This is a genomic window from Micromonospora sp. NPDC047521 (genome assembly GCF_055587305.1).
In genome coordinates this window covers 285,636-340,593 of the sequence record NZ_JBVJGN010000003.1, presented here as the reverse complement: position 1 = coordinate 340,593, position 54,958 = coordinate 285,636, and the positions used below count along the sequence as shown (strand labels likewise).

Sequence of the window (54,958 nt, the reverse complement as noted above, 5' to 3'; positions counted from 1 at the left end):
CGCCACCGCCTCGGCCGGGGTGAGGTTGACCGGTGGCAGGGTGCGGGCGCGGTCCAGCGTGTAGCCGCCGGTGCGCCCCGGCTCGGCCCAGATCGGCACCCCCGCCTCCTGGAGGGCGCCGATGTCCCGTTCGATGGTCCGGCTGCTCACCTCGAAGCGGGTCGCCAGCCAGCGGGCGCTGCGCGGACGCGGCGACACCGCCCGCAACTCCTCGACCAGGGCGTAGAGCCGGTCCGTACGGTTCATGCCCGGCACGCTACGGCCGGGGTACGACGAACGCGCTCAGGCGATGCAGGCGCAGACGATGAGCGCTGCGCCGAAGTGGGTGGCGGCGCTGACCCGGGCCGCCGGATGCGGCTCGGGTGAGCAGATGACCTCACCGAGCTTGCCGGGGGTGAGCAGGTCGAGCACGAAGAAGGCCAGCGCCATGATGCCCAGCCCGAGCAGCCCGAACACCACGGTGGAGGCGAGGCCCTTACCAAAGTCGCTGTAGCTGGTCAGGATCGCCGTGAAGACGATCCCGGCGATGCCGAGCTGGTTGGCGGCGAGCAGCAGCCCCGCGTTGGTGTTGCGGTCCACCCAGATCAGGTCCCGCAACCGCCCCGGCGTGAGCAGGTCGACCAGGCCGAACCCGGCCGCCATCAGCCCCACGCCGACGATCCCGAACACGACGCTCTGCCAGGCACCGCTGAGCAGATCCTCCAGCACCGACTGCCTCCCGACTCTCCGCCCGGAAGGGGTACCGGCGCGGTGATCGAGACGATAGCGGCAGCGCGCAACCGCGTCAGCCCCGGCGTTACAGCGCCAGGTAGCGCTGCCGCTCGTACGGGGTGACCTCGCGGCGGTACTGCTCCCACTCGGCCCGCTTGTTGCGCAGGAAGAAGTCGAAGACGTGCTCGCCGAGCACCTCGGCGACCAGCTCGGACTCGGCCATCACGTCGATCGCCTCGGCCAGGTTCTCCGGCAGCGCCTCGTACCCCATGGCGCGGCGTTCGGCGCTGGTCAGCGACCACACGTCGTCCTCCGCGCCCGGCGGCAGCTCGTACCCCTCCTCGATGCCCTTGAGGCCGGCGCCGAGCAGCACCGCGAACGCCAGGTACGGGTTGGCCGCCGAGTCCGGCGAGCGGACCTCGACCCTTGCCGAGTTCGGCTTTCCGTACGCGGGCACGCGGACCAGCGCGGAGCGGTTCAGGTGACCCCAGCAGACGTACGCCGGGCTCTCCGTGATGCGGTCCGGCAGGTGCTGCGGGAACAGCCGCTTGTACGAGTTGACCCACTGGTTGGTGACGGCCGTGTACTCGCGGGCGTGCATCAGCAGGCCGGCGATGAACGACTTCGCCACCTTGGACAGCTTCATCGGGTCGCCCGAGTCGTGGAACGCGTTGCGCTCGCCCTCGAACAGCGACAGGTGGGTGTGCATCCCGCTGCCCGGCTGGTCGGTGAACGGCTTGGGCATGAAGCTGGCCTGCACGCCCGTGGAGAGCGCCACCTCCTTGACCACGTGCCGGAAGGTCATGATGTTGTCGGCGGTGGTGAGCGCGTCGGCGTACCGCAGGTCGATCTCCTGCTGGCCGGGCGCGACCTCGTGGTGGCTGAACTCCACCGAGATGCCGATGCGCTCGAGCGCCAGCACGCCCTGGCGGCGGAAGTCCCGGGCCACTGCGTGGGTGGTGTGCTCGAAGTAGCCGCCGGTGTCGACGGGCGTCGGCACGGACCCGTCCTGCGGGCCGTTCTCCAGCAGGAAGAACTCGATCTCGGGGTGGGTGTAGAAGGTGAAGCCCTTCTCGGCGGCCTTGGAGAGCGCGCGGCGCAGCACGTGCCGCGGGTCGGCCCAGGACGGGCTGCCGTCGGGCAGCAGGATGTCGCAGAACATCCTGGCGCTCTCGCCGCTGACCCCACCCTCGAACGGGAAGACCTGGAAGGTGGTCGGGTCGGGCATGGCCACCATGTCCGATTCGAAGACCCGGGCGAAGCCCTCGATCGCCGAGCCGTCGAAGCCGATGCCCTCCTCGAAGGCCGACTCCAGCTCGGCGGGGGCCACCGAGACGCTCTTGAGCGTGCCCAGCACGTCGGTGAACCACAGCCGGACGAACCGGATGTCCCGCTCTTCCAGCGTACGGAGGACGAACTCCTGCTGACGGTCCACTTCCCCAACCCCTCGCGACACTCTTTTGTCCGCCTTGGCCGGGCTCTACCCGACCTGACCGCCCAGTGTTCCCGGGCCCGGTTACGCAGACGTTACGCGAACCGCCGCCCGCCGTCCCCTCGTGTCCCGCCCGACGGTCGGAGACGCCGCCGTCGAACGCGCCGCTACCGCCGAATGACTCCGACACGACTGGGGCAAGATGAGGACATGCCCACCCTGCGTCTCGCCCTGTCCCAGGTCAACCCGAGCGTCGGCGACCTCGCCGGCAACGCCGACCTGGTCCGCAGCTGGACTCGCCAGGCCGCCGATGCCGGTGCCCAGCTGGTGCTCTTCCCGGAGATGATGCTCACCGGCTACCCGGTCGAGGACCTGGTGTTCCGGCGGTCCTTCGTCGCCGCGTCCCGGGCGGCCCTGGAGCGGCTCGCCGCAGACCTCGCCGCGGACGGCCTCGGCGAGGTGCCGGTGGTGGTCGGCTACCTCGACGCCGACGGGCCGCCGCAGATCAGCGGGGACGCGGAGCCCGGCCACGGTGCCCGCAACGCCGCCGCGCTCCTGCACGGCGGCACGGTGGCCGCCCGCTACTTCAAGCACCACCTGCCCAACTACGGCGTGTTCGACGAGGACCGCTACTTCATCCCCGGCGACACGCTCACCGTGGTGCGCATCGCCGGGGTGGACGTGGCGTTGACGATCTGCGAGGACCTGTGGCAGGCCGGCGGTCCGTTCGCCGCCGCCCGGGAGGCGGGCGTCGGCCTGGTGGTCAACATCAACGGCTCGCCGTACGAGCTGAACAAGGACGACATCCGGTTGCCGCTGGTCCGCCGCCGGGCCGCCGAGGCGAACGCCACAATCGCGTACGTCAACATGATCGGCGGGCAGGACGAGCTGGTCTTCGAGGGCGACTCGATGATCGTGAGCGCCGACGGGGAGCTGCTCACCCGCGCCCCGCAGTTCGTCGAGCACCTCCTCGTCCACGACGTCGACCTGCCGGCCGCGACCGAGCCGCCGGCCGCCCAGACCGCCGCCGGCCTGCGGGTCGTCCGCGGCGCGGTGGACGGTGTCCCGCCCACCCCCTCGGGTCCGGCCGCCGTCGGCGGGCTGATCGAGCCGGTGGCCGACGAGGCCGAGGTGTGGCAGGCGCTGGTGCTGGGCCTGCGCGACTACGTCAACAAGAACCGCTTCCCGTCGGTGGTGCTCGGCCTCTCCGGCGGCATCGACTCGGCGGTGGTGGCCGCCCTGGCCGTCGACGCCCTCGGCGGAGACCGGGTCGTCGGGGTGTCGCTGCCCAGCCAGCACTCCTCCGAACACTCCCGCGAGGACGCCGCCGACCTGGCCAAGCGCACCGGACTGGACTACCGCGTCGAGCCGATCCAGCCGATGGTGGACGGCTTCCTGGCCAACCTGTCGCTGTCCGGGGTGGCGGTGGAGAACCTCCAGGCCCGGGTCCGCGGCGTCATCCTGATGGCGTTGTCGAACCAGGAGGGGCACCTGGTGCTGACCACCGGCAACAAGAGCGAGCTGGCGGTGGGCTACTCCACCCTGTACGGCGACTCGGTGGGCGGCTTCAACCCGATCAAGGACGTGTGGAAGACGCTTGTGTGGCGGCTCGCGAAGTGGCGCAATACGGACGCCGCCCGCCGGGGCGAGACCCCGCCGATCCCGGAGAACTCGATCGGCAAGCCGCCCAGCGCCGAGCTGAGCCCCGGCCAGTTGGACAGCGACAGCCTGCCCGACTACGACGTACTCGACCCGATCCTGATCGGCTACGTCGACGGTGACCTGGGCCGCGACGGGCTCGTCGAGTCGGGCCACGACCCGGCGGTGGTCGACAAGGTGCTCCGCCTGGTGGATACCGCCGAGTACAAGCGTCGGCAGTCGGCTCCCGGCGCGAAGATCTCGATGAAGGCGTTCGGCCGGGACCGCCGCCTGCCCATCACCAACCGCTGGCGCGAGAAGGGCTGACCGTCCGGAGTGACATCCTGCACTGCGCCCTGCCGCGACCCGCTCCTGCGGTGCGACGATCGCGGTGGAACCCGGGGACCGCGCAGGCGGCCTCGAGGAAGGAGACAGTCATGGTGGAGTCCACTGCGAACGAGGTGACCGCCCTGTACGGCGGCCCGGCCACCAGGCGGGTCCGTACCCGCGACCTGATCGCCGCCAAGGAGCGCGGCGAACGGTGGCCGATGCTCACCTCGTACGACCAGTACACGGCGGGGATCTTCGACCAGGCCGGCGTGCCGGTGCTGCTGGTGGGCGACTCGGCAGCGAACAACGTGTTCGGCTACGAGACGACCTTGCCGATCACCGCCGACGAGCTGCTGCCGCTGGTGCGGGCGGTGGTGCGGGCCACCCGGCAGTCGCTTATCGTCGGCGACCTGCCCTTCGGCTCGTACGAGGAGGGTCCGGCCCAGGCACTGCGTACCGCCGTGCGGTTCATGAAGGAGGGTGGCTGCCACGCGGTGAAGCTGGAGGGTGGCCGTCGCTGCGCCGCGCAGATCGCCGCGATCGTCGGCGCCGGCATCCCGGTGATGGCGCACATCGGCTTCACCCCGCAGAGCGAGCACACCCTGGGCGGCTACCGGGTGCAGGGCCGGGGCGACACGGCCGAGGAGGTGCTCGCCGACGCGCGGGCGGTCGCCGAGGCGGGCGCCTTCGCGGTGGTGCTGGAGATGGTGCCCGGCGAGGTGGCCAAGCGGATCACCGCGGAGCTGCCGATCCCGACGGTGGGCATCGGGGCCGGCCCGGAGACCGACGCGCAGGTGCTGGTCTGGCAGGACATGGCCGGTCTGCGCACCGGCAAGACCCCACGTTTCGTCAAGCGGTACGCGGACCTTGCCGGCACCCTCACCGACGCCACCCGCCGCTTCGCCGACGAGGTGCGCGGCGGCGGGTTCCCGGCCGCCGAACACACCTTCTAGACCGGGGGCGGCTCCTAAGTGGGGGTGTTCCCCGCCCGGTCGGCGACGCCGCCGGGACGGCGGATGTTCGGCCGCTGCCGGTCAGGCCGCTGCCGGCCGGGTCGCTGCCGGTCGGGCCGCTGCCGGTCAGGTCGCTCGGGAGCGGTGGCCGGGTCCGCACGGCCTGAAGCTCGGCAGCCGCGGCATCCGCCGCTGGTCGGTCGCCAACGGATCCTCCAGCCAGGCGCATATCGATCTTGGTAACTGAAAGTGTCGTACGTTTGTTCTAGTGTCAGGACATGTTGGAGTCGTTGGCGCAGGCGGAGGAGGCAATCGCCGCCTGCGCCGACGTACCGATCTGGGCTGCGGCGGAGCCCGACCTGCTCGCCACGCTCGACGCCGCACACCGCATCGAGCAGCGCCTCGCCGCCGTGAAACTGGCGGCGATCCGCGAACTCGACGGCCGCGGCACGCCGATTGCCCAGGGTGCGTCCTCCACCGCGGTCTGGCTCCGCGAGCGACTGCGCCTCACCGTGCCCGCCGCCCGCCGGCTGGTCGACCTCGCCGCCACTCTCGACACCGGCAATCCCGGGGTACGACGCGCCCTCGCCGGCGCGGACATCACCGTCGACCAGGCCCGAGTCATCGCCGACACCGTCGCGACCGTGCAGGATGTCGCCGGCACGCAGGCCGCCGACAAGGCCGTAGGCGTCCTCGTCGACTGGTCCGGCCAGTTCGACCCCGTCCGGCTGCGCATACTCGGCACCCGCATCCTCGACCACGTCGCTCCCGACCTGGCCGACCACGCCGCCAGGGCCGCACTCGACGCTGACGACCGCCGCGCCACCCGCGACCGGCACCTCACCCTCTCCGAGCAGCCCGACGGCCGGCTGCGCCTCACCGGCACCCTCGACACCGAGGCCGCCGCCGTGCTGCGTGCCGCCCTCGACCCACTCACCGCGCCCTCGGACCCCGACGACAAGCGCACCGCCGGGCAACGCCGCCACGACGCCCTCACCGAGGTCTGCCGACTCGCCCTACGCACCGGCCAACTGCCCGAGAACGGCGGCGACCCCGCCCAGATCGTCGTCACCACCGGCTACCACGCGTTGACCCGCCAGCTGGGCGCGGGCAGCCTGGACACCGGCCTCGCACTCACCCCCGACACCGTGCGCCGGCTCGCCTGCGACGCCGCCATCCTGCCCGCCGTCCTCGGCGGCGGTGGTCACGTCCTCGACGTCGGCCGGCAACGACGCCTGTTCACCGGCCCGCTCCGGCGCGCTCTCGCCCTACGCGACCGAGGCTGCGCCTTCCCCGGCTGTGACCGTCCACCCCGCTGGTGCGACGCCCACCACATCCGGCACTGGGCCGACGGCGGGCCCACCAGCCTCGCCAACGCGGTCCTGCTCTGCGGCCACCACCACCGCCATCTCCACCGCGGCGACTGGACCGTCCACCTCGGCCATGACGGCCAACCCGAGTTCGTCCCACCCGCCTGGCTCGACCCCACGCAGGTTCCCCGCCGCAATCACTACCACCGACGAGCGTAGGCCGCCGACCAGCCACAACACCCGGCCACCCCCGAGGCCTGGCCGCTGACGAGCCGACGATTGGAGCTGGACCCGCCCGACACCCGTCGCCCGACGCACGACCGCCCGACGGGGCGTCCAACGCCGCGCGCCAACAGCCGCAGCAGTAGCGGCCTTGGCGTGCCCGTGGCCACCGGCAACGCCGGGCCGCGCGACGGTGGGCCACCCAAACGCTAGGCCGCGCGACGGTGGGCCGCGCAAACGCTAGGCCGCGCGACGCCGGACAGACGAAACCCGGTACAACGAAACCCGGTACGACGAATCGCCGGCCAGCGAGTCTGGGTGGCGGCGGTCCGGTCAGAGGTCGGTGACGCGGATGCCGGCGTGGGCCTTGTAGCGCTTGTTGATGGCGATCAGGTTGGCGGTGAACGCCTCGATCTGGTGGGCGTTGCGGAGCCGACCGGCGTAGATGCCGCGCATCCCGGGGATCCGGGCGGCGAGCGCGCCGACCACGTCGACCAGTTCGCGGTCCTCGGTGCAGATCAGCACGTCCAGGTCGATGCGGTCGACGTCGGGGTCGGCGAGCAGCGGGGCGCTGACGTGGTTGAACGCCGCGCAGACCCGGGAGTCGGGCAGGAGGGCGGCGGCCTGCTGAACGGCGCTGCCCTCGGCGACTGTGAGCGCGTAGGGGCCCTGCTTGTCGAAGCCGAGCGGGTTGACGCAGTCGACGACGATCCGGCCGGCGAGCGGCTCGGCGAGGGAGGCGACGGTTGCGGCGTGCCCGTCCCACGGCACCGCGATGATCACGATGTCGCTGCGCCGGGCCACCTCGTCGTTCGCCGCGCCGGTGATGCTGGCGTCGGCCGGCATTCCGGGCAGGGCGGCGATCTCGGCGGCGGACTCGGCGGCCCGCTCCGCGGAACGGGAGCCGATCAGCACCGTCTGCCCGGCCCGCGCGAACCGGTAGGCGAGGCCCCGTCCCTGGTCGCCTGTGCCACCGATGATGCCGACCGTCAGCCCGGACACGTCGGGCAGCGTGCTCGCGTCGTATGCCATGGGATCATCCTTCCAAACCACCAGGCACGGCAGCAGCGCCGTGTGCTGTGACAATCCCCGCTGCCCCGGAGGGCCGCAACCGCGAGCCGGGTCAGGCCAGCTCGAACAGGACGGTGCGGGCCGCCGGGTCGGCGGTGACCAGGCGGACCCGGACCCGCTCGCCGAGCGGCAGGTCACCGAGGCAGCGGGCGCGTACCGGTGGGGTGTCCAGGGCGACAGTGCCGCCGGGCGGACGGGGGCGGGACTTACCGTTGGGCGGGGCGTCGACGTCCAGGACCGCCGCGTCGAAGACCTCGGCGACCCGGTCCGCCAGCAGCACCGCCTCGGCCAGCTCGACAGCTCCCCGGCTGGCCGCCGAGGCCGTCCGGTCGGTGCTGGCCATCACCTCGGGCAGCCGGGTCAGGGCCTCACGCGCCCAGTCGGGCACCGAACGGCCCGCGTGCAGGGCCAGGCACACCTCGGTGGCGTACCTGTCGGCGAGGCGCCGCAGCGGCGCCGTGACGTGGGCGTACGCGGCGGCCACCCCGCCGTGCTGCGACTGCTCGGGAAGCGCGCCGTCGAAGGCGGTGTACGCGGCGCCGCGCATCAACTCGGCCGCCTGGTCGATGAACGCGGCGGCCCGCGGCTGGGCGGGGTCCAGCCCGGCGATCACCTCGCCCGGGCCGACGCCGTCGGGCCAGTGCACGCCGAGCGGCGCGGCGGCGGCGCGCAGCCGCTGCACCGCCTCCGATTTCGGGGCCGGCATGGTGCGCAGCAGGCCGACCCGGCCGGCCAGCATGATGTCGGCGGCGGCCATCCCGGTCAGCAGGGAGATCTGCGCGTTGTACTCCTCCATGGGGGCCGGGCCGCGCAGCACCAGCCGCCAGCCGTCGCCGTCGGGTTCCACGTCCTGCTCGGGAAGCGGCAGGTTGATGGCGCCGCGGCGCAGCCCGCGTACGGTCAGCAGATCGCCGATCTCCGGCAGCAGGGCGATCGGCTCGGGCAGCCGTCCGGCGTCCGCGGCTGCCTGCACGCCTGTGTAGTCGAGTTTGGCCCGGCTGCGCACCAGGGCCCGTTCCAGTTCGACGGCCACGGTGCCGCCGTCGGCGTCCAGGTCGATGGTCCACACCACGGCGGCCCGGTCGTCGTCGGGCAGCAGGCTGGCCGCGCCCTCGCTGAGCGTCAGCGGGTGCAGCGGCACGTGGCCGTCGGGCAGGTAGACGGTCTGCCCACGCCGCCAGGTCTCCGCCTCCAACGCGCCACCCGGGGAGACGTGCGCGGCGACGTCCGCGATCGCGTACCGCACCCGGTAGCCGCCTCCCGCGCGGCGCGCGAGCTGCATCGCCTGGTCCAGGTCGCGCGAGCTGGCCGGGTCGACAGTGACGAACGGTACGTCGGTGCGGTCGACGGGCGGCCGCGGTGGTGCCGCGGCCGCCTCGTCGGCCTCCTGCTGCGCGTCGGCCGGGAAGCCCTCGGGCAGGCCGAGTTCGCGGCGCAGCGCGCCGAAGTCGATGCGGGGTGCGAGCACGCGTCGGATGACCACGTGTCAATCCTGACAGCGCCGTCGGTGATCCGCTTCCGGTGACCGGCCGAGATCTTCCGACAGCCCCACGGTCGACGGGCGGCGTACGCTCAGCCGGTCGCCTTCCGGGCGGTGCTGCGCGTACCCCGGCCGGTGGTGGCCCGGGCGGCGGCCGGGCGGGCCGGCGACTTGCGGGCGGTCACCTTGCGGGCCGGCGCCTTGGCCGCGGCTGTCTTCTTCGCGGGCGCCTTCTTCGCCGCCGCCTTGCGGGCGGCCGTCGACGAGGTGCCTGTCGACTTCGCGGCCGGAGCCTTCTTCGCCGGCGCCTTGCGGGCGCCGCCGCTCGGGCGGGTGGAGGCTGTCTTCTTCGCCGTCGTCTTCTTCGCCGTCGTCTTCTTCGCTGGCGCCTTCTTGGCTGGCGCCTTCTTCGCGGCGGTCTTCTTCACGGCGGTCGCCTTGGTCGCGGCCTTACGCGCCGGCGCCTTCGCCGCGGCGGTGGTCTTCTTCGCCGCCGACGAGGTGGTCTTCTTCGCGGCGCTTGCCGTCTTCTTCGCCGCTGCGGTGGTCCTCTTCGCCGTACCCGTGGTCTTCGCCGCGGCGGTGGTGGTCTTGCGCGTCGCGGACGCCGGGGTCCGCTTCGCGGCGGTGGTCGTCTTGCGGGTGGTGGTCTTCTTCGCGGGGGCCTTCTTGGCCGCCGTCGTGGTCTTGGTGGTGGTCTTCTTCGCCGGCGCCTTCTTGGCCGCCGTGGTGGTCTTCTTCGCCGGGGCACGCCCCGCGCCGCCGGCCGCCTTGCGGGCCGGCGCCTTCGCGGCGCCCGTGGTGGACTTGCGCACGGGGGTGGTCCGGCTCGCCGCCGTGTTCCGCTCCGCCGCGGCGGTCTTCTTCGCGGTGGTGCGTCGGGCGGCCGGGCGGGTGGTGGCCTGCTGTGCTTCGGCCATCGTGGTTCCCTCCTTGGGGGCGTGCTCTCGCGTGCGTCCTCGCGGAGCACGAAATGCCTCGGCGCGGGCCGTCCCGCGCCGCCTACCTGTCCTCCCCGGCCCAACGGGCGTCCTCGGCATCCCACGCTTCGTTGCGCTCCTGCACCCGTTGCAGGGCGTTCTCCGCGTCGGCCGCCGAGTCGTACGGACCGAGGACGTGCTTCGCCGGGCACACGTCGGCGTCCGTCTCGACCCGGTGGTGCCGGGTGCACCAGTAGTACTTCCCACCACGCTCACTGTCCGTCATGGGAATCACTGTGCACCGACTACCGGCCGGCCGCCACCGGATCACGCAAGTCACCGACCTTCTCCACAGTAGATATGCTTTCCGTCTGGGGGAGCAAAACACCAGAAAACGGCCAAGGCTGGCAGCCGGTACCCGTGTTCACCCGGGCTGGAGCACGGCGGCGGCGTGGTCCTGGCGGCCGGGTCGCGGCCTATGATCGCCCGGTGGCGATACCTGACTACATCGTGGGGATGCGCAGACACGTCGGGCACGACCTGCTCTGGCTGCCCAGTGTCAGCGCGGTGATCCGCAACGACGCCGGTGAGCTGCTGCTGGGTCAGCGCGCCGACGACGGGCGCTGGTCGGTGATCAGCGGATTCGTCGAGCCCGGTGAGCAGCCGGCCACCGCGCTGGTGCGTGAGGTACGCGAGGAGACAGGCCTCGACGTGGCGCCGGTGCGGATGTCGAGCGCCGTCTCGCACCCGCACACGTACCCCAACGGCGACCGTTGCGAATACCTCAACCTGGGCTTCCTGTGCCGGGTGGTGGCCGGCACGGCACGGGTCAACGACGACGAGTCGCTGGATGTCCGGTGGTTCGCGATGGACCGCCTGCCCGAGTTGGACAAGCACGCCCTGCTGGTCCTCGCCTACGCCCTGCGGGACAACCCGGTGGCCGGCTACCTGCCGCCGGGCACCGGCTGGGACGACGTTCCGGACTGAGTCCGCGTACGCTGGCGGACTTTGCTTCTCCCGGAAGGGTCTGCCGTGGCCGAATATCCGCAGGACGTCGTACGCCGATTCCACGCCACCCCTGATCAGGTGGACGCGGGCCTGGTGGGCGAACCGCCCCGGACGTGGCGCTCGGTCGTCGTCGAGGACCACGACCCGGCCTGGGCGCCGCGGTACGCGAGCGTCCGTGCGCTGCTCACCGAGGCGCTCGGCGCCGTGGCGATCGGTGTGGAGCACGTGGGGTCGACTGCCGTGCCGGGCCTCGCGGCCAAGCCCGTCATCGACATCGACCTGCTCGTCGAGGACACCGCGGACGAGCCCGGCTACCTTCCCGCCCTGGAACGGCTCGGCTACCGACTGGTGCTGCGCGAGCCGTGGTGGCACGGGCACCGGATGCTCCTCAGCGCGGCGGAGGACGTCAACCTGCACGTCTGGCCGAGGGGCGCGCCCGAGCCCGTCCGGCACCGACTGTTCCGCGACTGGTTGCGGGCGCATCCGGACGACCGGGAGCGGTACGCCGTGGCGAAGCGACGCCTGGCACGCGACACCGCCGGTCGACCACGCGACTACAGCCTCGCGAAGAACGACGTCATCGACGAGATCTACGCACGGATCTTCGCGGACAGCCAAGCGCCCTGAGCGATCGGACCCGGCGCCGCCGGTCGACCGCCCGCGCCCACCGACCGTCAGAGGGGCTGCTGCCGCATGATCCAGGTGGGCACCGGCTCCGGCAGGTGACCCGCCACCTCCCAGCCGGCGCGGCGGTACAGCTCGACGTTCGCCGGGTTGCTCGTCTCCAGGACGGTCGGTAGGCCGTCGGCGGCGGCGCGGGCCAGACCGGCGCGCATGACGGCCCGACCCCAGCCGCGTCCGGCGTGGTCGGGGTGGGTGCCGAGGACGCCGAGGTACCAGAACGGGGCGGTTGGCAGGGCGGCGTGCACGGCGTCGTCGTAGGCCTGCACGCGGGCCAGCACGTCGGCGGGGAAATGACCGGCGAAGCCGCCGCCCCGGTCATCGTGGCCGCCCGTGGCCGGGTCGGCCGGCGGCTCCCAAATGGCGACGGAGGCGCCGGCGCCGATCGTCCAGATCGACGAGTGGTGCACCCGCTTGTCGAAGAGGTGCCCGAAGAAGGCTGCGGCGTACGGGGGGTAGGTGTCCTCGTCGGGGAACAGCCACCGCAGGACGGGGTCCTTCACGAACGCGGCAACCAGGGAACCGACCACCACGTCGCGGTCCGCCGGGGTGGCGATGGTGATCGCGGGGATTGTCATGGCAGTCGACACTATTGCAGGACGCCTGGCCCCACCGGCCCGGCGGGAGACGGCAGACTCGTCGCATGACCGTCGACGACTATCGGCAGCACTCCCCGTACAGCGACCCCGGTCGTCATGCCGCGCTGCTCGACGCCGTCCCGGCCGACATCGCCTCGGTGGCGGCGACCGTCCGCAACGTGATCGTCCACTACCGCGCCGGCGGCGTCGAGTTGCCGCCCGACCGGCTGGAGGAGGTGAACTGCCGCTGGGTGGACCGCATCCTCGACACCGACCAGTCCCGATTCCCGCTGCCCCTCGCCGCCGAGCGTCCGGCCGTCGACCGGGTGGCCGGCTGCTGTCGGGACCACACGCTGCTCTCGGTCGCGGTGCTCCGCCAGCACGGCGTTCCCAGCCGCAGCCGGGTCGGTTTCGCCTCGTACTTCGTGCCCGGCTGGCACCACGACCACGTGCTGGTGGAGTACTGGGACGGCCACCGGTGGGTCTGGGCGGACCCGGAGGTCGACCCGGCCGGCGACTGGGGTTTCGACGGCTACGACATCGACCCGAAGGCGGGCCTCTTCGACTCGGCGGCGCGGGTGTGGTCGGCGTACCGGGCCGGGACGATCGACCCCGAGGTGTACGGCGTCAGCCCGGAGCTACCGATCCGTGGCGACTGGTTCATCCACGACTACGTCCTGCTCGAGCTGGCCCACCGGCAGAAGGACGAGCTGCTGCTCTGGGACAGCCTGGACGCGATGACCGACGACGTCTCCACCGCCGACCTCACCGTCGTGGACGAGATCGCCGCGTTGCTGCTGGCCGCCGACGACGGCGACGAGGCCGCGGAGAAGGCACTCGCCGACAGGTACGCCGACGACGCCCGGCTCCGCCCCGGCTCGCGGGTGCGCAGCATCTCGCCGGTCTCCGGCACCGTCAGCACTGTCGACCTGGGCACCCGCGCTACCCGAAGGTGAAGGCGTACGCCTCGGCGCCGGGCTCGCCGAACGTGATCTCCAGGGTCCGCTCCCGGACCGCGCCGTCCTGGCGGACGAGCTGGTAGAGCCGGCCGTCCTGGAGTACGCCGTTGCCGTCCTCGTCGACGTCGACGCCGTGTGACGGGCCGGGAGCGTCACCGTCGAGCAGCACGCGGAACGGGATCGGCGCTCCCGCCCCGGGGGCCAGCACGAGATGCGCGTCGCGGGCGTGGAACCGGAAGGCGATGCCGCCGCCGGCGTGCTCCAGCACGACGTTCTCCGACCCGATCGTCCACTCCCCCGCCAGCGCCCACTGGTTGAGGTCCAGGCGCTCGGGGATGTCGTAGGCGCGACGTTCGTCGAGCGCGGCGCCGTTCGGCGACGCGAAGTGTTCGCCGCGACTGAAACCGAGGTACGTCTCGGGCGTGCGCAGGTTGGTCCAGTCGGCCTCCGCCTCCGGGCCGAGCCCGTTGACGGGTACGGGGTCCCGCTCGATGCCGAGCAGTTGCTGGAGCACCCGCTCGGACTGCTCGTAACGTCCCTCACCGAAGTGTTCGTCACGGATGGCACCGTCGGTGTCGGCGAAGTAGAGGGCCGGCCAGTACTGGTTGGCGAATGCTCTCCAGATCGCGAAGTCGTTGTCGACCGCCACCGGGTAGTCGATGGAGCGCGCCGCGACCGCCCGCCGTACCTGGTCGGTGTCGTGCTCGAACGAGAATTCCGGCGTGTGCACGCCGACCACGACCAGCCCGTCGTCGCGGTAGGCCCGCGACCAGGCCCGCACGTACGGCTCCTGGCGTAGCCAGTTGATGCACGTCAGCGTCCAGAAGTTCACCAGGACGACGCGCCCGCGCAGGTCAGCGGGGCCGAGTGGCTCGGAGTTGAGCCACCCGGCCGCCCCGTCGAACGGGGGCAGGTGCACGGCCATCTAGCGCAGCGACCGGAAGGCGGTCCGAAGCTCCTCGGAGAAGATCTTCGGCTGTTCCCAGGCCGCGAAGTGCCCGCCCACGTCGAGCTTGTTGTAGTAGATGAGGTTGGGGTACGCCTGCTCGGCCCAACTCTGCGGTGCCTCGTACAGCTCGTCGGGGAACACGCTCACGGCGACCGGGACGTTCACGCCCTTGGCCGCGAAGAACGACAGCTTGTTCTCCGCGTACAGGCGGGCCGCCGAGATCGCCGTGTTCGTCAACCAGTAGAGCGAGATGTTGTCCAGGATGTCGTCGCGGGTCAGACCCGCCTGGGCGCCGTCGAAGACCTGTGCGATCAGGGCCAGACTCTTCGCGTCGTGGTCGAGCAGGAACGACGCCAGACCGACAGGGGAATCCGCCAGCCCGGTAAGCGTCTGCGGACGCGTCGCCATCATGAGGGCGTACGCGACGTGCTTCCAGACGTAGTTGGCTTCCTCGGCGGCACGCATCTCGTCGTCGGAGAGACCGGACGGCAGCGAGCCCATGGCGTTGTTCGCGCCGGTGGTGTCGCCCTGGAACAACAGGTCTATCTCGGTGGGGATCGCACCTGGCATGTTGGTGTGGATGCCGATCAGTTCCGGGGGCGCCTGGATGCCCATCTGGTCCACGATTACCGCACCCCAGTCGCCGCCCTGCGCGACGAACCGGTCGTAGCCGAGCCGCTTCATCAACTCGGTCCAGGCGGTCGCGATCTTCTGCGGGTTCCACCCCGACTCGGTCGGCTTGCCGGAGAAACCGTGGCCGGGCAGCGACGGGATCACCAGGTGGAAGGCGTCCGACGCGCTCCCGCCGTGCGCCGTCGGGTCGGTGAGCGGCTCGATGATCTTCATCTGCTCGATCACCGAGCCCGGCCACCCGTGGGTGACGATGAGCGGCAGCGCGTCCTCGTGCTTCGAGCGCACGTGGATGAAGTGGATGTCCACCCCGTCGATGGTGGTCATGAACTGCGGTACGGCGTTCAGTCGCGCCTCGACCTTGCGCCAGTCGTACTCCTTCTCCCAATGGCGGGCGACGGCCTGAATGGTCGCGAGTGGCACGCCCTGCGACTGGTCGTCCACCGTTTCCTTGTCCGGCCAGCGGGTGGCCTTGATACGCCTTTTCAGGTCATCGAGGTCGGCCTGGGGAATGTCGACCGAGAACGGCCGAATCTCCGTGGTGCCCGGACGGGTCTTGGTTTTGACAGCCATGCGTGTTTCCTCTCCGTCTAGGTTTGCGCCTCGCGAGGAGAAATCATGCGGTGAAGGCACTGCCCGACTTATGTGCCAACGGATTTGGGCACGCCGCCGCCATATCTCGGAGCCTAGTGTTGGCTGACTGCGATGGTTGGTGAAGTTCCCACTTACTCAGCCGCCTTCCGGACATCGGGGCGACACACGGGTCGCGCGGGTGTTCTCCGGAAGCCGTCCACATGAGAAGGTCGGTCGATGTTGCGGGGACGACTATTGACCGAGAGTCTGCGGATCGGTATCGATGTGCGCATACCGTCGCTACACGTCGTTCGAGTCGGCCGACACGACGTGTCTGGTTCGACGTCGGGTGAGCAGCCGGATGTCTGGACTTTCCTGGATTTCGAGGCGCCCGACGAAGCAGCCGACGAGGTGGCGGCGGCGCTGGCCGGGGCACTGGTGAGCGATCAAGGCTGGTACGCGGACTTCGAAGTCGGCGATGATCATGTCGTCGTCTTCCCCGGACGCGTCTTTCGCTACACCAAGGGTGACCGCGCGGGAAGGGAAGCCGCCGTCGAGCACGGCCGGACCGTCGGCGTACCCGACCATCGGCTCGACTGGGGCGAATGAGCGCGGGTGCGCCCCTCGTGACCCGCCCCGGACGGGCCGGTCACGAGCGTCCCGGGGCTGAGACGGCATGCTCGGCGGCGCGGCTGACCTGCTCCCAGCCCGCCCAGGTGTCCATCCGTCGGCGCGCGATGTCGAACGCCAGGTCGTACACCATGCTCCCGAGCAGGAGCCGCAGCGGCGGGTCGTCGCTGTCGACCAGTCGCAGCAGCGCCTCGGCGGCCAGCCGGGGTTCGCTGTCGATGGAACCCTCCGCCCACTGCCGCTCCAGTTCGGCGCGCAGTGGCGCGTACGCGTCCATCGGTGCCGTGGCGCGCATGCTGGTGTAGAGGTCGGTCCAGTATCCGCCCGGCTGCACCATGCTGACAGTGATGTCGAAGGCCGCCGCCTCCATCGCCAGCGCCTCGCTCATGCCTTCCAGGGCGAACTTGCTCGCGCTGTACAGGCCGGTGCTCGGGAAGCCGCCGAGCGCGGCGATGCTGGAGACCTGCACGATGTGGCCGGAGCGTTGGGCGCGCAGGTGCGGCAGCACGGCTTGACTGACCCAGAGCGCGCCGAAGAGGTTGACCTCGAACTGGGCGCGTGCCTCGGCCTCGGTGAACTCTTCGATCATGCCCATGGAGAGGGTGCCGGCGTTGTTGACGACGATGTCGAGCCGGCCGAAGTGCTCGACGGCGGTGTCAACTGCGGCGATGACGGCCGCCCGGTCGGTCACGTCGAGGGTCAGGGTCAGCAACTGGTCGGCGTACTTCTCATCGAAGTCGGCCTGGGCGATGGTCCGGGCTGCGGCGACCACCCGGTCACCCCGGTCGAGTGCGGCGTCGGCGAAGGCGCGGCCCAGGCCGCGGCTGGCACCGGTGATGAACCAGGTACGCATGTGTTCTCCAACCGTTTCAAGACGAGACGGTCCGTCTCGCGATCCACCGAGGCTAGGTCCGCGACACCGTCGCGGTCAAGACGATACGGTTCGTCTCGCACGCTGGTAGCGTTCTGCCCATGAGCCCCAGCACGGCCCGCCGGAGCGAGACCTCCCGACGCGCCATCCTCACCGCGGCCTTCGACCTGCTTCAGGACGTCGGGTACGCGAAGCTCAGCATCGAGGGCATCGCCGCGCGGGCCGGCGTCGGCAAACAGACCATCTACCGCTGGTGGCCGTCGAAGGGCGCTGTCATCTTCGACGCCTTCCTCGTGCTCAGCGAGGCCACCGAGGGCGGGCCGCCGACGCTGCCGGACACCGGCGACCTGGCGGCGGACCTGACAGTGGTGCTGCGCGCCACAGTCGAGGAGATGAACGACCCCCGGTACGAGCAACCGATGCGCGCGCTGGCCACCGAGATCGCGCTCGACCCCGAGCTGGCAGCGGCGTACGCCGAACGGCTGGACGGACCGTTGAAGGAGGCCAAACGGCAGCGCCTGCGCAGCGCCCAGCGGGCGGGTCAGATCGCCGACGACGTCGACCTCGACGTGGCGGTGGACCTGATCTGGGGTCCGTTGTTCAGCCGCTGGCTGCAGCGCAGCGGGCCGCTCACCGCCGAGTACGCCGACCTCGTCGTCGGCACCGCCCTCAACGGACTGCGCCCCGGCCGATCTGCCGGGTGACCAGCCCGGCCGACCCGGCAGGCCGCAGCCGCCGGGCCGGCACTCGCCGAACTGTCAGAGCATTTCGGTGCGGTACACGGGAGCCAGCTCGGCTGCGCGCTGCCGGCGCTCCGCTTTCTCCCCGTCGGTGAGCTGCGGCGGCGGCGCGTCCCTGCTCGCGACCTCGTCGCCGACGCGCATGAAGTATTCGTCCTGAGCCGCTGGGGTGCACATGCACAGCATGTGCGCGGGAGCGCCGGAGACGTTGCGGAAATTGTGCGGGGCGTTGGCCGGGATGTTCACTGTTGACCCGGCCCGCACGGTGCGCTTCTCGTCGCGGAAAGTGAACTCGATCTCTCCCTCGAGGATTGTGAACATCTCCTCGAAGTCGTGCCGGTGTGGCGGCGGGCCGCCGCCGTCGGGCACCAGCATGTCGATGAGGCAGTACTGCCCGTTTGTCTGCTCGCCGCTGATCAGGATGGTGTAGGTGCCCCCGGCGAGGGAGATGTGGGTGGTCGCGGGGTCGTCAGGGTTGACCACCGTCAGACTTCGCGTCGGGTCGTCGTCCGGGATGCCAGCGGCGGCGCTGTTGAAGTCGGTCATGCTGCTTGTCCCCCTGGCGCTGCAGTCATGACTCGCATCCTAGGGACTCCGTTACGGCGAGGTACCGCAACCGGACTGACCGGAGCGGTCCGCGTGGGCGTTGTTGCGTTGCTGCGAGGTGCTGCGGCAACATCAGCCGTCGTGACGGCACCAGGCCCGGCCCCCGACACCGACACCCCGGCCAGCACGCCTCGGTCGAGCAGGCGGGTCCGGCACTGGTCGGCCGGCGCCGGAGTCACCGCCCTGGCCGCCGTCCTCGGCATCACCCTCGCCGTACGCGGCGGCGCCACCCCGGCCTGCGCCGCGCCGCCGACCGGCAACGCCGTCCACAAGGTGGAGGCCAGCTTCTACGAAGCCGGCCGTTCGGGCGGCAACTGCTCCTTCCCGGGCCCGCCGGCGGACCGGCTCTACGTGGCCCTCGGTTCCGCCCCGTACTCCGGATCGGCGGCCTGCGGCAGCTACCTGGAGGTGAGCGGCCCGAAGGGCACGGTCCGGGTCATGGTGATGGACCGGTGCGGCGGCTGCGGAACCAGCAAGATCGACCTCTCCACCGAGGCGTTCAGCAGGATCGCCGACCGGTCCGAGGGCATCGCGTCAGTGACGTACCGGGCGGTGGTGAACCCGCCACTCGACGGCGGCCTCACCTTCCGGATGAAGGGCGGCGCCTCGAAGTACTGGTTCGCGGTGCAGGTCGGCAACCACGGCAATCCACTCCGCTCGGTCGAGGCGAAGGGGCCGGGCGGTGGCTTCCGCAAGGCCGCCCGGCAGAGCGACAACCACTGGACCATCGAGGGCGGGCTCGGCGCCGGGCCGTACAACATCAGGGTCACCGACGTGTACGGACGTCAGGCGACCGCCACCGGCATCCGCATGGTCACCAATCAGGTGCAACGCAGCACGGCCACCCTCGCCAGCGCATCCCCCACGCCCAGCAGCTCGCCCTCCGCCCCGCCGAGCCCGACCATCGCGCCCACACCGACGCCTACGGAGTCGGTCGCGCCAACGGCGACAGTCGAAGCGCTCGCCGGCGCGGCTGCTCCACTCGACCACCCCCACTGCTGACCGCCTGACCGAAACCGACTGGCCAGCGGCACCGCAATAAGGGGCGGCTGCCCACGGTCCGCGCTGGCTACACTCCCCCGGTGGTCGACGTCCTGAGGCTGGAGCCGCTGCTGTTCCCCGCCGAGTTCACGGCACACCGCATGCGGATCCTCGTCAACGGAATCGATGTCGTTGCGACGGCGTACCCGGCCGACGGCTTCTCCGGACAGCCGGTAGCGGGATTCACGCCCTCATCGGTACTGGGACCGGGCGGGTTTGCCGCCGCACCGGAAGCCCGAGAGGCCGCGGTAGGCGGATCCGACATGGGCGAGGACCGGCTGACGGTCCACGTCCGTCAGGCCGGCTCAGACGTGATCTGGGAATGGTGGCGTCTGACAGTCATCGAAAGGGTGCACAAGGAAGGGCCGGAGCTCGGGCTGGGCACGTTCCGGTTCGACTCGCGCGCGTACGCGGAGGAGTTGGCCCGGGCGGCGGAGCGCACTGTTCGGAGGTGGCCAGCGCGGTTGGTTGCCGAGAACCTTCAGGCCACGCTGTGGCGTGAGGGGTGGGACCAGGACGGCGGAGCCTGGATCCGCAGCTACCTGGCGATCCGCGCTCCCGAGGATCGTCCGGACGTGGTCGAGATCAGCTACCACGCCCGCGACCTGAGCGGTCAGCGCTATGCCCTACCTGGCAGCTACGTCGTGACATTCCCGGTCGACGACACCGACCCGGACGTTCAGGCCCAGGCCATCGCGGACCGACTCGGCCACGAAGACCTGAAGCCGATATCGGTCCACCAGCCTCGGCGACGACGCTACTGAAGGAGCGTGGCGTGGATTCCTTGGACGTGGAACTCTTCGCGGACTACCACCAGATCCACCTGAGCGACGAGGGATCAACGGGCGGCCTGAGCGGGGCATGGACCGATCAGGCGGTTGTCGACCGGCTGGCCGTGGTCGACGACGCGATGGCCGTCGGCACGTCGGTCAACGTCACGGTGGCGGTGAGAGTCGACGTGTTGGACGGTCCGCCCGTCGACGACCTCGCCGACTACGACCACGTCGTCGAGGGGAGCATGCAGGTCCGGTCGGGCCGCATCGTGATCATGGGTTGCACCGACTACGAGCCGGATGCCGCGAGGCTCCAGGTGCCGGTGGGGCCCGTTCGTGTCCGGGCAGCGAGCAGCAATCTCGCCGAGGCGGAGGGCCTGGGGGTCGACTCCGACGAAGCCCCGGAAACGATGGAGCGGCTGCGGGTGCAGATCTGGCCCGCCCCGAGTGAGAAGCCCGTCGTGTGGAAACGCTGGGACGCCGAATCCCTGTTGCGTCAGGACAGGTAGCCGCCGACTATCGCCGAGTGGATGCTGTGGTCCAGTGGGTGCGTACGTCGTGGACCAAGCGGTCGCGCGGCGGAGCCCAGGCAGCCCGTCGTAACGCCGTACCGGTATCGTTCGCCCTGCCGGCACGGACAGCGCCGTTCGCCCAGGAGATCGAGATGGCGGAGGCCGACTGCTTCGAGCCTCGCGATGGCCTGCAACGCGTGTCGCAGCGGAGCGAGGTGCGTCTCCGGCCAGTGGACGGTCAGCTTCAGGTGGAACTGATCGCGACGGCCTGGGGGATGCCGCGCCGTCACCGTCGGCCACCCACGGTACGACTGGCGCGTGGCGAATGGCTGCGCTGGCAGATCAACTACCGCCTCGCCGGGATCAACGGCGGAGAGACCTTCTACCGTCTGGACACGCTCAACCTGGCGCATGGCGCGGTTCCGGCCGACACCTTCCTCGGCGAGCCACCACGGTTCATCGACGAACGCGCGCACCTCTGGTAGCAGCACCGCCGCGCCTCCGCCCTCTGCGGGAAAGAGAGAAGGGACACCGTCGGAGGCCCGTTGACAGTCGTTTCCCACGAGTGACAGCGTTGTCATCGACTCAATACCTCCATATGAGACGAGGAGCGCATCTTGCTCTATCGGAACTCACAGCGCCGCCGCGCGACAGCAGCCGCCGCGGTCGGCATTCTCGTCACCGGGCTGGCGCTCGCCCCGGCCGGGCCGGCACAGGCCAGCCGCCACCGGGCGCAGGACAACGCCGTACGGTCGGGTGACGCCCGTTTCGAGGTGCTGTCCCCGACCCTGATCCGCACCGAGTACCAGCAGGACGGCAGGTTCACCGACGCCGCCACGTTCAACGCCGTCGGGCGCGACGACTTTCCCCGTACCCGCTTCACCAAGCGCATCGACCACGGCTGGCTCACCATCGACACCGGCGCGATGACGGTGCGGTACCGGGTCGGCTCGGGCGCGTTCACCTCCGACAACCTCACAGTTCAGCTCAAGGCCGGCAAGCAGGTCGTGCAGGGCCGACCCTGGGCCGGCCACACCGCCCCGGCCTGCGCGTTCGGCGCGCTCTGCGAGGCCGAGTCGCTGCGGTTGAACGGCCCCGGCGTGGCCACCGACCACCGGGGATTCACCGGGCGCGGCTTCGCGGCCGGTTTCGCCTCGCCAGGTGACTCGGTCACGTTCGCGCTCGACGCCCCGACGGGCGGCACGAAGCAGCTCAGCGTCCGCTACGCCAACAGCACAGGCGGCGACGGACAGAACGTGGCCCGCACCCTGACGGTCCGGATCGACGGCGACGCCGGCCGCACGCTGACGCTGCCACCCACCGCGAACTGGGACACCTGGGGCCTGGCCACCGCGCCTGTCGACCTCACCCCGGGCCGGCACGAGATCAGCGTCGTGCGAGGTCCCGACGACTCCGGCAACGTGAACATCGACAGCCTCGCCGTGGTCAACCCGGGTGACGCGTTCCCCGCGCCGGCCACGCCCCAGCCGCAGCCCCTCCGGTTCGGCACCCTGGGTGAGGCCGAGACCGGCGCGCTTACCGGCGGCGCGAAACCCGCCAACGACCACAATGGCGCTTCCGGTACGGGATTCCTTGCCGGCCTGGAGAGCACCACCTCCGCCGTGGCGCTCACCGTGACAGATGTTCCGGCCGCGGGTGACTACCAGGTGCAGATCCGGTACGCCAACGGTCGGGCCGGTTCCCAACCGATCCAGACGCGCACCATGTCGGTCACCGCGGGAACCGCGGCGCCGGTCACGGCGACCCTTCCGCCGACCAGCGGGTGGGACTACTGGAACACCGTCTCCGTGCCGGTCCACCTCGACAGTGGCACCAACACCGTGACGCTGGGGTGCCCCACTGACGCCAGCTGCAACGTCAACGTCGACACGGTCGCCGTCACGAGCAAGGCCTCCCCGCTGCTCGCCCCGCACGCGCCCCTCGGCGGCTACCGCCGAGGTCTGGACGGCGTGACCGGTTCCGCACTCACCGCACCGGGCCTGCTCTACCAGGACGGCTGGTACCTGCTCGACGACTCGGCCTCGGCCCTGAGCACCACCAAGCCCCGGCCCGCCCCTGAGCAGGACGGCTACGTCTTCGCGTACGGGCAGGACTTCACCCGGGGTCTGAAGGACCTGTCGACCCTGACCGGGCCCACGAAGCTGCTACCCAAGTGGGCGTACGGCGTGTGGTACTCCGAGTACTACGACCGCACCGCCGCCGAGTTCCAGGCCCTGGTGGCCCGGGCCAAGGCCGAAGGCGTACCCATGGACGTTCTTGTTCTTGACACGGACATCAAGGCGCCGGACAAGTGGAACGGCTGGAGCATCGACCCCACCCGCATCCCCGACCCGAAGGCGTTCTTCGACTGGGCCAGGAAGCAGGGTCTGCACACCGGCATCAACATCCACCCGAGCATCCTCGGCTCGGACCCGAAGTTCGCGCAGACGCAGGCCACCGCCAAGGGCAAGCTCCAGCGCGTCGGCTGCAACGGCGGCCCCGACTGCTACACGTTCGACTTCGGCGACCCGGACCAGCTCAAGGCGTACCTGCAACTACACGACGGGATGCTGCCGAAGGGCACCAAGGGCCCGGACCTCTGGTGGCTGGATTGGTGCTGCGACAACACGAAGTCCTCCCTCGCCGGGGTCACCGGGGACGCCTGGATCAACAAGCAGTACGCCGACAAGACAGGCTTCGCCTTCTCCCGGGCGTACGGGTCGTTGCAGGCCGGCGGCTACGGCAGCCCGACCCCTGTGGCGACCGGTCCGTGGGCCGACAAGCGCACCACGCTGCACTTCACCGGCGACACCACCTCCGACTGGTCGACCCTGCAGATGGAGGTCGGCTACACGCCTGGTGAGTCGGCCGCTACCGGGCTGGCAGCGGTCAGCCACGACATCGGCGGACACACCGGCGGCCTCCAGGAGCCGGGCACCGAACCGGGCAGCACCAAGCTGCCCGACGACCTCTACGCTCGGTGGGTCCAGTTCGGCACGTTCCAGCCGATCGACAGGCTGCACTCCAACCACAGCGACCGGCTGCCCTGGCAGTACGGCCCGGCAGCCAACGCGTCGGCCAAGAAGTTCCTGAACCTGCGCAAGGAACTGCAGCCGTACACCTACGCCGCCGCCAAGGAGGCAACCCGCACGGGTACGCCCATCGTCCGGTCGATGTACCTGGCGTACCCGAATGAACAGGCCGCGTACGCCACCGCCGGCTCGCAGTACCTCTACGGGCCGGACTACCTGGTGGCACCGGTGACGACGCCGGGCACCACCGCCACGACGTCGGTGTGGTTCCCGCCGGGCAACAGCTGGACCGACATCTTCACCGGGGAGACGTACCGGGGCGGCACCACGCAGAACATCACCACCACGCTGGACACCATGCCGGTGTTCAAGAAGCACTAGACGAGTAGGTCCTCACCTGGCTGGGGCTGTGCGCGCAGCCGGCGGTGACCGTCGGTAGCCCCCGTCGGGTCGGATGCGACATCGAGCGGTATACCTCAGAGGTATAAATATGACTCTGAGGTATACCGCTCAGACCGGCGATGCCGGCGGGCCAGGTCCACAGTGTGGTCACGGGCTCGTCGTTGCTCATCCAGGAGCCGCGCAGGGTGAACCTGCGGCGCATCAGGTCACCGTCCGCCTCCCATCGGGCGGAGCGCTCGTAAACTGGCCGAGGACCGCTTGCGACTCGTCGACGAGTCCGGTCAGGCGCGCGACCTCGGTGTCGGTCAATTGTTCGGCAACTTCGGAAGCTGCGATGTTGGACCGCAGGTGGTCGGTACTGCTCGTGCCGGGGATGACGAGCATGGAGGGCGAACGGCGCAGCAGCCAGGCCAGTGCGATCTGGGCCGGTGTGGCACCCAGGCGCTCTGCCGGGCCGGTCAGCTCTTGGTGGCCGCTGAGCCGTCCGGCGGCCAGCGGGAAGTAGGGGACGAAGAGGATGCCCTGGGTCTCGCAGTCGGCGAGGACCTGGACGCCGCTGCGGTCAAGCAGGTTGAAGCGGTTCTGCACCGCCGCGATGGGGGTCATCTGCTGGGCGCGGGCCAGCACCTGCGGGGACGCGCCGGACAGGCCGATGCGGCGGATCAGCCCCTGGTCTCGCAGCTGGACGAGTGCGCCGAGCGACTCCTCCAGCGGTACGTCCTGGTGCGCGCCGGGGGTGTCGCCGACGAGTCGGAGGTAGGTCAGCTCGCTCGCGTCCGTTCCCATGTCGGTGAGGGCCTCGTGAACCTGCCGCCGGACCGTCTCGGGGCGACCGTCGACGACCCAGGACTTGTCCGGGCCGCGCTCTGCGCCGACCTTGTTGCCCACGATCACGCCCTCGGGGATCGGTCCCAGCGCCTGCCCGATCAGCTGGTTTACCGTTCGTGGCCCGTAGGCGTTCGCGGTGTCGAAGAAGGTCACCCCCAGCTCGACAGCCAGGCGCAACACCCGCCGCGCCGCCTCCGGATCGTCTGGGAATCCCCAGACCTTAGGGCCCGCAAGCTGCATGGCGCCGTATCCCACACGATTCATCGATCTCTCCTGCCGTATCACTGCCACGGTATTTCCCGTATCACTGGCCGAACCAGTGATACGCCTTATGCCGTAGCATTGCAACCGTGGATGATGCGAAGACCCGCAGTCGCCGGCAGATCCTGGAAGTCGCAGCCGAGCTCTTGGAACGGAAGGGCGCCCAGGCGCTCTCCACCCGCGCCGTCGCGGCGGCGGCAGGCATCCGTGCCGCCTCCTTGTACCAGCTCTTCGGCGACAAGGACGGGCTCCTTTCGGCGCTGGCCATCCACGCCTTCGACCTCTACTTGGCGCAGAAGCACACCTTGTCGTCGAGCGGCAACCCGGTCGACGACATGCGCCGCGGATGGGACATGCATGTCGACTTCGGCCTGAAACACCCCGCCTTATACCTGCTGATGTACGGCACCGACCGCCCCGGCCGGCGCCCACCTGCCGCGCGGGAGGCTCAGGAACTCGTCATGACGTTCCTCGGCCGCGCCGCCTCCGACGGCCGCCTACGGGTGCCGCCCGTCCTTGCCGCCCACCTCACGCTGGCAGCGGTAACCGGCACCACGCTCTCCCTGATCGGCATCCCCGAGAGCGAACGCGACCCGGAGGTCTCACCGCGCATGCGAGAAGCACTCATCGACGCCCTGACCACCGACACGAGCCCAGCCCCGGACTCCACCCTCGCCGCTCGCGCCCTCGCGCTCGATGCCGCCCTCGGCGGGACGGATCCAGCTATCGTCCCGCTCCGCCCCGTCGAGACCGCACTCCTGCAGGACTGGCTCCAGCGTCTCGCCCACTAGGACGAGCCGGGCCTTCGAAGGCCATTTGTCAGACACGGCCTAGTTGCCGACGCCGAGGCTCGACATGAATGCCGCCGGGTAACGGTCACCGCGCGCGGCACCCTTCGGCACGGCCGCCTCGATCTGGTCGAGATCATCGGCCGACAGCTCCACGTCCAGCGCCGGCAACGCCTCGGTCAGCCGCTGCCGGGTGCGCGCACCGACCAGCGGAACGATGGACGGGTCCTGCGCCGCCACCCACGCGATCGCCAACTGCGCCACCGTGCACCCCTTCGCGTCGGCGACCCGGCGCAACGCCTCCACCAAGGCGAGGTTGTGCGACGCGTTCTCGGCGGAGAAGCGGGGACTGTGGTTACGCGGATCGTCCGCCCGCCCCGGCACCCAGTTTCCCGAGAGCAGGCCACGGCCCAGCACCCCGTACGCGGTCAGCCCGATGCCCAACTCCCGCAGCGTGGGCAGCACGTCGGCCTCAACCGCCCGCGACAGCAGCGAATATTCAATCTGAAGATCAGCGATCGGATGTACGGCGTGCGCCCGCCGGACGGTCCCCGCGTCAACCTCGGAGAGCCCCACGTACCGCACGTAACCGGCGTCGATCATCTCCTTGATCGCGCCGATCGTGTCCTCGATCGGCACCGACCGGTCCAACCGCGCAGGCCGGTAGATGTCCACGTAGTCGACGCCCAGCCGGGTCAGCGAGTAGCTCAGGAAGTTCCGCACCGAAGCCGGGCGGGAGTCCTGACCGGCGAACCGCATGCCCGGCCCCACCTGCTGCCCGAACTTCACACTCAGCAGGTAGCTGTCCCGGTCGCGTCCCCGCAACGCCTCCGACAGCAGCAGCTCGTTGTGCCCCATGCCATAGAAGTCACCGGTGTCGACCAGCGTGACCCCCGCGTCCAGCGCGGCCCGTACGGTGGCGATGCTCTCCTCGCGATCGGCCGGGCCGTACGTGCCCGACATGCTCATCGCCCCCAGCCCCACCGCGGAAACCGTGGGACCCGTGTTGCCCAGAGTGCGTGTCTGCATCGAAACTCTCCCTCATCGGTCGATGTCAGCACCACGCTGCGCCGCTTTCCGGCCCGCCGGCAGCGGAGCACTTATCGTGGGAGCGCCGCTCCCTGGCTCGGTGCCCAGTCCCCGGGGCAGCATGGAGGCATGCAGCGTGAGCAGCTCGCCGACTTCCTGCGGCGCCGGCGCGAGGCCATCCGCCCCGCCGAGGTCGGCATCGCCGACGGTCCCCGCCGCCGCACCGCCGGCTTGCGCCGCGAGGAGGTCGCCCTGCTCGCGGGCATGTCCGTCGACTACGTCGTCCGTCTTGAGCAGGGCCGCAGCAGCCAGCCGTCGACCCAGCTGCTCGGTGCCCTGGCCCGGGCCCTGCGCCTGACCGACGACGAGCGAAGCCACCTGTTCCACCTGGCCGGCCACCAGCCGCCGCCCGCCGACGGCACCGCCCGCCTGGCCCGGGCCGGCCTGGTCCGCCTGCTCGACCTGGTGGGCGACACCCCCGCCATGGTCCTGTCCGACCTCGGCGAGGTCCTGGCGCAGAACCGCATGTCGATCCTGCTCACCGGCGACCACACCGGGCTGACCGGTGACCGCCGCTACGTCGCCTATCGCTACTTCACCGACCCGGTCATCCGCGACCTCCACGGCCCCGAGGAGTGGCAACGCCACGCCCGCCAGCAGGTCGCCGACCTGCGCGCCGTGGCTGGCCGGCGGGCCGGCGACCCGGCCGTGACCGGCCTGATCGAACGGTTGCGGGCGGCGAGCGACGACTTCCGGCGGCTGTGGGCCGAGCACGAGGTGGCGGTGCGCCGGGCCGACCGCAAGACGTTCATGCACCCGCGCGTGGGCCGCGTCACGATGGACTGCGAGACCCTGGTCACCCCCGACCTCGGCCAGCAACTGCTGGTACTGACCCCGGCCGACGCCGAGGCCCGGGAGAAGCTTGAGCTGCTGCGCGTGCTGGGGGTCGAGGAGTTCCCGGCCGCCGTGCCGCACTGACCCCTGTCGCAAACTGCCGCCGAGCTACACAAACACGGCCATGCGGTGCCCTCGCCATGCAGCCTTGAGCAGGTGAGCCGGGTGCACGGCGTCCCAGGCGGCTTGGTGGGCGACGGACGAGTCGACCTGTACGCCGGATTATGAACGTGAAACGTGCCCTAAACAGGCGTTTCGTTCGCCAGGTGCCCGCTCAGGGCGTCGCCAGGGCGTCCGACGTGCTCCTGCCGTCAGTCGAAGTCTGCAAAAAGATCGTCCCCATCAAAAATCCCCAGCACCTGCCTGTAGCCAGTTCCCAAGTTGGACCGCAACTTCTCGCTGCCGCCGAAACGAGCGATGTTGGAATCGGGAACCGTCACGACGATAACCACACCAGCAGCCGGCCCGATCTCCGAGAGACGCTCAAACTTAGCGACCAGTTGGGGTAACTGATCTAAAACCAAGTGCAGGTCTTCCACCACCAGCAGGATTGCTGGCGTCTCTCGGGAGACGCCTCTAAAAGCGCCGCTGACTCGCCTGTCCTCTGCGATCGCAAGTGCCGCGCCAACCATCAGGGCGAGCTCGTCGGGATCAACTGCGATCCAGTCAGCCAATATCCCCCATACTCGAAGGATATTATGCCTGTCCGTGACATCAGATATCCATGGCACGAATAGGCCGGAGGCCGTGATGCCCAGTATGGCCACTCCAAGAATGTTCGTCTTTCCAGATCCCGGAGGGCCCATAATCACAGCATGGCGAGGGTTGCCGCTCCCATCCCAAACGTCCCAGTACGTTTTGGTTCCATCGATGCCAACGCCAACGGAGAATCGCCCCTTCTCATGATCATAGTTGGGGCCCTCGTAGCGAGCGTCGATCTTAGCAAGGAAACGGAAATCGGCTTCCCGCTCCTCGACGGTTCTGACTTCCACAGCCTCCCCGTCTAACACAATCTCGGAAGGCTTTCGAATAGACGGGGCATGGCGGCCGAACGAACGTAAGGCAAGATCCGCCACTTCACCTTCAGCGACGATCGCCTCAGCATCTGTCAGCCGAAGGAGGCTCGCGCGCCACTCGTTGATCCGTTCGGCTCCAATCCCTCGAACAACTGACTTTTTCGGAGAGGGCGGAATGTCGTGAAATACAAGGTGGCTTCTCGTTGCCGTGTTAACCCGCCGAGAGAAAAGGCGGACGAGACTCCCTCGACCATGCAGGTGCACTCTAATCAAGCGGAAGCCTGCATCGCGCATCATCTTCATCTCGGCTGTTGGATCGCCCGCCCGCCATTCGTTCAGCACACTGTTATAGGGCGGATCGAAGTAAGCTATGAGACTATGCTCGACAAGCCTCACTGCAACCTCAGACGGGCGACGGTTAGGACGATCCCAGAATAAGTTCTTCTTGTCAATTATGCCTTTCGGGTTACCCTCGCCCGTATCATCGATATGGTCCACGTTTGCTCGATCGCAACGCATAATTTCGAAAGCGGAAACAAAAATGTCCCAGTCGCCATCAACGTGATCCTCGTAGATCTTCTGCAACTTTTCATGACGTCTCGTGCGCGTCCATGCGTTTGACGAAGCAGCCTTCCCATAAGCCATCCCGACGTACATCACCTCTTGATGGGAAAGCTCATTCTGAGCCCTACTGCACAGAGCCCCAAGCGCCCACGAATCTCCATGCAGCAACACTCCTCCCATGCGGTACGAGAAGTAGGCTCCGTCTTGATAGACCCGAAAGTCGCAGGCTTGCCGCAGTTCCTTTCCAGCGATTTCGAGCGGGTAAGCCGTCCAATCACTCCTGCTGCTAACCTTACTAATTACGCTGAACTCGATTCGCTCTGGATGGAACCAGACCGACCGCTCTTCAATTCGCACTTTCGGGCGGCGGGAGATTACATAAATATGCGATTCGGAGAGAGCCTCTGCTAAAGCATCGGAATCGAAGCGACGCTGAAAGGTGTGAGCTAGGCCCACCTCGTACATCAAAGTCCCAGCCATGCAGTCATGCTAATCAGCACGCAACCTGGGACGAAGATCAAAATCTACTCAGCGGGGCTACAGCTTTGTCCGTTTGCCGACAAACTATCAACCGCTCTCCCGCAGCCGAAAAGTTCATCAATCGCACGTCGGGTGCGTTCCTCGCTGGCCGGCATCAGGTGCGTGTAGACCCGTAGGGTGAACCCGGGGTCGGCGTGGCCGAGGTACGACGCGAGCGCCTTGATGCTCTCCCCCGCGTCGAGCAGCGACGAGGCGTAGAAGTGGCGTAGCGCGTGCATCCCGGTGGCCCGGGTCGGCGTGAGGCCGGCCGCCTCGACAGCCAGTCGCCAACTTTTGTTGTCGAGGTGCGCCGGTTGATCGCACCCCGCCGGGTGGTGGTGAACAGCAGAGGCACCGTGACCCGCTCATCGTCGGCCGGGTTCTCCCACGGCAGGGTGAGCATGACCGGGTCGCAGTCCTTGATGTGCTGGCGCAGCACCTGGGCGACGGAGTCCGGCAGCGGCACCCGGCGGTCCCGGTCGTTTTTGGGCAGCCCGAAGACGAGCCGAGAGCGGACGAGTTTGACCTGACGTGAGACGTGCACCCATCCCGCGTCGAGGTCGATGTCGTCGACACCGAGCCCCAGGATCTCGCCCTGGCGCAGCCCGCATCCGGCACCCAGGTCGACCATCGCGCGGTACCGCTGAGCGAGGCCACCGCGGATTGCCGAAACCTGGTCGTAGGTCCATGGCACCACCCGGCGCTGTACCGGTCGCGGTGGCTTGACCGACTTTGCCGAACACGGGTTCTTGGCGATCCGTTCGTCGTCGACGGCCGCGCCAAGGATGGTCCGGAGGTGGGCGAAGACCACCGCCCGGGTCGCCGGAGCCAGCTTGCCCACCATGTTCGCGTCCCACTCCCGGATGTGGCCCGGCTTGATCTCGGCGAGCTTCTGCGCGCCGAAGAACGGCAGCAGGTGCTTGCGTACCCGGAACTCGGTGCTCTCCCGCGTCGACTCGTCGAACGAGCGCGTCCGGAGCCAGTTTTCGGCGTACTCGGCGAAGGTCATCCGGCCGGCAAGCGGGTCGACGTACGTGCCGCGCAGCTTGTCTGACTCGGTGGAGACGAGGAAGGCGTCAGCCTCCCGCTTGGCCCGGTCCGGGAACGACTTCTTGCGTTCCTTGCCGTCCGGCCCGATGTAGCGCACCCGGTAGCGCAGGCCCTTGCCGAACAGTTCCGTCTTGACTCTCTCTGTTCGCCCTCCCGGGTGGCGCACCGTCTTGTGCCAGCGGTCCTCTACGTGTCCCATCAGGCCGCCGCCTGCTCACGTACCCAGGACCGGACCGTCTCCGGCTCGTACCTCAGGTGTCGACCCACCCGGGCCGCCGGCGGACCGTACTTCACCTTCCGCCAGCGGTACAGCGTCTCGGTCGGCACTCGCAGGTACGCCGACACGTCGCGGATCGTCCAGAGCCCATCGTTCGTCGCCATCAAAGCCTCTCCCCCGTTGTGCCGTCCGTTCCTGTTCTCGGTGCGGCCTCGGGGAGCTGCGCGGCGCGGTCCTTCGCGGCGAGGAGTTCGGAGCGCCAGCGGGCGCGTTCGCTGATCGACCGCAGTAGCCGGTGGGCCATGGCCGGCACGTCGGGGTCGTCGGGTCGGGCGAGTTCCCAGGCGTGCCGGACCGGTTCGACGGTCGCGCCCTGGTCGTCAACATCCTCCAGGCCGACGCTCACGCCGAGCAGAGCCCGCACCCACGCCCGCACGTCGTGCTTGTGGTCCGAGAGTGTCTTGCCGGACCAGTCGCGGGAGATGAGGATGCGCCGGCCGCCGATGCCGAGGGTGTCCCGCTGGTGGACCTTGCCCCTGCACCGGCCCGGCTTGAGCTTCGCGTTCGACCCCTTCGGCTGGACGCCGTAGAGCAGCCAGTTCGCGCACCGGTCGGTGCACGGGGTCAGCTGGAGTTCTCGCCACAGCCGGTCCAGGTGCGCCCGCTGCCGACCGCTGGTGATCTGGTGGACGTCGCCGGTGTGCTTGGTGATGTACTTCGTGACGTACCGAATGGTCCGCTCGGCGTCCTCAGTGCCGGGCATGACGCCCCGTGCGTCGACCTGGGAGCCGAAGCGCACCACGTGCACCGGCTCGGCGTCCGGGTCCTCGTCGATCACGTCGAGGGCTCCCGTCCAGGTGGTCAGCGGCGCTCGGGTGTCAGCGCAGATCCGCCACAAGGACGGCGCAGAAAAAACCGCCGAGTCAGACGCCGAACAACGTGAGATCGCAGCCGACCCAGAGCTCGCAGCGCTCTTCGGCGTAGAGGTCGGTGCAACCCTGATCGGACACCAGCGCGTCAACCGACGTAACGGAGTCGTCGAATCAGTCGTCAGAAGCTACCGACGACGCCGCTCGGGACAGTAACGCGCACACCTTCTACACCCCTTCAAGGCGGCCCTTGACGGACCGCACGCGCCGCCGCGTGGGCGCGCGCCCGGCGGTTGGCGCGGAGAGCGGGATGCCGCGGGATGCCGCAGCCGGGATGGGGTCTGGGATTGATGGGTTCGTCCCGGCAGCCCGCCGCGCCGGTCCCGGGCAGCGCGGCGTAGGAAGGGACACGCCGGGCGGCAAGCCCAAAGCATGGGGGCAGCGGCCCGCGTGAAGGCATGCCGGTCGTCCAGGAGCTGGGGGTCAGGTCAACCGGCCATCCGGGAGGGAAGGGTGGCCAGCGCCGATCCCGGGAGCCGGGTCGGTGCCAGGCAAGGTTGGCCAACCGCCCCTGTGGCGGTGTCCGCCGGGGGCCCTGTCCGTAACACGAGAGCCGAGGCAGTCTGTTCCGCCAGCGTCCCTAAGAGCACAAGGGCCACGTGACGTGGTGGGCGGGTCAATGGCACACGGGGGGCACATTCATTACGCTTCAAAGTCGGCCTTCAGCTTGAGCTTTTTAAAACTCATATCAGTCAGCATTTCCAAAGTCACCGCATTTTCCTCGAAATCACTAAGCCATTTCTTGACGATGACACGGTTGTGGTCGGCCTGGAGAGCGGCGAGAGCAAGAACACGTCGCTGCAAAGGATTGTCAGATTTTTTGACAGCCTCGGAAATGACTACACGAGCCTTAGCCGGCTCCCAACTGGCCAAGCGCTGGGCTGCGATCGCCGTCATCGGGAGCGAAATTCCGCCTGCGGCGAGGATGTCGGCAAAGTGCCCTATAACGTCGCTGCTTGGACGGCTACTCGAAGGAAACATGGTTCCGAACTGCGCACTAGCCCATTCAACCCGCGCCCAAGGAGTCGACCGGTACTCAAGGTACCAATCCGACAAATCAACGGCTCGACCTGCATCCCTGAATAGCCGCGCAAGCGCATCAGCGGCATGCGGCATGCGGGGAGCCACCTCAACAAATTCATCAACCTTGGCGAAATGGCTGTGCTGCCGCATCCGTTTAGTGGCAAAGCGCAGGCTGGTGCGGCTTGCCTCTTCCTTCTCGCCGAGCAGCTTGTCGACCAGTTCATCGAGCCGACCAGTATCCGCCGGCTTTCCTGGAAGGATTTCCAGCAGGTCATTGTCGACAGCGCTGTGCGCAACGTCCAAGGCGTGAGCGGCAATTTCTGGTCCTTCAAGCAGCTTTGTCTTTCCCGTGTTCAAATGCAAGCCGAGGGCCTGCAAGCCATCCTGAACATCGATTTGGGCCCGGCGGAGACTGCCCGCATCCAAACCGAAGAGCCACATGTCGTCCATCCAGCGAGCGAAGCTGCGGCCCAAAACTGCGGGAAACATTGGCTGCGCGTGGTAATCGAGAATATCATCTATACGCGACATGATCAGATTCCCGATCACGGCAGAGGGCAGAGAACGCTGCGGAATTCCCGAGCGGCTAGGAATCCGTCCCCAACCTTCGATCATATTGAGTAGCCGCTCGACCAGTAGGCTACTTCCCGCCTTTGCGTAAATCTCATCCGCAACAACGTCCAAGCGCATACTCGCAAAGCAGGAAACCACGTCGGTCTTGAGGGCGAAATCGAAACTTGCTACGAGGGCGCTCAAATGACCGCGATAGAGCTCCCACTGGGCGTCATTCGTCGAGTAAATGCCGGGCTTGGAATCCTTGAGATGAAGTCGCCACCCGTAAGCGTGGCGACTCATGTCTCCGATGAGACTCTTGCTGAGACGATCGACCAGACATTGATATGCGAGCCTGTCGACCGGATCAAGGATAACGGCAGGCCGGATCATGTAGTTCTCTTTGGGTACGTCAATCGAACAGACCGCTCGCGCGCCCGTGCCTTTAAGGCGCGCGATCACCAGCTCCTTACGCTTCTTAGTAACCCAATCGAGTTCGGGCCATCCCCACGGATCCCGGTACCAGTCCCCAATAAGCTCGACATGGCTATTAATCAGCGCTTGGTCCAGATCAATCGCTTTGTCCCAGTCCAACTCACACCTCGCCGTCCCCACCTCAGGCCAGATTATGACACTAAGCGGTGCTTCGATAAACGTCACGTCGATATCTGTTCGATTTGGTCGTCGAAGGGTGAAGTTTTTCAAAGGAGAAGAATGCCCGTTTCAGCGCGACGTCGATTGAGAGTGCCAGGAGACGAGGAGGTCGCGCCTAAACCGGGTCGTCGGTGGCACGTCTTGGCGATCCCTGGGCCAGCACCGGCCGATCAGTGACGACCAGCAGACCTGGGTGAAGCCGCAGATTCGTCAGCATGCGACGGCGGTGTACAGGGTGGGCGACGGACGAGCTGGCCGGCGGGCCCGATAGGCTGGCACAGCTAGCGCAGTCTGGTGGCGCGACTAGGCCACGGGACTGAGTCTCGGGCTTTGGGGCAGGAACTTGGCAGCGCCCCTGCAAGTGGTGCCCGACGCCAGATGGATGCTCGTGGAGGTGACGGAATGCATCTGGGCTATGGCGCTGACGACGACCCGTTGATGAGCACCCCGCCGCCGGACGCTCCCTGCCTCGTATGCCAGGCATACACTCCCCGGCTTGCCGTGAACACGCCCCACGGCAGAGTCTGGCAGTGCAAGCGGTGTCTCACTCGCGCAGAAGATGAAGTCTACGAATTCGACCCCCGACGGGTGCCGTCCGGCCGCCAGCAGGGTACGGCCGCGGTTCGGGTGCTGCAGACGCTGATAATCGGTCTACGCAGCGCTCAGGAAGGTCCGCTAGATCCGGATGACCTCTACGAGGTGGTTCGCCCGTACTTCGAGGCCGGCTGGTGTGTCCGGGACGTCATGTACGCCTTGAACCAACTACCCAACGGCAGCCCGCATCCAGATGCCGGTTGGAACGACCGCCTGCCCCGCAAGCAGCTGCTTTACCGAGTACGGAGGCGGTTGCGGGAGTGGCGGTGGGTGGACCGCGACGACAGTGACGACATCATGGCGGGGGGGTGGAGCGAGATGCGCAGGGCGATGAACGTGGCCTACCGGCAGCAGCAAGAACACGCCCAGGCTCGCGACACCATTTGGCACGAGCAGCGGGTGGCCGCGCGTCAGGCTGCTACGGCGACGGCTCGGCAGGCTGCGAGACGGATCGCCCTGGAAGCTGCCGCTCAGGCCCGACAGATGCGTGCCGAGGGTGAGCGACGCGCCCAGGAGGCCGCCTATCAGGCTGCCGTTCGGGCGCAGCATGCATCGCAAGAGATGCGACGCCAGCTAGAGCAGTTGCAGGACGACCCTCACCTTGAGTCCGACAGCATGTAACCGGCCCGTCACGGAACCGTTGAACTGCGGCAGGATCGTCTATGTTCACCTGCATGACGACGGAGGCTTCTTTCCCGGATCTCATCGCGAGCCGCGCCGCTGCCGCGATACAAGGCATGGTCACCGAGGATGCCGACGAGGCGCCGGACCGGGCCGCGCTTGGCGATCTCGTGCAGCGCAGCGTGTTGCTTGCATTCGGCTGTACGTGTCCGTCCCCAGTCAACGACCCCGCAGGCTTCGCTGACCGGAGAAGTTGTCCTTTGCATGGCACCGTCAGGCGTGCCCGGAACTTTGACGAGCCGGTCATGGAGTCCCGCGCCGTTTCATGGGAGGACGACCCTTATGACGGATACACCACGGCTGAGCGCCGGGAAGGGGTGCAGGAGACGCTGCGCACCGCGACCGAGTTTCTCCGGGTATTCCGATCCCAGCTGGCCGCTACGTTCCCTCGCGGCCGGGGAGCACAGGACCAGTTGGAGGATGCGGTAGAGCACGCCACCCTCAACGGGGGTCTTACTCACCACGAGATGGAGACAGCTGAGACAGCGCTGTCAGCAGTGCAGTACGCGTTGCGGCTGCTATACCTCGCGGGCAACCACGTCGGCGACCAGCCAGGGTCAGACCGGTACCGATGAGAGGAAAGTCGCCGACACGAGGAACGGTCGCTCTGCCGATCGCCTGCTAAGCAATGCATCCCCACGTGGAGGGGGCGGGTACAGCCGGAGATGACACGCCTTCGGGAATGAGCCGGCCCTCCCCAAGTTCGACAACGGGGAAGGCCGGCAGTGAGGGCTATTCGGGTCCCGCGAAGTCGAGACTCCACCTCGCAGGTGGTAACGCGAGAGGTGGGGGCGGGTTACGGCGAACAACCATCTGTCGTGTCAGCGACAGAAACCCGACGGCTTGCGCCTCGTTGTGTGGGCCGGATGCGAAGGTCCGTCGACAACCGGGCACCGCATCTGGGCTATTCGGGGCTCGAAGTCGAGAGGAGGTATCGCCGTGGCTGATCAGCCGCCGCCTGATGAGATCAATATCAAGATCAAGGTCGGGCAAGGAATCGTGTCGTTGACGCTGGCTATTGCCATCATCGTCATGCTCGTCGCCTGATCCAATCGAGATGAATGGGGCGGTCAAGACTAGGCCGCCCCATCCCTCAACCGGTCTGACTTTTCGCCGCTTCGCCTGAGGTCCGGGCGCAAATGAACCTCGCCGGACGGACCACCCAGGTGATCGATTCGCCGGTCACGGTCCTTTCGCCTCACGGATCGGTCTTGTGATCGGTCGCTGCTGCCGAATTTCTCTGTTCTGGATCAAGGCACCGCGCTCCGCGCGGTGCGGGGCGGCAAGCCCGGCCGGCGGCAAGCCGCCCCGGCCGCCTACGGCGCCGGGGCGGTGAGCCACCGACGGCCGCCGGGACACCGCCCACAGTCGAAGCTCAGCTCAGCGCGAATTCGTCTGGGAAGCGCTCGTGAAGCGCGGCGACCACATGCCGCAGGCAGTAATCGAGGCTGTGGCCGTCGACCCTTATCGCCGCACCATCGAGCCGCTGACCCGAAATCACCACGGTCCAGGGCTTGCGCTCCCGCTCGCCGTCAATCTTGACCAGCCCGACCAGACCCATCTCCCCCAGGTGCTCCAGCAGATCCGGCACGCACTCATCCCACCTCATCCACGAATGGGACCACCAAGACCGCTACGGAAGCCAGCGGGGCGGCCTGGTCGTGCGTCGGGGCTTCCGTCTGCCGCGCCAGTCCAACCCCGGGACTGGCTTGCCACCGGATCACTGGGTCGCGGCACCAGCTCCACCACCAGGACGCGCCCGACCCTCCCCACAGCCGCTGGCCGCAAAGGGAACGGTCGGGCGCGGGCAGGGAGACGGCCCACGGCGGCACAGCCAGCCCGACCCGAGAAGAGGCCAACTGAGCCAAGAATCAGGGCGTCTCCAGGGCGTCAGGGCGTCGTCAGGGCGTCAAACGCCGGCCAAAGTTGACCAACGACGACCATCGACACCCGGACATAGAACCAGCTCAGAGCCATGATCGAGGTTCTGAGCTGGTGGGCGACGGACGAGTCGACCTGTACGCCGGATTCTGGTAGGTACGCATGCTCTGAGCTGGGCGAATGCGACCGCTCTGCCGCCTCAGGCCGTGTCGGGGCCGTCAGCAGGATTGGGCTGAAAGAGTCGATCGATGGCGTTGCGGGTGCGTTCCTCGCTGGCCGGCATCAGGTGCGTGTACACCCGGAGGGTGAATCCGGGGTCGGAGTGGCCGAGGTAGGAGGCGAGAGCCTTGACGCTCTCCCCCGCATCTAGCAGGGCCGAGGCGTAGAAATGCCGGAGCGCGTGCATGCCGGTCGACCTGGACGGCACGATGCCGGCCGCCGTGACGGCCGGTCGCCACGCTTTGGCGTCGAACCAGCAACGGTTGATCGGCTTGCGCCGGGTGGTGGTCAGGATCAGGCTGGCGGTGACCTGCTCCGCGCTGGTGGGGTCTTCCCACGGGAGGGTCATGGTCAGCGGCGGGTGATCTTTCATGTGCTGCCGGAGGGCATCAGCGACTGATCCGGGTAGAGGTACACGCCGGTCCCGGTTGTTCTTGGGCAGACCGAACACGAGCCGGTGACGGACCAGCTTGACCTGACGTTGGACATGCAGCCAGCCGGCATCGAGGTCGATGTCGTCGACGGCCAGGCCGAAGACCTCACCCTGTCTCATCCCACAGCCGGCTCCGAGGTCGACGACGGCACGGTAGCGCTCAGGCAGGCCGGCCCGGATGAGGGCGATGTCATCGAGCTTCCACGGCACCGCGCGGCGCTCAACCGGGCGTGGTTGGCTGACCGACCGAGCGACGCACGGATTCTTTGGTATGCGCTCGTCGTCGACGGCCGCGCCGAGGATGGTGCGCAGGTGGGCGAAGATCACAGACCGGGTCGACGGGGCCAGCTTGCCGACGAGGCTGGCGTCCCATTCGCGGATGTGACCCGGCTTGATGGCGGCGAGCTGGCGGTTGCCGAAGTACGGCAGCAGGTGCCGGCGTACCCGGATCTCGGTTGTCTCTCTGGTCGACTCGTCGAAGCTGCGAGTACGGAGCCAGCTCTCGGCGTACTCGCCAAAGGTGATCCGGCCGGCCGCCGGGTCGACATAAGCGCCGCGCAGCTTGTCAGACTCGACCGACACGAGGAAGGCTTCCGCGTCCCGCTTGCCGCGATCAGGAAACGATTGGCTCCGCTCCCGCCCATCCGGGCCGATGTAGCGCACCCGGTAACGCTTGCCGGTGCCGTGCCGATCGGTCTTCTCGCGCCTGTTTCGGCCGTTCGCGCCGGTGATCGTGCGGTACCAGCGATCCTCGATGTGGCCCATGATCAGGCCACCCGGCTTCTGACCCAGGCGCGGACTTCTGCCGGGTCGTAGCGCAGGTGCCGGCCGATGCGGGCGGCTGGCGGCCCGTACTTCACCTTCCGCCAGCGGTAGACGGTTTCCACCGGCACCCGCAGGAAGGCGGCAACGTCTTCAACGGACCAGAGTTCTTCGACAAGCTCTCGCGCAGTCACGGTCATCCTTTGCGGTCGTCAGGCAGCGGCCGGCGCGGTGCCGGCGGGGGTGGTAGCGAGTTCGTGGGCGAGTTCTTCGCGGCCGGTGGTCCGTCGCTCGCGTGCCATGGCGGCGGCGGTGTTGGCGAGGAGTGCGTCTCCGGTGGTGTGCCAGCCGACGCCGGCGAAGGTGAGGGTGCCGACGATGAGGGTGATGTCGTCGTCGAGGTGGTCGACGGCGCGGAGGGTGCCGGGTTGCTCGTCGGCCTGGTGCTCGTGTTCGTGGCGTCGAAAGCTGACGCGGGTGTCGCGCAGGAGTTGGAAGGTGACGGAGTAGCGGCGGGCTTTGGTGAGGAAGTGGCCGCCGAAGCCGAGCATGTGCGCCCACCGGCGCAGCCGGGCGTAAGGGTTGGCCGTCGCTGGTTTCGCCGGTTCGGTGTCAAGGGCTGCTTGACGGTGGGCGACGCAGACGGGGCAGGCGGCGTAGCGGGTGTGGGTGCCGCAGTCGGGGCACTCCCAGCGCTTCACGAAGCCAGGCCGGGGCCGGTGGTCCCGGGGCCGTTCCGAGAGCGGGACGGGTGTGGTGGTGGGTCGGCCGGTGTGCCAGCAGGCGTCGATGAGGCGGGCGGTGTGGTCGCCGTCGGGGTCGGCGTAATCGCCGATGGAGTCGGCGTCGAGCCTGACGGAGCGGTGCCCTGTTACCTCGGTGCTTTTGGTGGCGTACTTGGCAAGGTAGCCCGCGACCATGCTGTCAGTGACCTCACCGTCGCCGGTCAGGCTGATGGGTCGGATGTCGAGGCCCTTGCCCGGGTCACCCCAAGCGATCGACCAACCGGCGGGTCGGTCGAGATGGGCCGGGGTGGTGAAGGCGACCTGTTCCACGGCGGCGCGGATCGCGTTGTCCAGGTCCGCGACGGTGAACCCGGCCGGCGGCGGGATGACGGCGGTGGGGTCGTCGGGGTGGACACCGTCGAGGCGCACCAGGGCGTGGAAGTGCACCGCGCCGCGTGCCTGGAACTCGGCAACCTTCCCGTGTGACAGCCGGACCGGTGGGACTGTGCGGATGTTGCCGGAGGCGGTGACGACGGGGACACGGGGGATGCCCCGGCGGCGGGCGAGTTTCGCGAGCCAGCGTTCCGCGGCTTGCTTGGTGCGGTGCCACAGCTCGCCGGAGAAGAGGTTCCACACGACTTGGTGGGTGTGGTCGTAGCAGTCCAGGCACAACGGCTGCCCGAGCACCTGGTCCCCGGACTCGTGGCGTGCCCAGCAGACGGCCGGTCGGCCGTGTTCGCAGAGTCCGGTGTCGCGGCGGGCGTGGCACGGGTCGGGCCGGCAGTCGCAGCGTTTGCGGTTGCCGCAGGTGTGCCGCTTGACCGCCCGGGTGTGCACGGTGCCGAACGACGGTGCGGTGAAGGTGGCGAACACGGCCGGGTGTTGGGTGACGCTGTCGGGGACGCCTTTGCCGCCGATGAGGCCGGCGCGCAGGACCTGAAAGGCGTCGCGTTGGTAGGTGTGGGCGCAGGCAGGGCAGACGGTGGCGCGTCGGTTGCCGCAGGCGGTGTAGATCGCCGCATCCGGCATGGCGTCGGTGTGCCGCTGGTCCAGGACCCTGCCCGTTGACGAGTCGACGGTGAGAAGGCTGCCGGCGAGGCGGATGGGGCGGGTGCAGCCGGCGGCGGCCCGGACGTGTTCCAGCCATCCGAAGTAGTCGGGTTGGGTGGCGCGGGTGAAGGCGGAACCAGTGGCGGTGTAGTCGTGGACGGGGATGGTGTCGGCGTTCGAGCCCACACCCCGGGCCGAGGCACGGGGTGTGAGGTCCAGCGTCGAGGCCATCAGCCGCGTACCTCGGTGAGGTGGCGGGTGGTGATGGTGCGTTCGGTGACGATGACCCGGCAGGCGCCGCACTGGCGCTTGACCGGTTCGTGCCTGCGGCACGGGATCAGAGCGGTGGTGTCACCGCAGCGGATGGTGACCGGTGCCCGGCAAGGGCCGCCGGGGATGACGTCGATGAGGGTTCGGCGGATGTCGAACGGGTGGGCGTCGGGGTAGGCGGGGCAGGTGTGGGTGACCTGCTCGATGTCGACCAAGACGATGGTCATCGGACACCCCGGGGAATGGTGGCGAGGAGCTTCCCGGCGATGACCGTGCTGACGTCGAGGCGGTCGGCCAGCTCGTCGGCTGTGATGGGTTGACCAGTGGCCTGTTCGTGCTGCACGGCCGCGAAACGAGCGGTAGGCAGCAGATGAACGGGGACCTCGACCGGCTCCGAGGCCGGCACGGTGACGGCCGGGGTTGGCTCGGGTGCCGGGGTGATCGCGGCCGGCGGTGCCGGCTCAGTAGTGACCTGCTCGGCCACCTGAACGCGGATCGGCTCCATCGGCTCAGAAGCCGGTGCCGTGGATTGCGTGGTGGGTGCGGGAGCGAGGACGAGTTTGACCAGGGCCATGAACGCCAGCGCGGGAACCGCCGACAGCAGCCACCCGGACGGGCCCGGCTTGGCGACGGCGAGTTGGGCGGCGAGGGAGAGGCCGGCGGCGGCGATGAGCAGGACCATCGGGTAGCCGATGGGTGCGCCGGTGCGGCGGCGTCGGCGGATGGTCAGGAGGGCGGCGATGGGGACGAGTTCGGAGATGACGGCGTTGGCCCAGCCGAACCAGCCGGGCGTCTGAGCCGGGCTGTTGGCCATGGTCCAGTCGTGGACGTGAGTGAACGACGCGGCCCCGGCGGAGCCGCCGACGACGATGAGGATGAGGACCAGGACCAGGCCCTCCAGGCGGGTGCCGGCCGGTTCGCGGTTCATCGGATGCCGCCCATGTAGGCCATGGCGATGCCGATGAGCAGGATGACGGCGAAGGTGATCAGGGCAGCCATTAGTGGCCTCCGTGGCAGTCGAGGCAGCAGCCGTAGCGGCGGGGGATGTAGTAGGGCTTCACCTGGCCGCAGTGCCGGCAGGTCCGGCGGGCGAGCAGGGCTTTGGCGATGGCCTCCCGCTGGGCGCGGGTGGCGGTGCGCTTCGCCTTGGCGAGGTCGGTGCGGTAGAGGTAGGCGACCCGCCGGTTGTCGCGGTGTCGCCAGTAAATCTGGGCAACGGGGTCGTGTCCTCCGGGGCGCAGGCCGACGGCGCGGAGTTGCCGCAGGGTGGCCAGGCCGGTGGGGGCGCAGTGGTAGGGGAAGGTGGGGAACCCGTAGCGGGTGCCGAGCGGGTCGTAGAACTCGACCCGGATGCCGGTGCGCTCGGCCAGATCATCGAGGTCGACGCTGCGCAGGTCGGTCATGGCTTGTCACCGCCCCAGCGCTGTTGGGCGGCTTGGCGGGAGATGCCGAGGCGGGAGCCGATTTCGGCCCAGGAGTAGCCGAAGGCCCGTAGGCCGATCACGGCTTCGCCGATGGCGTCGTCGATGACGGTGGAGAGGGCGATGAGGTCGCGGAGGGCTTCGACGTCTCCAGTGGCGACGCGGCGGCCGTGGGCGCGGATAATGCGCTTGGCGAAGCCGGCGAACTGGTCGTTCTCGACGACGTCCCGACGCCGCTGGTGCGGAACGGACGTCAAGGACTTCTTGACGGTGTTCATCGCGTCTCCCCTTCCGCCTTGCGGAGGGAGTCCCACTCGGTGGCAGCCGCCGTAAGGGCGGTGATGACCTGCTCGGCAGTGCGGGCCGGATCGTCGTTCCACGAGTAGGGAGAGGTGTGCTCGTCGAGCAGGAAACCGTCCTCGTCGACGAAGAAGATCGGCGCGGTGGTGTCGAGGTAGTCGACGAACACGCCCAGGGCGCTCAGGTAGTCGGCGAGGGCGTCGGAGTCGAGCTGCGAGAAGTGCTCGACGCGGTGTCCGGCGCAGGCGATGCCGATGGCCCCGGCGGCGCAGGCCGGCGGGGTGGGGTAGTTGGCGGGTTCGTAGATGTCGTAGTAGCTGCCCTGGGTCCAGCCGTGCCGGCGCAGGTAGAGGGCAGCCATCCGCAGCAGGTCAGCAGGTGTGACCTCTGCTGCGGTAGGTGGGTTTTGGGTAGCCTTCATGGCAACCACGTCCTTTCGAGGTTGTTGGTGGAGGTCGGCAGGACCAGCGGTTGCTGGCAGGCGTTGACTGGTCCTGTCGACCGGCTATCGGGCGCGCAGCCGCAGGTAACGGCGGTGCCGGTTGTCGTCACCCGGAGCGCGGGTGGGTGCGGAGAGGTAGACCAGTCGCCCACTGCGGGCGACGGCCTGGACCAGGGCGGCGATGTCCTCGGGACTGCCGGTAATCCACAGCTCGGTGAACTGGGCGGCCCGCTGGTTGTTGGCGCGGGCGTAGGCGCGTTCGCGGGTGGTCATGCCGCCATCTCCCACTCGGTGGGGTTGACCGCCGGGGTGCTGGTGCCGTTGGGGCGGCGGGTCCACGCGGCGTAGTCGGCGATGTTGTAGATGTCGGTGTCGGTGAGGTAGGCGGCTTTGATGCGGCGGGGAACGCCGCCTTCGGCGAGGAGGTAGGCCGCGCCCTGGTTGGTGGGTGAGATGTCGGAGGCGGTGTAGCCCTGCTCGGCCCAGCCCTGACCGAGGATGATGTTCGAGCTGTTCAGCGAGGTGCACCGGAACGCGGCCCGGTAACCGAACAGGTCCCGCAACGAAGCGGGGATGATGTCCCACGACGGGCGCTGAGTCGCGGCGACAACGGGCATACCGCAGGCCCGGCCGAGAGAGACGAGGCCACGTAGCAGGGTGGAGAACTCCTCCTGTTGCTGCTTGGTGCCGAGCACCGTGGAGAACATGGCGAGTTCGTCGATGATGGTGACGATGACGGACATGCCGTCGCCGTCGGCGAGCTTGCGGCGCCGGTTGGCCAGCAGCCAGGCGTAACGGTTGGTCGCGACGACCAGGAGGCGACGCAGCACCTCAATCCCCTGGTCGATCTCAGGGCCGATGAACGCGTCGGCGAGGTCGCGCCAGGGGCCGAGTTCGACGAGTTTGGCGTCGAACAGCACGAGACGGGTGTTGTCGCACAGGGCGGCGTGGCCGCAGATGTTGTTGATGAGGCCGGACTTACCGCCGCCGGGTTCTCCTGCGGTGAGCAGGTTGCGGTAGATGACGTCCAGGTAGACGGGTTGGCCGAACTCGTCGATCCCGATGAAGATCGGGTCGAACATCGACAGGCCAGGACCCACCGGCACCGCCTCAGCGGTGGTGGGAATCGTGGTGGTCATGAGATGCCCCTCCTGGGCGTTGTGGGCGCGAGGAGCCACACGAACGAGCCGCCATGGCTCCTCGCGTTCCGGGTTGGGTTGAGGTCAGATCCAGTCGGAGGTGTCGTCGTCCGGCACGGACGACGAGGAAGCCGCGGGCTTACTGCCGTTGGCTGTGGTGGCCGGCGTCTTCGCCGGCTTGCCCTGGGTTGGGAGAGTGATCGTCGGAGCGGCGACGTCCGGCAGGTCCAGGGCGGTGGGGACCGTCAGCGGCGATGCCGAGACCGGGGCCGCAGGGTCGATCACGTCGACCAGCGGGGAACCGACGTGGGCGGTCAGCACCTCACGGCGTTTGATGTCGAACCGCAGGTAGGCGGCGTTGTTATCCGAAGCGCGCTCGATAAGCACGGTGGAGGCGTGACAGGTGACCGCGATCTTGTCGAGGCGGCCCTCCAGGTCCTTGGCGGACAGGCCGGGGCGCAGGTAGACCCAGACCCGCTCACCAACCGGGGTGGGCTTGGCCCAGAGGATCAGCGGCAGGCTGCCGGACTGGTTGGCGATGATGAACTGCGCGAAACACACGCGCAGCCGATGCCTCACCACGAGACACCACGTCCAGGCGATGACCTGGCGGCGGACCGGACGGATAGCGGCGGGGACGCCGACGACCAGGGCGACCACGATCAGGGTCACCAGAGTCGGGGTGTGGTTGGCCAGCTGCACCCACGCGGTGAGCAGCAGGACGCCGAGGATGGTTTCCGGGGTCCACCACCACAGCAGCCGGATCACCGGCCAGATCCGGACGAGCACCCAGACGAGGCCGCCGGTCGGTACGCCGATCAACGCGCCGACGAACACGGCGAGGATCGGGTGGATGGAGGAAGCGGCCACCACGGCCGACAAGAGGCCGACGATGACCGCCGTGAGGATGAACGCCATCCGGGCGTTACGGGCCGAGGAACGGTGGACCTTGGCCTCGATGACCGTCACCGTTCCGGTTGACCTGCCACCGAAGCGGCGGGGGCTAGACTTGGACATGACACGTCCTCCCAAGTGCAAGTTGGGTTGGATGAGTTGGAAGGCACGGGGTCGGCAGATGTAGGAGTCGGACCGACCCCGCGCCAGCTCTTGCGGGGATGCCACCACCGTTCGTGGTGACGGGCCGGGAATGTAGGAGTCGGAACCACTCCCGGACCATGAATCTCAGCGGACCATCGGCCGCTTTCCTGCGTCAGACACCAGGGCTCACACAGCGCGGTGAGCGAGGGACCTACTTAGCCGCCGAGTTACCAGCCTTCGGCTTCAGCGAGATCGCACGGAACGCGACGCCGTTACGCCCGTTGGTCGCCCACGGAATAGCCTCCAACTGCTCGACAGCGACGAGCTGGCCCACCGTCACGCCCGGCTTCTCACCCGCCGTGGTGATGGTGATGATCTCGCCGCCAGTCTCGTCGAGCACGAAGACCTGGGTCGACCACATGAGCCGGCCAGTGTTCTTCTCCGACCGCTGATTGCCGTTCTGGTCGTTCTTCGGCTCCGGGTCCTTCGTCACCTGAACCTGCTTGCTCTGGGTGTCCACGTACAGCTTCACGAAGATCTCCTTCGTCTAGAGGATCCAAGGATCCTTTTCTTGTCTGGACCGATCGGCCCGTGACTCAAGGAGACGATGCGCCGGCTTCAGATGCCAGATGAGGCAAGTTAACAAGGCAACAGCAGGTGGTATTAACTTCTTCAAGTTGTCGCATCGACCAGGCATAATGGCTTCCAAGTAGGTGTTACCAATCTTCGGGGAGAGCCATGACGGCTAGGCGAGTCGAGGAAGCAGCGACGCTGTTGCAACGAGTACGGCTCGACTTGGGCTGGAAGCAGTCAAAGGTGGTCGCGGCGCTGCTGGCGGCAGCCCGGAGGGAGGGCGTAACGATCGCTGGCCAGGCCAGCCTCAAGACCATGCTGTCTCGCTGGGAAAACGGCACCGGAAAGCCCGACGTGGTCTACCGACAGCTCTTCTGCACTATCTACGAGCGAGACGAGGACGAGCTGGGCTTCACCGAGGCGGGCCGGGGGAACCCGAGAGTGGCACCGTCCGTCGATCGGGAGACGATTGACTACTTCCGGTCAGTCTTCGACCAACACGTCAGGGCCGACAATCTGATGGGTCCGCATCATCTCGTCGATGTTGTCCGCGCGCAGGCAGCGCTTATCGACGACATCCTTCCCGGAGCTAAGAACGACGTGAGGAACGACTTGCTCTTGTGGGCATGCCGCTACAACGAATTCGCCGGGTGGCTCTACCAGGACGCGGGCGACCCCAAGAGCGCGATGCATTACTCTGATCGTGCCATGGATTACGCCATGGCCATTGGTGAGCCGACCGAGACGGCATACCTGCTCATGCGAAAATCGAACATCGCGAACGACCTTGGCGGGTTCGACCGTGCCATCGGCCTTGGCTCCGCAGCTCTACGCGAAGCCCGGCATGTCTCGCCGAGGGTTCGCGCTTTGGTACTTGCGCAGCAAGCACGGGCGTACTCGTTGCGCGGACTCGCGGAGGACGCCCGTCGGGCAATCGACGCTGCGACGCACGAGCTTGAGCGACCAGGAGCCGACGCCGACGATCTGGCGTCCTACTGCACCCCGGCATACATCGAGATGCAGGCAGCCAGTTGCTGGGCCGACCTTGACGCTCCGGACAGGGCGATTCCGGTATTCCGGCAAGCTCTGGCAACCATGCCTACCGGGATGCGCCGTGATCAAGGCTTGTGCGAGACGCGGCTTGCGCTGGCTCACGCGGCGGCAGGCGACAAGGCCACAGCCTGTCGAGTGGGACACCACGCGGTCCGTACCGTTCGGACGGCCACCTCAGCCCGCGCACTGTCGGAGCTGCGTCGGCTACGCGAGCGCCTGGCGCCATGGCGGCGCGATGAGGAAGTATCTGAACTGAGCCTTGCCATCAAGCAGTTGACGACAGCGTGAAGGAGCCAAACTCTGGTGATGGAGCTGGTTACGGCTGCCACGGCAGCCGACGAGAAGGAGCGAAACGCCAAGGTCGCGCTGCTGCCAGTCGGCAGCTTCGAACAACACGGCGACTTCCTGCCGCTGGTCACAGACACCGTCGTCGCTGCGGCGATAGCTCGCGATATCGCGACAGTCCACACGGTCATGCTTCTCCCGCCCATCACCATCTCCTGCTCCCACGAACACTCAAGCTGGCGGGGAACAGTGAGCATCAGCTCCCGTACCCTCTCCGCGATCGTCACCGATGTCGCGGACTCCCTGACGCGATCCGGCGTCGAGCACCTGGTCCTCATCAACGGACACGGCGGCAACTACGTCCTGTCGAACGTCGTTCAGGAGTACACCGCAGCCAACGGACCCAGGATGAGCCTCTACCCGCAAGGGCATGACTGGACCAAGGCCCGCACCGACGCTGGCATGGAAACCGGCAGTCACGAGGACATGCACGCAGGCGAGCTGGAGACTTCGCTACTCCTGCACGTAGCCCCCGAGCTGATCCGAGCGGGCAATGAAACCGCGGATTGGACGGCCGACCACCGGCCGCACCTGCTGACGCTCGGCATGGCTGCCTACACCACCAGCGGCGTCATCGGCCGACCCTCACTCGGCACCGCCGAGAAGGGCAAAGCCGCTCTCGACAGCCTCACCCGATCGTTCGGCGAGCATCAGGGAAGCCTCGGCCTCTGACCGGGCCGGCCGGACTGCCGCGTGTCGTCCGACAAGAGATGCGCGACGGATCTCCGTCAGTTGATGTGCGACATGTGCCAGAGAACTAGGCAGCAGGCCGTTCGGCGCACGGATCTGCCGATGTGAGTTCACTTGATCATGCAGACGACGTCATGACCTCGTCGGTGACCGAGCTCTTAGGTCATCCACCGGTAGGTGGGTTTCATCGGCTTGCCACTTTCCGCCATCATGAAATCTCAGCTACGTACTCACTTTAGAGACGAGACAAGCATGCCAGCAGAGTGGGCGGCCGCGTCCGGCATAGCCAAGACCGGCGTAGCAGTGGTGAAAGCTATATCTAGATCGACCACGACTCCGCAGTGGCCGAATATGCACGAGTCTCTCCTCGCACTATTTGCCGTACTGAACGAATGGTGCGTATCCGCCGCCGCCACCCAGAAGTTCCTGAATGACGAGCGAGAGCGCCGAGCCAAGCAGGCTAGCAATCGGTATTGGCAGATAGTGGAGTCTGGCGCGCCAATGAACGTGGGGCCGCCGGTGCTATACGGCTACACCGACGACATTAAGGCACTCCTTACCCCCAAGCCGCAACTAACTCGCCGCTGGAGCAAAGCCGAGCGACGGCGCGCCGCACGACGTGGCCTTGGAACGCTGTTGTCGGCATACTTCCCGGAATTCTATGTGCAGTTTAGTGAAGCTACAACGGGACGTGCGGAGTTGGCGTTGTCGATCGATCAAAAAAGCCTACGTGAGATGCCTCAGGGGGAACTCGAATCGATCTACGAAAGATCCACTGAAACTCTTAAGGATCTGGTCGCTGCAACGAATGCGCTGGGCGACATAATTGAGTCAAAGTTCCCAATTGACCCGCAATCTCCGGGGACGTAAGCCATGCAAAAGCCGGCGGCATCGCTTCGCATATAAGTTTGGTGCGAATTTGCGGCGTACTGACTTACAACGCGAGTTGGCACGCCAACGTCTCAAGCAGCCGACGCTCTCACCTCGGGGTCGCGCCAGTAGGACGATCCGTTTCTTTATAGTCCAACGTCACTAAACATGACTGTGATGGGTTCTCTCATGCCGCGACAAGCGCAGTGAGGTGTCGCAGATCAGTTGACGGACGAGTGTCGCGCATCAGTCAACGGAGGACAGCCGGACTGCCGGCGGAGTGGTTCAAAGTTTCTGTACGTCTTCAAGGCGGCCCGCAACGGGCCGCACGCGCCGCCGCCTGGGCGCGCGTCCGTCGCTCCGCTGACGCTCCGACTCCGGCCACGCAACACGCCCGTCGGCTGTCGCGGAAGCGGGGAGCCCAAGGGGCCGCCGCAGAACGAAGACGGGTTTGATTGGTGAGGGGTGGGCCGGCAGCCGGCCGGGCCGCGCGGCCACGAGCCCGCGCGGCGTAGGGGAGCGCACGCCGGCCTCGTCGGCGAGCTGGCGGCGGTCGCGGGGTTGCGGTTACTGCGCCTCCGGCGGGGGCGCTCGGGCTCCGAGATGGGTTCAACCCCGTCGGCGCGTTGCGGTCCGTGGTTGGTTGCGCGAGCCATCCCGCCAGCCGACGAACCGGGCGAGCCGAGCAGACCACCGCCCGACCCGCCAGCGTCCGACCGTGCGTCAAGGCCGTCTTGACGTGGCGGGCCGGGCGGCGGCCCGCTCCCCTAGGAGGGCGGGTCGACGGCAGACGGGATGGCGTTAGCCGTCGGGGTGTGGAGGCGGCTTTGCTGGACCTGCGACCATCATGACGTGGCATGGGAGTGGACAGTTCCGGTCGCGACAAGTGCCGTTGGTCTTGCCGGCATCGTGGCAACCTACTTGTCGGGCAAGCGCCAGGCGACTTCGGCGCGGCAACTTGCTACAGAGCAAGCGGCTGCCGCGCTAGCAGCGCAGCGAGAGGAACGCAACCAGCGTCGGATAGAGGCTGCATACCCGGAACTGCTCGACGCTCTATCCGAAGGCGCGGAATGGCTATGGCAGGTCGATGCCTACATGGTCGGCGACACTGACGATGTCAAGCCAAAAGAGCAGCCGAAGAATGCACTCAACATGCCTCAACGTGGCGCTCACCCAGCCACTTGGAGCCCTCACGTGGCTAAGCTCGCCGAAGAATGGCACATTGCGGCCGCCACCGCTGCCACCCGGGCGAAACAAATGGGATACATGTGGGAAGATGAGAAGGTAAAGACAAAGCCGAATCGCCGAGAACCCCCAGAAAGCTTTGAGCGTTTAACGGAGTCGAGGAGAGCTGATTATCTCGACGCTCGATTCAGGTTGGCTCATGCGAAGGCCCGTACAGTCGAGGTGAGAATCCGTGAGCAGATATGGCGCGAGCTGAGGAGCGAAGACGAGGGATACCTTCCTCCCTCCGCCTTCGATACCCCAGGTGCGGCGAAATCAGTCCACCGGCGCTGGTGGCGTGCTGGCCGTTAAGCCCTGCGCGCTGGCGTGCCATGTAAGATCCTGCTGCAACTTTAGACGGCTGCCTTCTGTGAATAGACGCTCAAATCGTTGACCGCCCGGGCAACCTGGGCGAAGCTATCCCAGGGATCGCCAAATGACTCCCAGTCATGCAAGAGCAAGGTTGTCTCCCATCTCCACTCACGCCAGCACCGTTCCACCGACATGAGCTTCTCCGTTAGGGTTGGATCGTCTAGCAACTGCAAGGCGCGTGGCACAATATTCGACTCAAGGCGCCGAAGTGTGGGCTCAAGGGCAAGGTAGAGCGCATGTGAGGACCGCAGTCCGAACGTGGCTTCGTGGGCTTCCTTCTCAAGCCGCAGCATTGTTGCCTTGTCGGAGACACTGATAATCTTGCGCCCCTCTTCGAATGAAACCCGATAACCTGCTTGCAATCCCTTTTCTATTCGGTAAGTTGGCCGCTCCCGCTCCCACTCCCCGTTGGAGAGCTTCCCGACGTTCTCATCGATGAATTTCGCTATTGCGTCCGGCGAACTGAACGGCCCTGAATTTAAATCTGACTGTGCGTAAAGGTCCACGATTCCGTCCGGCAGGACCACGAGATAGTTGTAGGTCTCGTACACAAAATCATCAACAATAAACGAGATGCTTTCTTGCAAGGTGGTCCGCGCGGATCGCCACTCCCTGCGACGCTCCGACCGGAGTAGTTGATCCACGATGAGAACGGCAATGAGGACGCTTAACAGCACCCCCGCAAGCTCCGCCAAAATATTCTGAGAAAAGCTGCGCCAATCCCATAGAATGCCTGCGATGATAATGGCAAACGTGAGGGCGGCTAGAATTAAGGCTGCTCGTTTACTCATCGAACCCCCTCGAAGTGTCACTACTGACCTTATAGCGCAGCGATCAACCAGGCTATGCCCCAGCGTCCTGTATAAGGGTGCCGAGAAGCGTGGGGCACGCCTCCACGAGAGGTTGTAATCCACTCGCAGCCAACGTTGGCAACGAGCCATCAACGATGTGGGGCCAAGGAGCGAGTGGGGCCAGCTCGTCGACCAGGCCGCCGCAGATCAGGGGAGAGTCCGACTAAGTTCCGCTTCAACTCAACGCGAAGTCCTTGATGCCGGTGGCGATGGCCGAGACGGTCCCGACCAGACCCGTCACGGTCGCCAACCTGGAAGCTGGGGTCGCCCAGGTCCCGCGACTGAACTCGGCCCATCGGCGATTCCAAAAGAGCAGCTTGAACTTCTGCCACCTGTGTTCGCGCAGGTGGCACCCGAGCAGCAGTCCGTAGGAGTTGTTGCGGCAGAAGGCTCCCCGCTTGCGGGTACCGGCACCACACCACGCGGGTGCCTGAAGCAGCGACCATATGACCACTCCGGCGGACAGGAAGTAGAGAAGCTCAGGGCCGGCGTTGCCGGACCACCAGACGGCGATCAACGCCAAGAGAGCAAGCAGCCCCCAGTACCGCCGAAGGATCTTCATACAGGATCTGTAGTTGATCGATGACGAGCAGTAAATAGCTTTGACAGATGTTGGTCGTTGAGTAGCCAGCCTTCGGATGGCTGCTCTTGGGCCGTCCCTGGGCCGTCTGGGCCGTCAGCGGGCCGTCAAACGCTGACCAGAGACAACCACCGACGACCACCAGCGCCCGAAAAAACAGCAGGTCAGCCACCATATCGGGGCGGCTGGGCTGGTGGGCGACGGACGAGTCGACCTGTACGCCGGATTCTGTGCGCGGCGCGTACCCCTAAAGGTTTGCGCCGGCGGCGGCCATCCATCTCGGCCTGCCGTTGCCGGCAGGCTCCAGCGGCCTACCCGCAGACATCGGGCGGGCAGCCCTCAAGCGTCTGCGCCGGGTCGTCATCTTGCGGTGACGGCCCTTGCTTGGCCTTGCTCCGGGTGGGGTTTACCGAGCCACCCCGGTCACCCGGGGTGCTGGTGGGCTCTTACCCCACCGTTTCACCCTTACCGTCCCCGTTGGGGTCGGCGGTCTGTTTTCTGTGGCACTGTCCCGCGGGTCGCCCCGGGTTGCCGTTAACAACCACCCTGCCCTGTGGAGTCCGGACGTTCCTCGGCGGCGGGCCGAAACCCGCCGACGCGACCGCCCGGTCGACTCGTCCGTCGCGCACCCATCCTAACGACGTGCGTGCCGCAGGTATTGCCGCCCCGCCTGGGCAAGATCGCGCAGCTCGTGGGCGATCCGGCGAAGCCAGCTCAGATGGCGGCGGCTAGCCTCGTGGGGCTATGGATCTCTCCCACGCCGCGCTGCTGCTCGCCGCCGGTCTCGCCGCTGGCACTGTCAACGCGGTGGCCGGTGGCGGTTCGCTGATCACCTTTCCGGCGATGATCGCGGCTGGTCTGCCTCCGGTGCCGGCGAACGTCAGCAACTCCGTCGCCGTGTTCCCCGGGTACGTGGCCAGTGTGGCGGGCAGCCGTCAGGACCTGCCGCGCCCCCGGGCGCTGGCCACGCTGGTGCCCACCACGATCGTCGGCACGATCCTCGGGGCGTTGCTGCTGCTGGCGACTCCGGCCCGCGCGTTCGAGCTTGTCGTACCGTTTCTGGTGCTCGGGGCGACAGCGGTGCTGGCCTTCCAGGATCCGCTGCGTCGGCTGGTCGGGCATCCCCGGGACCTGTCGCCGCGCCAGCGGACGGTCGCCGTGCAGACGATGGTCGGGCTGGGTGCGGTGTACGGCGGGTACTTCGGCGCGGCGCTCGGGGTGATGCTGGTCGCCGGGCTGGCCCTGGTGCTGGACGCGACGCTGGTGCGGGTGAGCGCGATCAAGAATCTGCTCTCCGCGCTTGTGGGGCTGACCACGCTCGTGGTGTTCGCCCTGTTCGGCCCGCTGAACTGGGCGGCCGTCGCGGTGGTCGCGCCGGCCACGCTGATCGGGGGGTACGCGGGCGCCCGGCTCGTCCGCCGGCTCCCGTCGGTGGTGCTCAAGACCATGATCGTGGTGTTCGGCACGACGATCGGCCTCTACCTGCTCTACCGCGCCCTGCGCTGACACGCCGCACGCCAGATCCGCGCACCCCCACACTCGACGCCACCCAAGATCCGCGCGACTTCGGGGAAACTGCTGCCTCCGTCGCCGTTGAGGCAGCAGTTTCCCGAAAGTGCGCGGATCTTGGGCAGGCGGGCGCGGGCCACGGCGGGCGGGCGCGGCGCGGCTGGCGTCGGCGGGCGCTGGCGGCTAGTACGCCTCGCCTACCGGCTCTTCGGGGGTGTGTTCGGTTGTGGCGGCGGCGCGGTTCCAGCGGGACCAGAGGACCCGTTCGCCGTAGCCGGCGGCCATCACGTGCGCGAAGGCCAGGTAGACGAGGACGCCGACGGCGAGCACCCCGAAGCCGACCCAGAACGGCAGCGACAGCGACTGCTCGGCGAGCTTGCCGGAGATGATCGGCGCCGGCGCGGCGGCGCCCCAGCGGACCAGGTTGAACGCGCCGGTGGCGAGCCTGCGGTCGCTGGAGCCGAGGCCGAGCGCCAGGTCGGTGAGGTTGGCGTTGGCGAGGCCCATGCAGAGCCCGGAGAGCACCAGCACGACGAGCGCCTCGGCGGTGCTGGTGGAGGTGGCGAAGAGGACCATGCAGACCAGCAGGCCTGCGATGGCCACGCCGACGGTCTGCACGGCGCCGATCCGGTGGGCCAGGCGGTGACCGATCACCAGGATGCCGGCGGCCAGGCCGAGCCCCCACCCGGTGAACGCCAGCCCGAGTGGGATGACGTCGAGGCCGAGGAAGAGGGGCGTGTAGCCGAGCACCACGAAGAACACGAAGTTGTACGCCGCGGTGACCGCGCAGAGCGCGATGAACGCCGGTCGGCGGTAGGTGGCGAAGATCTGGCCGACGCGTACCGGGGCCTGCCTGTTGGTGGGCTCGCGCAGCTTGCTGGCGGCCACACCGAGGGCGAGGACCATGAAGACGCCGCAGACGAAGAACGGCAGCCGCCAGCTGATCTCGCCGAGCAGGCCGCCGATGAGCGGGCCGACGGCGAAGCCGAGTCCGAGGGCTGTCTCGAAGAGGCCGACCACCCATTCCCGGTCCAGGGCGAGGTTGACGAGCACCACCATGGCGGTGGCGAAGAACATCGCGTTGCCCAGGCCCCAGACGCCGCGCAGCACCGACAGTTGGACGATGTTGTCGCTGAACGAGGCGAGGATCGCGGCCAGGCCGACCACGGAGACGCCTGTGACGAGCACCGGCTTGAAGCCGAACCGTCCGCTGGCGAGCGTCGCCGGGATCATGCCGAGGGCCATGACCGCGATGTACGCGGTGAACAGCAGCTCGACCTGCCAGGCGGTGACCCCGATCGCCTCGCCGATGGCCGGCAGGATCGGGTCGACGACGGCGATGCCGGCGATGGCGAGGAAGGCCACCAGTGTGGTGGCGTAGATGGCACTGCGGTTCGGTTCGGAACGCCGATCCACTCCGACTCCTCAATTAGCTGTATGTTACAGGTACTTATCCTGTATCATACAGCTATGAGTGATGACGACGACGAGACCACCCTCGGCCGGATCGAGACCGAGGTGGCCCTGCTGATGCGCTTCGGCGAGGCCACCCGGCGTGCC

General features: G+C 68.0%; 58 protein-coding genes, 1 other RNA gene and 1 pseudogene (2 of these 60 only partly in view). 23 read left to right on the top strand and 37 right to left on the bottom strand.

Features of this window, described 5'->3' with window-relative positions:
* The 3 genes from ACZ6N8_RS09280 to glnA all read right to left on the bottom strand — a co-directional run.
* Window positions 1-246, bottom strand: the 5' end (the start) of a protein-coding gene (locus tag ACZ6N8_RS09280; RefSeq protein ID WP_466008789.1) for a helix-turn-helix transcriptional regulator. The gene continues 447 nt to the left of window position 1, outside the view; 246 of the gene's 693 nt are visible here — the first part of the coding sequence; it begins with the start codon at window positions 244-246; its stop codon lies off the left edge, out of view.
* Window positions 247-282: 36 nt separating this feature from the next.
* Window positions 283-708 (bottom strand): DUF350 domain-containing protein, encoded by a 426-nt coding sequence (locus tag ACZ6N8_RS09275; protein ID WP_364362486.1) that lies wholly within the window; start codon window positions 706-708, stop codon window positions 283-285.
* A gap of 88 nt (window positions 709-796) precedes the next feature.
* Window positions 797-2,146 (bottom strand): type I glutamate--ammonia ligase, encoded by a 1,350-nt coding sequence (gene glnA / locus ACZ6N8_RS09270; protein WP_357991200.1) that lies wholly within the window; start codon window positions 2,144-2,146, stop codon window positions 797-799.
* Between the two features lie 207 nt (window positions 2,147-2,353).
* Between glnA and ACZ6N8_RS09265 the strand changes: the two genes are divergently transcribed.
* From ACZ6N8_RS09265 to ACZ6N8_RS09255, 3 genes are all read left to right on the top strand, one after another.
* On the top strand, window positions 2,354-4,108 hold the full coding sequence (locus ACZ6N8_RS09265) for an NAD+ synthase (protein WP_466008786.1): 1,755 nt from the start codon (window positions 2,354-2,356) through the stop codon (window positions 4,106-4,108).
* 110 nt (window positions 4,109-4,218) lie between these two features.
* Entirely contained in the window at window positions 4,219-5,064 is an 846-nt protein-coding gene (panB, locus tag ACZ6N8_RS09260) for a 3-methyl-2-oxobutanoate hydroxymethyltransferase (protein WP_466008784.1), read from the top strand.
* Between the two features lie 278 nt (window positions 5,065-5,342).
* On the top strand, window positions 5,343-6,593 hold the full coding sequence (locus tag ACZ6N8_RS09255) for an HNH endonuclease signature motif containing protein (protein WP_466008782.1): 1,251 nt from the start codon (window positions 5,343-5,345) through the stop codon (window positions 6,591-6,593).
* A gap of 336 nt (window positions 6,594-6,929) precedes the next feature.
* Here ACZ6N8_RS09255 and npdG read toward each other — a convergent pair whose 3' ends face one another.
* From npdG to ACZ6N8_RS09235, 4 genes are all read right to left on the bottom strand, one after another.
* Entirely contained in the window at window positions 6,930-7,628 is a 699-nt protein-coding gene (gene npdG, locus ACZ6N8_RS09250; RefSeq protein WP_400312777.1) for an NADPH-dependent F420 reductase, read from the bottom strand.
* Window positions 7,629-7,719: 91 nt separating this feature from the next.
* A complete protein-coding gene (locus tag ACZ6N8_RS09245) occupies window positions 7,720-9,150 on the bottom strand; it encodes an RNB domain-containing ribonuclease (RefSeq protein ID WP_466008780.1) in 1,431 nt (476 codons plus the stop codon).
* 89 nt (window positions 9,151-9,239) lie between these two features.
* Window positions 9,240-10,067, bottom strand: a complete 828-nt coding sequence (locus ACZ6N8_RS09240) for a histone (RefSeq protein WP_466008778.1) — start codon at window positions 10,065-10,067, stop codon at window positions 9,240-9,242.
* An 82-nt stretch (window positions 10,068-10,149) separates the two neighbouring features.
* Window positions 10,150-10,353: a hypothetical protein gene (locus ACZ6N8_RS09235; protein WP_139583286.1), complete on the bottom strand. Its 204-nt coding sequence runs from the start codon at window positions 10,351-10,353 to the stop codon at window positions 10,150-10,152.
* 203 nt (window positions 10,354-10,556) lie between these two features.
* On the opposite strand from ACZ6N8_RS09235, the gene ACZ6N8_RS09230 reads away from it, so the two are divergent.
* Both ACZ6N8_RS09230 and ACZ6N8_RS09225 read left to right on the top strand, forming a co-directional pair.
* A complete protein-coding gene (locus ACZ6N8_RS09230; RefSeq protein ID WP_466008777.1) occupies window positions 10,557-11,054 on the top strand; it encodes an NUDIX hydrolase in 498 nt (165 codons plus the stop codon).
* A gap of 45 nt (window positions 11,055-11,099) precedes the next feature.
* Window positions 11,100-11,702 carry a GrpB family protein gene (locus ACZ6N8_RS09225; RefSeq protein WP_466008775.1) on the top strand — a complete coding sequence of 201 codons (603 nt, stop codon included), beginning with the start codon at window positions 11,100-11,102 and terminating at the stop codon, window positions 11,700-11,702.
* Window positions 11,703-11,749: 47 nt separating this feature from the next.
* Here ACZ6N8_RS09225 and ACZ6N8_RS09220 read toward each other — a convergent pair whose 3' ends face one another.
* The gene (locus ACZ6N8_RS09220; protein ID WP_466008773.1) at window positions 11,750-12,334 is read right to left on the bottom strand and encodes a GNAT family N-acetyltransferase; all 585 of its coding nucleotides are present in this window, start codon (window positions 12,332-12,334) and stop codon (window positions 11,750-11,752) included.
* 65 nt (window positions 12,335-12,399) lie between these two features.
* On the opposite strand from ACZ6N8_RS09220, the gene ACZ6N8_RS09215 reads away from it, so the two are divergent.
* Window positions 12,400-13,290: a transglutaminase domain-containing protein gene (locus ACZ6N8_RS09215; RefSeq protein ID WP_466008771.1), complete on the top strand. Its 891-nt coding sequence runs from the start codon at window positions 12,400-12,402 to the stop codon at window positions 13,288-13,290.
* Here the strand turns inward: ACZ6N8_RS09215 and ACZ6N8_RS09210 are convergent.
* The gene (locus ACZ6N8_RS09210; protein WP_466008769.1) at window positions 13,277-14,218 is read right to left on the bottom strand and encodes a redoxin domain-containing protein; all 942 of its coding nucleotides are present in this window, start codon (window positions 14,216-14,218) and stop codon (window positions 13,277-13,279) included. The genes ACZ6N8_RS09215 and ACZ6N8_RS09210 overlap by 14 nt on opposite strands.
* The gene (locus tag ACZ6N8_RS09205; protein ID WP_466008767.1) at window positions 14,219-15,445 is read right to left on the bottom strand and encodes an epoxide hydrolase family protein; all 1,227 of its coding nucleotides are present in this window, start codon (window positions 15,443-15,445) and stop codon (window positions 14,219-14,221) included. It lies immediately after the preceding gene.
* A gap of 255 nt (window positions 15,446-15,700) precedes the next feature.
* Between ACZ6N8_RS09205 and ACZ6N8_RS09200 the strand changes: the two genes are divergently transcribed.
* Complete coding sequence (locus ACZ6N8_RS09200) at window positions 15,701-16,054, top strand: hypothetical protein (RefSeq protein WP_466008765.1); 354 nt, start codon at window positions 15,701-15,703, stop codon at window positions 16,052-16,054.
* A gap of 40 nt (window positions 16,055-16,094) precedes the next feature.
* On the opposite strand, the gene ACZ6N8_RS09195 is transcribed toward ACZ6N8_RS09200, so the two are convergent.
* Window positions 16,095-16,928, bottom strand: coding sequence for an SDR family oxidoreductase (locus ACZ6N8_RS09195; RefSeq protein ID WP_466008763.1), 834 nt, complete (start codon window positions 16,926-16,928; stop codon window positions 16,095-16,097).
* A gap of 119 nt (window positions 16,929-17,047) precedes the next feature.
* Between ACZ6N8_RS09195 and ACZ6N8_RS09190 the strand changes: the two genes are divergently transcribed.
* A complete protein-coding gene (locus tag ACZ6N8_RS09190; RefSeq protein ID WP_466008762.1) occupies window positions 17,048-17,650 on the top strand; it encodes a TetR/AcrR family transcriptional regulator in 603 nt (200 codons plus the stop codon).
* Window positions 17,651-17,704: 54 nt separating this feature from the next.
* Here ACZ6N8_RS09190 and ACZ6N8_RS09185 read toward each other — a convergent pair whose 3' ends face one another.
* Window positions 17,705-18,232, bottom strand: coding sequence for a cupin domain-containing protein (locus tag ACZ6N8_RS09185; protein ID WP_466008761.1), 528 nt, complete (start codon window positions 18,230-18,232; stop codon window positions 17,705-17,707).
* A gap of 141 nt (window positions 18,233-18,373) precedes the next feature.
* On the opposite strand from ACZ6N8_RS09185, the gene ACZ6N8_RS09180 reads away from it, so the two are divergent.
* The 5 genes from ACZ6N8_RS09180 (at window position 18,374) to ACZ6N8_RS09160 (ending at window position 24,031) form a co-directional block, all read left to right on the top strand.
* On the top strand, window positions 18,374-19,294 hold the full coding sequence (locus ACZ6N8_RS09180) for an expansin EXLX1 family cellulose-binding protein (RefSeq protein ID WP_466008760.1): 921 nt from the start codon (window positions 18,374-18,376) through the stop codon (window positions 19,292-19,294).
* A gap of 80 nt (window positions 19,295-19,374) precedes the next feature.
* Window positions 19,375-20,097: a hypothetical protein gene (locus ACZ6N8_RS09175; protein ID WP_466008758.1), complete on the top strand. Its 723-nt coding sequence runs from the start codon at window positions 19,375-19,377 to the stop codon at window positions 20,095-20,097.
* 11 nt (window positions 20,098-20,108) lie between these two features.
* A complete protein-coding gene (locus ACZ6N8_RS09170; protein WP_466008756.1) occupies window positions 20,109-20,615 on the top strand; it encodes a hypothetical protein in 507 nt (168 codons plus the stop codon).
* A 155-nt stretch (window positions 20,616-20,770) separates the two neighbouring features.
* The gene (locus ACZ6N8_RS09165) at window positions 20,771-21,103 is read left to right on the top strand and encodes a hypothetical protein (protein ID WP_466008755.1); all 333 of its coding nucleotides are present in this window, start codon (window positions 20,771-20,773) and stop codon (window positions 21,101-21,103) included.
* Between the two features lie 132 nt (window positions 21,104-21,235).
* The gene (locus ACZ6N8_RS09160; protein ID WP_466008753.1) at window positions 21,236-24,031 is read left to right on the top strand and encodes a TIM-barrel domain-containing protein; all 2,796 of its coding nucleotides are present in this window, start codon (window positions 21,236-21,238) and stop codon (window positions 24,029-24,031) included.
* Window positions 24,032-24,253: 222 nt separating this feature from the next.
* Here the strand turns inward: ACZ6N8_RS09160 and ACZ6N8_RS09155 are convergent, their stop codons facing one another.
* Window positions 24,254-25,144, bottom strand: a complete 891-nt coding sequence (locus ACZ6N8_RS09155) for an aldo/keto reductase (RefSeq protein ID WP_466008752.1) — start codon at window positions 25,142-25,144, stop codon at window positions 24,254-24,256.
* 86 nt (window positions 25,145-25,230) lie between these two features.
* Between ACZ6N8_RS09155 and ACZ6N8_RS09150 the strand changes: the two genes are divergently transcribed.
* Complete coding sequence (locus tag ACZ6N8_RS09150) at window positions 25,231-25,932, top strand: TetR/AcrR family transcriptional regulator (protein ID WP_466008750.1); 702 nt, start codon at window positions 25,231-25,233, stop codon at window positions 25,930-25,932.
* A 39-nt stretch (window positions 25,933-25,971) separates the two neighbouring features.
* Here the strand turns inward: ACZ6N8_RS09150 and ACZ6N8_RS09145 are convergent, their stop codons facing one another.
* Window positions 25,972-26,958 (bottom strand): aldo/keto reductase, encoded by a 987-nt coding sequence (locus ACZ6N8_RS09145; protein ID WP_466008748.1) that lies wholly within the window; start codon window positions 26,956-26,958, stop codon window positions 25,972-25,974.
* A gap of 129 nt (window positions 26,959-27,087) precedes the next feature.
* Between ACZ6N8_RS09145 and ACZ6N8_RS09140 the strand changes: the two genes are divergently transcribed.
* Window positions 27,088-27,936, top strand: a complete 849-nt coding sequence (locus tag ACZ6N8_RS09140) for a helix-turn-helix transcriptional regulator (RefSeq protein WP_466008747.1) — start codon at window positions 27,088-27,090, stop codon at window positions 27,934-27,936.
* A 227-nt stretch (window positions 27,937-28,163) separates the two neighbouring features.
* Here the strand turns inward: ACZ6N8_RS09140 and ACZ6N8_RS09135 are convergent, their stop codons facing one another.
* The 6 genes and pseudogenes from ACZ6N8_RS09135 to ACZ6N8_RS09110 form a co-directional block, all read right to left on the bottom strand.
* Window positions 28,164-29,912 (bottom strand): P-loop NTPase family protein, encoded by a 1,749-nt coding sequence (locus ACZ6N8_RS09135; RefSeq protein ID WP_466008746.1) that lies wholly within the window; start codon window positions 29,910-29,912, stop codon window positions 28,164-28,166.
* Window positions 29,913-29,956: 44 nt separating this feature from the next.
* The gene (locus ACZ6N8_RS09130; protein ID WP_466008744.1) at window positions 29,957-30,190 is read right to left on the bottom strand and encodes a tyrosine-type recombinase/integrase; all 234 of its coding nucleotides are present in this window, start codon (window positions 30,188-30,190) and stop codon (window positions 29,957-29,959) included.
* Window positions 30,191-30,312: 122 nt separating this feature from the next.
* Window positions 30,313-30,960: pseudogene (locus tag ACZ6N8_RS09125) on the bottom strand (tyrosine-type recombinase/integrase); the annotation flags it as partial.
* Between the two features lie 239 nt (window positions 30,961-31,199).
* Window positions 31,200-31,382, bottom strand: a complete 183-nt coding sequence (locus ACZ6N8_RS09120; protein WP_466008742.1) for a helix-turn-helix transcriptional regulator — start codon at window positions 31,380-31,382, stop codon at window positions 31,200-31,202.
* Window positions 31,382-32,239, bottom strand: a complete 858-nt coding sequence (locus ACZ6N8_RS09115; protein WP_466008740.1) for a replication initiator — start codon at window positions 32,237-32,239, stop codon at window positions 31,382-31,384. Before ACZ6N8_RS09115 ends, ACZ6N8_RS09120 begins: the two co-directional genes overlap by 1 nt.
* Before the next feature lie 550 nt (window positions 32,240-32,789).
* Window positions 32,790-34,427, bottom strand: coding sequence for an RNA-directed DNA polymerase (locus tag ACZ6N8_RS09110; protein WP_466008738.1), 1,638 nt, complete (start codon window positions 34,425-34,427; stop codon window positions 32,790-32,792).
* Between the two features lie 351 nt (window positions 34,428-34,778).
* On the opposite strand from ACZ6N8_RS09110, the gene ACZ6N8_RS09105 reads away from it, so the two are divergent.
* Window positions 34,779-35,591 carry a hypothetical protein gene (locus ACZ6N8_RS09105; RefSeq protein ID WP_466008736.1) on the top strand — a complete coding sequence of 271 codons (813 nt, stop codon included), beginning with the start codon at window positions 34,779-34,781 and terminating at the stop codon, window positions 35,589-35,591.
* A gap of 53 nt (window positions 35,592-35,644) precedes the next feature.
* Window positions 35,645-36,226 (top strand): hypothetical protein, encoded by a 582-nt coding sequence (locus ACZ6N8_RS09100; RefSeq protein WP_466008734.1) that lies wholly within the window; start codon window positions 35,645-35,647, stop codon window positions 36,224-36,226.
* A gap of 800 nt (window positions 36,227-37,026) precedes the next feature.
* Here the strand turns inward: ACZ6N8_RS09100 and ACZ6N8_RS09095 are convergent.
* The 13 genes from ACZ6N8_RS09095 to ACZ6N8_RS09035 form a co-directional block, all read right to left on the bottom strand.
* A complete protein-coding gene (locus ACZ6N8_RS09095) occupies window positions 37,027-37,242 on the bottom strand; it encodes a hypothetical protein (RefSeq protein ID WP_466008733.1) in 216 nt (71 codons plus the stop codon).
* Between the two features lie 489 nt (window positions 37,243-37,731).
* Window positions 37,732-38,949: a tyrosine-type recombinase/integrase gene (locus ACZ6N8_RS09090; RefSeq protein ID WP_466008731.1), complete on the bottom strand. Its 1,218-nt coding sequence runs from the start codon at window positions 38,947-38,949 to the stop codon at window positions 37,732-37,734.
* Window positions 38,950-38,951: 2 nt separating this feature from the next.
* Window positions 38,952-39,146 carry a helix-turn-helix transcriptional regulator gene (locus tag ACZ6N8_RS09085; protein WP_357194561.1) on the bottom strand — a complete coding sequence of 65 codons (195 nt, stop codon included), beginning with the start codon at window positions 39,144-39,146 and terminating at the stop codon, window positions 38,952-38,954.
* 12 nt (window positions 39,147-39,158) lie between these two features.
* Window positions 39,159-40,952, bottom strand: coding sequence for a replication initiator (locus ACZ6N8_RS09080; RefSeq protein WP_466008729.1), 1,794 nt, complete (start codon window positions 40,950-40,952; stop codon window positions 39,159-39,161).
* Window positions 40,952-41,218, bottom strand: coding sequence for a hypothetical protein (locus ACZ6N8_RS09075; RefSeq protein ID WP_358086535.1), 267 nt, complete (start codon window positions 41,216-41,218; stop codon window positions 40,952-40,954). Before ACZ6N8_RS09075 ends, ACZ6N8_RS09080 begins: the two co-directional genes overlap by 1 nt.
* Window positions 41,215-41,919 carry a hypothetical protein gene (locus tag ACZ6N8_RS09070; RefSeq protein ID WP_466008727.1) on the bottom strand — a complete coding sequence of 235 codons (705 nt, stop codon included), beginning with the start codon at window positions 41,917-41,919 and terminating at the stop codon, window positions 41,215-41,217. The genes ACZ6N8_RS09075 and ACZ6N8_RS09070 overlap by 4 nt, the downstream gene beginning before the upstream one ends.
* Window positions 41,920-41,989: 70 nt before the next feature.
* The gene (locus ACZ6N8_RS09065) at window positions 41,990-42,394 is read right to left on the bottom strand and encodes an RRQRL motif-containing zinc-binding protein (protein ID WP_466008726.1); all 405 of its coding nucleotides are present in this window, start codon (window positions 42,392-42,394) and stop codon (window positions 41,990-41,992) included.
* Window positions 42,391-42,690, bottom strand: coding sequence for a hypothetical protein (locus tag ACZ6N8_RS09060; protein ID WP_466008725.1), 300 nt, complete (start codon window positions 42,688-42,690; stop codon window positions 42,391-42,393). Before ACZ6N8_RS09060 ends, ACZ6N8_RS09065 begins: the two co-directional genes overlap by 4 nt.
* Entirely contained in the window at window positions 42,687-43,133 is a 447-nt protein-coding gene (locus ACZ6N8_RS09055; RefSeq protein WP_466008723.1) for a DUF6197 family protein, read from the bottom strand. The genes ACZ6N8_RS09060 and ACZ6N8_RS09055 overlap by 4 nt, the downstream gene beginning before the upstream one ends.
* A gap of 84 nt (window positions 43,134-43,217) precedes the next feature.
* On the bottom strand, window positions 43,218-43,427 hold the full coding sequence (locus tag ACZ6N8_RS09050; RefSeq protein WP_449859261.1) for a hypothetical protein: 210 nt from the start codon (window positions 43,425-43,427) through the stop codon (window positions 43,218-43,220).
* Window positions 43,424-44,293 carry an FtsK/SpoIIIE domain-containing protein gene (locus ACZ6N8_RS09045; RefSeq protein WP_466008721.1) on the bottom strand — a complete coding sequence of 290 codons (870 nt, stop codon included), beginning with the start codon at window positions 44,291-44,293 and terminating at the stop codon, window positions 43,424-43,426. Before ACZ6N8_RS09045 ends, ACZ6N8_RS09050 begins: the two co-directional genes overlap by 4 nt.
* A gap of 84 nt (window positions 44,294-44,377) precedes the next feature.
* Window positions 44,378-45,310, bottom strand: a complete 933-nt coding sequence (locus ACZ6N8_RS09040) for a hypothetical protein (protein WP_466008720.1) — start codon at window positions 45,308-45,310, stop codon at window positions 44,378-44,380.
* Between the two features lie 232 nt (window positions 45,311-45,542).
* Window positions 45,543-45,863, bottom strand: a complete 321-nt coding sequence (locus ACZ6N8_RS09035; RefSeq protein WP_089021118.1) for a hypothetical protein — start codon at window positions 45,861-45,863, stop codon at window positions 45,543-45,545.
* A 284-nt stretch (window positions 45,864-46,147) separates the two neighbouring features.
* Here ACZ6N8_RS09035 and ACZ6N8_RS09030 point away from each other — a divergent pair, with 284 nt between their 5' ends.
* The 4 genes from ACZ6N8_RS09030 (at window position 46,148) to ACZ6N8_RS09015 (ending at window position 50,398) form a co-directional block, all read left to right on the top strand.
* Entirely contained in the window at window positions 46,148-47,245 is a 1,098-nt protein-coding gene (locus ACZ6N8_RS09030) for a hypothetical protein (protein WP_466008718.1), read from the top strand.
* A gap of 18 nt (window positions 47,246-47,263) precedes the next feature.
* A complete protein-coding gene (locus tag ACZ6N8_RS09025) occupies window positions 47,264-47,974 on the top strand; it encodes a creatininase family protein (protein WP_350857895.1) in 711 nt (236 codons plus the stop codon).
* A 195-nt stretch (window positions 47,975-48,169) separates the two neighbouring features.
* On the top strand, window positions 48,170-48,862 hold the full coding sequence (locus ACZ6N8_RS09020) for a hypothetical protein (RefSeq protein WP_466008716.1): 693 nt from the start codon (window positions 48,170-48,172) through the stop codon (window positions 48,860-48,862).
* 852 nt (window positions 48,863-49,714) lie between these two features.
* The gene (locus tag ACZ6N8_RS09015) at window positions 49,715-50,398 is read left to right on the top strand and encodes a hypothetical protein (protein ID WP_466008715.1); all 684 of its coding nucleotides are present in this window, start codon (window positions 49,715-49,717) and stop codon (window positions 50,396-50,398) included.
* A 41-nt stretch (window positions 50,399-50,439) separates the two neighbouring features.
* On the opposite strand, the gene ACZ6N8_RS09010 is transcribed toward ACZ6N8_RS09015, so the two are convergent.
* The 3 genes from ACZ6N8_RS09010 to rnpB all read right to left on the bottom strand — a co-directional run bounded on the left by ACZ6N8_RS09010 (window position 50,440) and on the right by rnpB (window position 52,506).
* Window positions 50,440-51,249, bottom strand: coding sequence for a hypothetical protein (locus tag ACZ6N8_RS09010; RefSeq protein WP_466008713.1), 810 nt, complete (start codon window positions 51,247-51,249; stop codon window positions 50,440-50,442).
* Between the two features lie 235 nt (window positions 51,250-51,484).
* Window positions 51,485-51,871, bottom strand: coding sequence for a hypothetical protein (locus ACZ6N8_RS09005; RefSeq protein ID WP_466008711.1), 387 nt, complete (start codon window positions 51,869-51,871; stop codon window positions 51,485-51,487).
* A 219-nt stretch (window positions 51,872-52,090) separates the two neighbouring features.
* An RNA gene (rnpB, locus tag ACZ6N8_RS09000) (RNase P RNA component class A) lies at window positions 52,091-52,506 on the bottom strand.
* Between the two features lie 127 nt (window positions 52,507-52,633).
* On the opposite strand from rnpB, the gene ACZ6N8_RS08995 reads away from it, so the two are divergent.
* Complete coding sequence (locus ACZ6N8_RS08995) at window positions 52,634-53,395, top strand: sulfite exporter TauE/SafE family protein (RefSeq protein ID WP_466008709.1); 762 nt, start codon at window positions 52,634-52,636, stop codon at window positions 53,393-53,395.
* A 186-nt stretch (window positions 53,396-53,581) separates the two neighbouring features.
* Here ACZ6N8_RS08995 and ACZ6N8_RS08990 read toward each other — a convergent pair whose 3' ends face one another.
* Window positions 53,582-54,814, bottom strand: coding sequence for an MFS transporter (locus ACZ6N8_RS08990; protein WP_466008707.1), 1,233 nt, complete (start codon window positions 54,812-54,814; stop codon window positions 53,582-53,584).
* A gap of 54 nt (window positions 54,815-54,868) precedes the next feature.
* On the opposite strand from ACZ6N8_RS08990, the gene ACZ6N8_RS08985 reads away from it, so the two are divergent.
* Window positions 54,869-54,958: the 5' end (the start) of a MarR family winged helix-turn-helix transcriptional regulator gene (locus tag ACZ6N8_RS08985; RefSeq protein WP_466008705.1), read on the top strand. It continues 372 nt past the right edge of the window; 90 of the gene's 462 nt are visible here — the first part of the coding sequence; the start codon lies at window positions 54,869-54,871; its stop codon lies off the right edge, out of view.

Excerpts from the sequence above, each read along its gene's own strand:
- ACZ6N8_RS09265 (WP_466008786.1), top strand. The coding sequence starts at position 2,354 with ATGCCCACCCTGCGTCTCGCCCTGTCCCAGGTCAACCCGAGCGTCGGC.
- panB (WP_466008784.1), top strand. The coding sequence starts at position 4,219 with ATGGTGGAGTCCACTGCGAACGAGGTGACCGCCCTGTACGGCGGCCCG.
- ACZ6N8_RS09255 (WP_466008782.1), top strand. The coding sequence starts at position 5,343 with ATGTTGGAGTCGTTGGCGCAGGCGGAGGAGGCAATCGCCGCCTGCGCC.
- npdG (WP_400312777.1), bottom strand. The coding sequence starts at position 7,628 with ATGGCATACGACGCGAGCACGCTGCCCGACGTGTCCGGGCTGACGGTC.
- ACZ6N8_RS09240 (WP_466008778.1), bottom strand. The coding sequence starts at position 10,067 with ATGGCCGAAGCACAGCAGGCCACCACCCGCCCGGCCGCCCGACGCACC.
- ACZ6N8_RS09235 (WP_139583286.1), bottom strand. The coding sequence starts at position 10,353 with ATGACGGACAGTGAGCGTGGTGGGAAGTACTACTGGTGCACCCGGCAC.
- ACZ6N8_RS09220 (WP_466008773.1), bottom strand. The coding sequence starts at position 12,334 with ATGACAATCCCCGCGATCACCATCGCCACCCCGGCGGACCGCGACGTG.
- ACZ6N8_RS09215 (WP_466008771.1), top strand. The coding sequence starts at position 12,400 with ATGACCGTCGACGACTATCGGCAGCACTCCCCGTACAGCGACCCCGGT.
- ACZ6N8_RS09210 (WP_466008769.1), bottom strand. The coding sequence starts at position 14,218 with ATGGCCGTGCACCTGCCCCCGTTCGACGGGGCGGCCGGGTGGCTCAAC.
- ACZ6N8_RS09205 (WP_466008767.1), bottom strand. The coding sequence starts at position 15,445 with ATGGCTGTCAAAACCAAGACCCGTCCGGGCACCACGGAGATTCGGCCG.
- ACZ6N8_RS09195 (WP_466008763.1), bottom strand. The coding sequence starts at position 16,928 with ATGCGTACCTGGTTCATCACCGGTGCCAGCCGCGGCCTGGGCCGCGCC.
- ACZ6N8_RS09190 (WP_466008762.1), top strand. The coding sequence starts at position 17,048 with ATGAGCCCCAGCACGGCCCGCCGGAGCGAGACCTCCCGACGCGCCATC.
- ACZ6N8_RS09185 (WP_466008761.1), bottom strand. The coding sequence starts at position 18,232 with ATGACCGACTTCAACAGCGCCGCCGCTGGCATCCCGGACGACGACCCG.
- ACZ6N8_RS09165 (WP_466008755.1), top strand. The coding sequence starts at position 20,771 with ATGGCGGAGGCCGACTGCTTCGAGCCTCGCGATGGCCTGCAACGCGTG.
- ACZ6N8_RS09155 (WP_466008752.1), bottom strand. The coding sequence starts at position 25,144 with ATGAATCGTGTGGGATACGGCGCCATGCAGCTTGCGGGCCCTAAGGTC.
- ACZ6N8_RS09145 (WP_466008748.1), bottom strand. The coding sequence starts at position 26,958 with ATGCAGACACGCACTCTGGGCAACACGGGTCCCACGGTTTCCGCGGTG.
- ACZ6N8_RS09140 (WP_466008747.1), top strand. The coding sequence starts at position 27,088 with ATGCAGCGTGAGCAGCTCGCCGACTTCCTGCGGCGCCGGCGCGAGGCC.
- ACZ6N8_RS09135 (WP_466008746.1), bottom strand. The coding sequence starts at position 29,912 with ATGGCTGGGACTTTGATGTACGAGGTGGGCCTAGCTCACACCTTTCAG.
- ACZ6N8_RS09130 (WP_466008744.1), bottom strand. The coding sequence starts at position 30,190 with ATGCACGCGCTACGCCACTTCTACGCCTCGTCGCTGCTCGACGCGGGG.
- ACZ6N8_RS09120 (WP_466008742.1), bottom strand. The coding sequence starts at position 31,382 with ATGGCGACGAACGATGGGCTCTGGACGATCCGCGACGTGTCGGCGTAC.
- ACZ6N8_RS09105 (WP_466008736.1), top strand. The coding sequence starts at position 34,779 with ATGCATCTGGGCTATGGCGCTGACGACGACCCGTTGATGAGCACCCCG.
- ACZ6N8_RS09100 (WP_466008734.1), top strand. The coding sequence starts at position 35,645 with ATGACGACGGAGGCTTCTTTCCCGGATCTCATCGCGAGCCGCGCCGCT.
- ACZ6N8_RS09090 (WP_466008731.1), bottom strand. The coding sequence starts at position 38,949 with ATGGGCCACATCGAGGATCGCTGGTACCGCACGATCACCGGCGCGAAC.
- ACZ6N8_RS09085 (WP_357194561.1), bottom strand. The coding sequence starts at position 39,146 with ATGACCGTGACTGCGCGAGAGCTTGTCGAAGAACTCTGGTCCGTTGAA.
- ACZ6N8_RS09080 (WP_466008729.1), bottom strand. The coding sequence starts at position 40,952 with ATGGCCTCGACGCTGGACCTCACACCCCGTGCCTCGGCCCGGGGTGTG.
- ACZ6N8_RS09075 (WP_358086535.1), bottom strand. The coding sequence starts at position 41,218 with ATGACCATCGTCTTGGTCGACATCGAGCAGGTCACCCACACCTGCCCC.
- ACZ6N8_RS09070 (WP_466008727.1), bottom strand. The coding sequence starts at position 41,919 with ATGAACCGCGAACCGGCCGGCACCCGCCTGGAGGGCCTGGTCCTGGTC.
- ACZ6N8_RS09065 (WP_466008726.1), bottom strand. The coding sequence starts at position 42,394 with ATGACCGACCTGCGCAGCGTCGACCTCGATGATCTGGCCGAGCGCACC.
- ACZ6N8_RS09060 (WP_466008725.1), bottom strand. The coding sequence starts at position 42,690 with ATGAACACCGTCAAGAAGTCCTTGACGTCCGTTCCGCACCAGCGGCGT.
- ACZ6N8_RS09055 (WP_466008723.1), bottom strand. The coding sequence starts at position 43,133 with ATGAAGGCTACCCAAAACCCACCTACCGCAGCAGAGGTCACACCTGCT.
- ACZ6N8_RS09050 (WP_449859261.1), bottom strand. The coding sequence starts at position 43,427 with ATGACCACCCGCGAACGCGCCTACGCCCGCGCCAACAACCAGCGGGCC.
- ACZ6N8_RS09045 (WP_466008721.1), bottom strand. The coding sequence starts at position 44,293 with ATGACCACCACGATTCCCACCACCGCTGAGGCGGTGCCGGTGGGTCCT.
- ACZ6N8_RS09040 (WP_466008720.1), bottom strand. The coding sequence starts at position 45,310 with ATGTCCAAGTCTAGCCCCCGCCGCTTCGGTGGCAGGTCAACCGGAACG.
- ACZ6N8_RS09025 (WP_350857895.1), top strand. The coding sequence starts at position 47,264 with ATGGAGCTGGTTACGGCTGCCACGGCAGCCGACGAGAAGGAGCGAAAC.
- ACZ6N8_RS09010 (WP_466008713.1), bottom strand. The coding sequence starts at position 51,249 with ATGAGTAAACGAGCAGCCTTAATTCTAGCCGCCCTCACGTTTGCCATT.
- ACZ6N8_RS09005 (WP_466008711.1), bottom strand. The coding sequence starts at position 51,871 with ATGAAGATCCTTCGGCGGTACTGGGGGCTGCTTGCTCTCTTGGCGTTG.
- ACZ6N8_RS08995 (WP_466008709.1), top strand. The coding sequence starts at position 52,634 with ATGGATCTCTCCCACGCCGCGCTGCTGCTCGCCGCCGGTCTCGCCGCT.